At 64.6% G+C, this 57,019-nt stretch carries 55 protein-coding genes, 1 tRNA gene and 2 other RNA genes (2 of these 58 running past the window's edge); 19 read left to right on the top strand and 39 right to left on the bottom strand.

From position 1 onward, the window contains the following. The 3 genes from VC212_RS14790 to rocF form a co-directional block, all read right to left on the bottom strand. Positions 1-60, bottom strand: partial view of an entericidin A/B family lipoprotein gene (locus tag VC212_RS14790; RefSeq protein ID WP_005989324.1) — the start only. It extends 75 nt beyond the left edge of the window; the window shows 60 of its 135 coding nt (coding positions 1-60); it begins with the start codon at positions 58-60; its stop codon lies beyond the left edge, outside the window. A 78-nt stretch (positions 61-138) separates the two neighbouring features. After that, positions 139-291: an entericidin A/B family lipoprotein gene (locus tag VC212_RS14785; RefSeq protein WP_055847227.1), complete on the bottom strand. Its 153-nt coding sequence runs from the start codon at positions 289-291 to the stop codon at positions 139-141. A 109-nt stretch (positions 292-400) separates the two neighbouring features. Beyond that, positions 401-1,324 (bottom strand): arginase, encoded by a 924-nt coding sequence (gene rocF, locus VC212_RS14780; RefSeq protein ID WP_115555151.1) that lies wholly within the window; start codon positions 1,322-1,324, stop codon positions 401-403. 319 nt (positions 1,325-1,643) lie between these two features. On the opposite strand from rocF, the gene VC212_RS14775 reads away from it, so the two are divergent. The 5 genes from VC212_RS14775 (at position 1,644) to tmk (ending at position 5,524) form a co-directional block, all read left to right on the top strand. Then, the gene (locus tag VC212_RS14775) at positions 1,644-2,096 is read left to right on the top strand and encodes a roadblock/LC7 domain-containing protein (RefSeq protein ID WP_323526216.1); all 453 of its coding nucleotides are present in this window, start codon (positions 1,644-1,646) and stop codon (positions 2,094-2,096) included. Positions 2,097-2,165: 69 nt separating this feature from the next. Then, positions 2,166-2,525, top strand: a complete 360-nt coding sequence (locus VC212_RS14770) for a hypothetical protein (protein WP_055847222.1) — start codon at positions 2,166-2,168, stop codon at positions 2,523-2,525. A gap of 94 nt (positions 2,526-2,619) precedes the next feature. Beyond that, positions 2,620-3,537 carry a hypothetical protein gene (locus VC212_RS14765; protein ID WP_323526215.1) on the top strand — a complete coding sequence of 306 codons (918 nt, stop codon included), beginning with the start codon at positions 2,620-2,622 and terminating at the stop codon, positions 3,535-3,537. Beyond that, a complete protein-coding gene (locus VC212_RS14760) occupies positions 3,534-4,073 on the top strand; it encodes a GTPase (protein ID WP_115563256.1) in 540 nt (179 codons plus the stop codon). Before VC212_RS14765 ends, VC212_RS14760 begins: the two co-directional genes overlap by 4 nt. A gap of 767 nt (positions 4,074-4,840) precedes the next feature. Next, entirely contained in the window at positions 4,841-5,524 is a 684-nt protein-coding gene (tmk, locus tag VC212_RS14755; protein ID WP_311240577.1) for a dTMP kinase, read from the top strand. A gap of 257 nt (positions 5,525-5,781) precedes the next feature. On the opposite strand, the gene VC212_RS14750 is transcribed toward tmk, so the two are convergent. Further along, positions 5,782-6,708, bottom strand: coding sequence for a helix-turn-helix transcriptional regulator (locus tag VC212_RS14750; protein ID WP_311240578.1), 927 nt, complete (start codon positions 6,706-6,708; stop codon positions 5,782-5,784). 128 nt (positions 6,709-6,836) lie between these two features. Between VC212_RS14750 and VC212_RS14745 the strand changes: the two genes are divergently transcribed. Together VC212_RS14745 and VC212_RS14740 are read left to right on the top strand one after the other, a co-directional pair. After that, a complete protein-coding gene (locus VC212_RS14745; protein ID WP_323526214.1) occupies positions 6,837-7,277 on the top strand; it encodes a nuclear transport factor 2 family protein in 441 nt (146 codons plus the stop codon). 110 nt (positions 7,278-7,387) lie between these two features. After that, positions 7,388-7,777, top strand: coding sequence for a nuclear transport factor 2 family protein (locus VC212_RS14740; RefSeq protein ID WP_115514171.1), 390 nt, complete (start codon positions 7,388-7,390; stop codon positions 7,775-7,777). A gap of 206 nt (positions 7,778-7,983) precedes the next feature. On the opposite strand, the gene VC212_RS14735 is transcribed toward VC212_RS14740, so the two are convergent. After that, positions 7,984-8,289, bottom strand: a complete 306-nt coding sequence (locus VC212_RS14735) for an AlpA family transcriptional regulator (RefSeq protein WP_323526213.1) — start codon at positions 8,287-8,289, stop codon at positions 7,984-7,986. 203 nt (positions 8,290-8,492) lie between these two features. On the opposite strand from VC212_RS14735, the gene VC212_RS14730 reads away from it, so the two are divergent. After that, entirely contained in the window at positions 8,493-8,696 is a 204-nt protein-coding gene (locus VC212_RS14730) for a DUF4224 domain-containing protein (RefSeq protein WP_236699216.1), read from the top strand. Positions 8,697-9,016: 320 nt separating this feature from the next. Here the strand turns inward: VC212_RS14730 and VC212_RS14725 are convergent, their stop codons facing one another. The 7 genes from VC212_RS14725 to birA form a co-directional block, all read right to left on the bottom strand. Continuing rightward, complete coding sequence (locus VC212_RS14725; RefSeq protein ID WP_323526212.1) at positions 9,017-9,547, bottom strand: hypothetical protein; 531 nt, start codon at positions 9,545-9,547, stop codon at positions 9,017-9,019. A 500-nt stretch (positions 9,548-10,047) separates the two neighbouring features. Beyond that, the gene (locus VC212_RS14720; RefSeq protein ID WP_153066598.1) at positions 10,048-10,626 is read right to left on the bottom strand and encodes a hypothetical protein; all 579 of its coding nucleotides are present in this window, start codon (positions 10,624-10,626) and stop codon (positions 10,048-10,050) included. Positions 10,627-10,904: 278 nt separating this feature from the next. Next, entirely contained in the window at positions 10,905-11,282 is a 378-nt protein-coding gene (locus VC212_RS14715; protein ID WP_323526211.1) for a hypothetical protein, read from the bottom strand. Positions 11,283-11,700: 418 nt separating this feature from the next. Then, a tRNA-Thr gene (locus tag VC212_RS14710) sits at positions 11,701-11,776 on the bottom strand. A gap of 32 nt (positions 11,777-11,808) precedes the next feature. Further along, positions 11,809-12,654: an SPOR domain-containing protein gene (locus tag VC212_RS14705; protein WP_323526210.1), complete on the bottom strand. Its 846-nt coding sequence runs from the start codon at positions 12,652-12,654 to the stop codon at positions 11,809-11,811. Positions 12,655-12,933: 279 nt separating this feature from the next. After that, positions 12,934-13,662, bottom strand: a complete 729-nt coding sequence (locus tag VC212_RS14700) for a type III pantothenate kinase (RefSeq protein WP_323526208.1) — start codon at positions 13,660-13,662, stop codon at positions 12,934-12,936. Further along, entirely contained in the window at positions 13,659-14,639 is a 981-nt protein-coding gene (gene birA / locus VC212_RS14695) for a bifunctional biotin--[acetyl-CoA-carboxylase] ligase/biotin operon repressor BirA (protein WP_323526207.1), read from the bottom strand. Before birA ends, VC212_RS14700 begins: the two co-directional genes overlap by 4 nt. Positions 14,640-14,714: 75 nt before the next feature. Here birA and VC212_RS14690 point away from each other — a divergent pair, with 75 nt between their 5' ends. After that, positions 14,715-15,029 carry a hypothetical protein gene (locus VC212_RS14690; protein ID WP_055847189.1) on the top strand — a complete coding sequence of 105 codons (315 nt, stop codon included), beginning with the start codon at positions 14,715-14,717 and terminating at the stop codon, positions 15,027-15,029. Positions 15,030-15,037: 8 nt separating this feature from the next. Next, positions 15,038-15,793, top strand: a complete 756-nt coding sequence (locus tag VC212_RS14685) for a M90 family metallopeptidase (protein WP_323526206.1) — start codon at positions 15,038-15,040, stop codon at positions 15,791-15,793. A 252-nt stretch (positions 15,794-16,045) separates the two neighbouring features. On the opposite strand, the gene VC212_RS14680 is transcribed toward VC212_RS14685, so the two are convergent. The 6 genes from VC212_RS14680 to dusA form a co-directional block, all read right to left on the bottom strand. Next, on the bottom strand, positions 16,046-17,230 hold the full coding sequence (locus VC212_RS14680; protein WP_323526205.1) for a DUF1501 domain-containing protein: 1,185 nt from the start codon (positions 17,228-17,230) through the stop codon (positions 16,046-16,048). A 66-nt stretch (positions 17,231-17,296) separates the two neighbouring features. Continuing rightward, positions 17,297-18,898 carry a DUF1800 domain-containing protein gene (locus tag VC212_RS14675; RefSeq protein WP_323526255.1) on the bottom strand — a complete coding sequence of 534 codons (1,602 nt, stop codon included), beginning with the start codon at positions 18,896-18,898 and terminating at the stop codon, positions 17,297-17,299. 111 nt (positions 18,899-19,009) lie between these two features. Beyond that, positions 19,010-20,380 carry a sensor histidine kinase gene (locus tag VC212_RS14670; protein WP_172797239.1) on the bottom strand — a complete coding sequence of 457 codons (1,371 nt, stop codon included), beginning with the start codon at positions 20,378-20,380 and terminating at the stop codon, positions 19,010-19,012. Positions 20,381-20,454: 74 nt separating this feature from the next. Continuing rightward, positions 20,455-21,138, bottom strand: coding sequence for a response regulator transcription factor (locus VC212_RS14665; RefSeq protein WP_002808458.1), 684 nt, complete (start codon positions 21,136-21,138; stop codon positions 20,455-20,457). Positions 21,139-21,209: 71 nt separating this feature from the next. Then, on the bottom strand, positions 21,210-21,518 hold the full coding sequence (locus VC212_RS14660; protein ID WP_055850192.1) for a hypothetical protein: 309 nt from the start codon (positions 21,516-21,518) through the stop codon (positions 21,210-21,212). Between the two features lie 336 nt (positions 21,519-21,854). Beyond that, a complete protein-coding gene (gene dusA, locus VC212_RS14655) occupies positions 21,855-22,859 on the bottom strand; it encodes a tRNA dihydrouridine(20/20a) synthase DusA (protein WP_323526204.1) in 1,005 nt (334 codons plus the stop codon). Positions 22,860-23,008: 149 nt separating this feature from the next. On the opposite strand from dusA, the gene VC212_RS14650 reads away from it, so the two are divergent. After that, positions 23,009-23,290, top strand: a complete 282-nt coding sequence (locus VC212_RS14650) for an NIPSNAP family protein (protein WP_323526203.1) — start codon at positions 23,009-23,011, stop codon at positions 23,288-23,290. A gap of 30 nt (positions 23,291-23,320) precedes the next feature. Here VC212_RS14650 and VC212_RS14645 read toward each other — a convergent pair whose 3' ends face one another. The 8 genes from VC212_RS14645 to aroE all read right to left on the bottom strand — a co-directional run bounded on the left by VC212_RS14645 (position 23,321) and on the right by aroE (position 31,109). Continuing rightward, a complete protein-coding gene (locus VC212_RS14645; RefSeq protein WP_055847177.1) occupies positions 23,321-23,545 on the bottom strand; it encodes a hypothetical protein in 225 nt (74 codons plus the stop codon). A gap of 148 nt (positions 23,546-23,693) precedes the next feature. After that, positions 23,694-23,969: a hypothetical protein gene (locus tag VC212_RS14640; RefSeq protein WP_323526202.1), complete on the bottom strand. Its 276-nt coding sequence runs from the start codon at positions 23,967-23,969 to the stop codon at positions 23,694-23,696. Positions 23,970-24,594: 625 nt separating this feature from the next. Beyond that, positions 24,595-25,170 (bottom strand): ankyrin repeat domain-containing protein, encoded by a 576-nt coding sequence (locus tag VC212_RS14635; RefSeq protein ID WP_055847175.1) that lies wholly within the window; start codon positions 25,168-25,170, stop codon positions 24,595-24,597. Positions 25,171-25,227: 57 nt separating this feature from the next. Further along, positions 25,228-26,733: a catalase KatB gene (katB, locus tag VC212_RS14630; protein ID WP_323526201.1), complete on the bottom strand. Its 1,506-nt coding sequence runs from the start codon at positions 26,731-26,733 to the stop codon at positions 25,228-25,230. 508 nt (positions 26,734-27,241) lie between these two features. After that, on the bottom strand, positions 27,242-29,377 hold the full coding sequence (dinG, locus tag VC212_RS14625; RefSeq protein ID WP_323526200.1) for an ATP-dependent DNA helicase DinG: 2,136 nt from the start codon (positions 29,375-29,377) through the stop codon (positions 27,242-27,244). A gap of 292 nt (positions 29,378-29,669) precedes the next feature. Further along, positions 29,670-29,897, bottom strand: a complete 228-nt coding sequence (locus VC212_RS14620) for a hypothetical protein (protein WP_323526199.1) — start codon at positions 29,895-29,897, stop codon at positions 29,670-29,672. Continuing rightward, positions 29,894-30,247, bottom strand: coding sequence for a hypothetical protein (locus tag VC212_RS14615; RefSeq protein WP_055847164.1), 354 nt, complete (start codon positions 30,245-30,247; stop codon positions 29,894-29,896). Before VC212_RS14615 ends, VC212_RS14620 begins: the two co-directional genes overlap by 4 nt. A 10-nt stretch (positions 30,248-30,257) precedes the next feature. Continuing rightward, complete coding sequence (gene aroE, locus VC212_RS14610; RefSeq protein ID WP_055847161.1) at positions 30,258-31,109, bottom strand: shikimate dehydrogenase; 852 nt, start codon at positions 31,107-31,109, stop codon at positions 30,258-30,260. A 52-nt stretch (positions 31,110-31,161) separates the two neighbouring features. On the opposite strand from aroE, the gene VC212_RS14605 reads away from it, so the two are divergent. Next, complete coding sequence (locus VC212_RS14605; RefSeq protein ID WP_323526197.1) at positions 31,162-32,043, top strand: TolB-like protein; 882 nt, start codon at positions 31,162-31,164, stop codon at positions 32,041-32,043. Between the two features lie 606 nt (positions 32,044-32,649). On the opposite strand, the gene VC212_RS14600 is transcribed toward VC212_RS14605, so the two are convergent. From VC212_RS14600 to VC212_RS14590, 3 genes are all read right to left on the bottom strand, one after another. Beyond that, positions 32,650-35,184: a sulfite reductase flavoprotein subunit alpha gene (locus VC212_RS14600; RefSeq protein ID WP_323526196.1), complete on the bottom strand. Its 2,535-nt coding sequence runs from the start codon at positions 35,182-35,184 to the stop codon at positions 32,650-32,652. 374 nt (positions 35,185-35,558) lie between these two features. Further along, a complete protein-coding gene (gene hemB / locus VC212_RS14595) occupies positions 35,559-36,548 on the bottom strand; it encodes a porphobilinogen synthase (protein WP_323526195.1) in 990 nt (329 codons plus the stop codon). A 220-nt stretch (positions 36,549-36,768) separates the two neighbouring features. Next, complete coding sequence (locus tag VC212_RS14590) at positions 36,769-37,011, bottom strand: hypothetical protein (RefSeq protein WP_193589340.1); 243 nt, start codon at positions 37,009-37,011, stop codon at positions 36,769-36,771. Between the two features lie 213 nt (positions 37,012-37,224). On the opposite strand from VC212_RS14590, the gene VC212_RS14585 reads away from it, so the two are divergent. Beyond that, positions 37,225-37,300, top strand: a non-coding RNA gene (locus VC212_RS14585) — sX9 sRNA. 59 nt (positions 37,301-37,359) lie between these two features. Next, positions 37,360-37,815, top strand: a complete 456-nt coding sequence (locus VC212_RS14580; protein ID WP_323526194.1) for a hypothetical protein — start codon at positions 37,360-37,362, stop codon at positions 37,813-37,815. Positions 37,816-37,891: 76 nt separating this feature from the next. Here the strand turns inward: VC212_RS14580 and VC212_RS14575 are convergent, their stop codons facing one another. From VC212_RS14575 to VC212_RS14560, 4 genes are all read right to left on the bottom strand, one after another. Beyond that, positions 37,892-39,682 (bottom strand): DUF885 domain-containing protein, encoded by a 1,791-nt coding sequence (locus tag VC212_RS14575; protein ID WP_323526193.1) that lies wholly within the window; start codon positions 39,680-39,682, stop codon positions 37,892-37,894. Between the two features lie 68 nt (positions 39,683-39,750). Next, the gene (locus VC212_RS14570) at positions 39,751-40,224 is read right to left on the bottom strand and encodes a cytochrome c oxidase assembly factor Coa1 family protein (RefSeq protein WP_323526192.1); all 474 of its coding nucleotides are present in this window, start codon (positions 40,222-40,224) and stop codon (positions 39,751-39,753) included. 63 nt (positions 40,225-40,287) lie between these two features. Continuing rightward, on the bottom strand, positions 40,288-42,525 hold the full coding sequence (locus VC212_RS14565) for a S9 family peptidase (RefSeq protein ID WP_323526191.1): 2,238 nt from the start codon (positions 42,523-42,525) through the stop codon (positions 40,288-40,290). Positions 42,526-43,073: 548 nt separating this feature from the next. Then, a complete protein-coding gene (locus tag VC212_RS14560) occupies positions 43,074-43,763 on the bottom strand; it encodes a glutathione binding-like protein (RefSeq protein WP_115514187.1) in 690 nt (229 codons plus the stop codon). Positions 43,764-44,164: 401 nt separating this feature from the next. On the opposite strand from VC212_RS14560, the gene VC212_RS14555 reads away from it, so the two are divergent. From VC212_RS14555 to VC212_RS14535, 5 genes are all read left to right on the top strand, one after another. Continuing rightward, complete coding sequence (locus VC212_RS14555) at positions 44,165-47,179, top strand: TonB-dependent receptor (RefSeq protein WP_115554857.1); 3,015 nt, start codon at positions 44,165-44,167, stop codon at positions 47,177-47,179. Positions 47,180-47,331: 152 nt separating this feature from the next. After that, positions 47,332-48,033, top strand: a complete 702-nt coding sequence (locus VC212_RS14550) for a SapC family protein (protein WP_055847138.1) — start codon at positions 47,332-47,334, stop codon at positions 48,031-48,033. After that, a complete protein-coding gene (locus VC212_RS14545; protein WP_323526190.1) occupies positions 48,023-49,036 on the top strand; it encodes a cupin-like domain-containing protein in 1,014 nt (337 codons plus the stop codon). The genes VC212_RS14550 and VC212_RS14545 overlap by 11 nt, the downstream gene beginning before the upstream one ends. Before the next feature lie 10 nt (positions 49,037-49,046). Continuing rightward, positions 49,047-50,612, top strand: coding sequence for a tryptophan halogenase family protein (locus VC212_RS14540; protein WP_323526188.1), 1,566 nt, complete (start codon positions 49,047-49,049; stop codon positions 50,610-50,612). A 139-nt stretch (positions 50,613-50,751) separates the two neighbouring features. Continuing rightward, entirely contained in the window at positions 50,752-51,762 is a 1,011-nt protein-coding gene (locus VC212_RS14535) for an energy transducer TonB (RefSeq protein ID WP_323526187.1), read from the top strand. 808 nt (positions 51,763-52,570) lie between these two features. Here VC212_RS14535 and VC212_RS14530 read toward each other — a convergent pair. From VC212_RS14530 to VC212_RS14505, 6 genes are all read right to left on the bottom strand, one after another. Then, positions 52,571-52,647, bottom strand: a non-coding RNA gene (locus VC212_RS14530) — sX9 sRNA. A 117-nt stretch (positions 52,648-52,764) separates the two neighbouring features. Then, complete coding sequence (locus tag VC212_RS14525) at positions 52,765-53,958, bottom strand: ABC transporter permease (RefSeq protein WP_311239328.1); 1,194 nt, start codon at positions 53,956-53,958, stop codon at positions 52,765-52,767. Further along, the gene (locus tag VC212_RS14520; RefSeq protein ID WP_055847124.1) at positions 53,955-54,701 is read right to left on the bottom strand and encodes an ATP-binding cassette domain-containing protein; all 747 of its coding nucleotides are present in this window, start codon (positions 54,699-54,701) and stop codon (positions 53,955-53,957) included. The genes VC212_RS14525 and VC212_RS14520 overlap by 4 nt, the downstream gene beginning before the upstream one ends. Before the next feature lie 31 nt (positions 54,702-54,732). Further along, entirely contained in the window at positions 54,733-56,316 is a 1,584-nt protein-coding gene (locus tag VC212_RS14515) for an alpha/beta hydrolase (protein ID WP_323526186.1), read from the bottom strand. Positions 56,317-56,371: 55 nt separating this feature from the next. Further along, positions 56,372-56,572, bottom strand: a complete 201-nt coding sequence (locus VC212_RS14510; protein ID WP_055847119.1) for a helix-turn-helix transcriptional regulator — start codon at positions 56,570-56,572, stop codon at positions 56,372-56,374. Continuing rightward, on the bottom strand, positions 56,569-57,019 hold the 3' portion of the coding sequence (locus VC212_RS14505; RefSeq protein WP_115554863.1) for a hypothetical protein. It continues 137 nt past the right edge of the window; only the last 451 of its 588 coding nucleotides appear in the window; its start codon lies beyond the right edge, outside the window — the gene reads right to left on this strand; the stop codon is at positions 56,569-56,571. Before VC212_RS14505 ends, VC212_RS14510 begins: the two co-directional genes overlap by 4 nt.

Raw genomic sequence — 57,019 nt, 5'->3', positions numbered from 1 at the left:
ACCCGACAACATCGCGACCGAGAACATCGACAGCACCAGCAGCACAATTGCACGCTTCATAACAGACTCCTTCGTGGGTAAAGCGGCGCGTTGCCGCAGATCAATCAAATCAAACAAACGCCACCCAGCGGTGACGGATCAGCACTTACCGTCGCTGCATTTCTCGGCGGTCTTTTCGACCTTGCCGCCCGCGCCCTGCATATCTTTGCCGGCGCCGGCCATGGTGTTGCAGCCAGTCATCACGCCGGCCGAGAACAGGCCCAGCACCATCAGTGTCAGCAGTCGCTTCATTGCTCTTCCTCGGTCTGCGCCCGGTGCCAACGCACCTCGCTTGGCGTCAAATCTGACTGCGCGGACGTGGATTTGATGTGAACGAGGGCCAGCCTCGTTCAGCGCTGGATCAATCTCGCATCAGCGTCGACTTGCCGAACAGGCTTTCGACCAGATCCACCGCCAGCTCGGCGGTGGCATTGCGGTTGTCCAGCACCGGATTGAGCTCGACGATATCCAGCGAGCCCATGCGCCCGGTGTCGGCAATCATCTCCATCACCAGCTGCGCCTCACGGTAGTTGGGGCCACCCGGCACCGTGGTGCCCACGCCCGGCGCGATGCTGGGGTCGAGGAAGTCCACATCGAAGCTCACATGCAGGTGGGTGTCGGCGCTCATGCCCTGCAGCGCGGCTTCCATGGTGCGCTTCATCCCGGCTTCGTCGATGTAACGCATGTCGTAGACGTCGATGCGGTGCTGCTTGATCAGGCGCTTCTCCTCCGGGTCCACCGAGCGGATGCCGATCTGCCGTACCTGCTCGGGGAGCAGCGCCGGCGCGCTGCCGCCCAGATGCGTCAGCGCCTGCGGTCCCAACCCGCACAGGCAGGCCACCGGCATGCCATGCACGTTGCCCGACGGGGTCACCTCGCTGGTGTTGAAATCCGAATGCGCATCCAGCCATAGCACCCGCAACGGGCGCCCCTGTTCGCGGCAATACTTGGCCACCGCAGTGATCGAACCGATGCCCAGGCAGTGGTCGCCGCCCAGCATGATCGGCATGCGTCCGGCCTGCAGCTCGGCGTAGCTGGCATCCATCAGCGCCTGGTTCCAGGCGACGACTTCGTCCAGATGCCGGTAACCGGCCTGCGGCAGCTGCCACGGATTGCGCGGGCCATCCAGATTACCCAGATCGCGCACCTCCACGCCACGGCCGACCAAGGCCTCCTGCAACCCGGCGATGCGCAGCGCCTCCGGCCCCATCCGTGCGCCGCGGTGGCCGGCACCGATATCGGTGGGAACGCCAATCAGGGAAACCGGCACGTACTGCGTTGCCATGTGTTGCTCCAGCATCGATAAAGCCCTGCAGTCTAGTGGCGCGCCCGCGCAGTGACGCGCGGCAGCGCAGCACGGCATGCCGTTTGCATCTGTCTGCGGGCAAAACGAATGGGTTTAGATCTGCCTTGTCGCGCCGCTACAGTGACGTGCCACGACACTTTGTGGCCCGCTGGACTTTGCAGATTCTGCTTGTCTGACCGCCCAGTTAAGCGCCTGAGGCTGGTGTGACTGCGCACTAATACCTCGGTGGTATGGTGCGCCGGCCAGCGCAGGACACGCATCACGTACGCGCTCGGGCCATCAGCAACAGGGGAGTTTCATGCCGCATAACGCCGTCAACCAGGTCGTCAAGGCTGCCGTGGGCGAAGTCGCGCGGGCGTCGCATCAGTACGACCTGCACCGGATCGGGCGCGAATTCGCACAGACCATCGAACGCGAGCCGGGGATTCGGCTGTTGATGCTGTCCACCGCCGATGGCCGCGCCATTACCGAACAATCCAGCCTGGATGTGGATGGGCGCCGCTTGGCCGCGATGGCCAATTCGTTCCTGACCCTGGGCGAGACGCTGGCGCGCGAGTCGAGCCTGAGCGAGGCCGATTACGCGACCATCAGCACGCGTGGCGGGCAACTGGTGCTGATCCGCATCCGCGCCGACAAGCCGCTGACGCTGACCGCCGTGGGCGGCTCCGATATCAATGCCGCTGCGCTGCTGTTCAATGCGCGCGACTGCGCCGGGCGCCTGGCCACAGCCCTGGCGCAAGCGACCGGCTGATGCCATTGGCACTGTTCGTGCTTGGCATGAGCGCACCGATTTTTCTCACCGCTTGGAAGGGGACCACCGATGTCAAAACTCAATCTGGAACAATTGCATTCGCTCGCCGGTTTCGTTGGCGCCGCGCTGGTCGACAGCGATAGCGGCATGGCCCTGGGCATGACCGGCGGCACCGAGCTCAACCTGGAACTGGCCGCGGCCGGCAATACCGAAGTAGTGCGTGCCAAGCGCCGTATCGCCGAGCAGCTCGGCCTGCAAGACACCATCGAAGACATCCTGATCACGCTGTCGCGCCAGTACCACCTGCTGCGTCCGCTCGAGAGCAACGGCACGCTGTTTCTGTATGTCGTGCTGGACCGCGCCAAGGCCAATCTGGCCATGGCCCGCCACGAGCTCAAGGCGTTCGAAAAGACCCTGGATTTCAGTTGATGCCTGTCCGGCGGCGCACCCGCGTCGCCGACCCTGCCTACCGGTGCGTACCGGCAGGTGTTGTCGTTCTTCTGCGCCAAAACGGCGCCATCTCATGACCACACGCATTCACGCCATGCGGGTCGCCACGGCCGGCCTGGATCTGCTGCACACCACGCGCCTGAAACTGGCGTGCTCGCTGCTGCTCGCCGAGCGTATCGACGTGCAGTTGGGCGAATGGCCGCAGCATGCGGCCGACGTGGTGGTGCTGGGCCTGGAAACGGCCGACGGCCTGGCCGCATGGCAGGCATTGCAAGGCCAGCCGGTGCGTGTCTTGGTCGTCTCGCGCACGCCTGTCGCTGGCGCCTGGCTCAAGCACGGCGCCACCGTGCGCGAACTCAACGAGCAGATGCGTCTGCTGTTGTCTTCGCCACATACCGCCCAGGTGGCCGAACCGGCGCTGCTGTTGCGCCATTGCCGCGGCGAACTCGGCGCAAGCCCGGTGCTGCTGCGCACTGCGCACCTGCTGGTGCGCGTGGACCCATCCAGTCGCTGCCTGCACCTGCCGGCCGGCGTGTCGCTATCGGAGCTCGTTGCCGCATTGGATCGCCCCGGCTGGCAGCGCGTGACCGGCGATGCCGATGCCGCTCTGACGCAGCGCCTCTCGTTCGAAGCGCTGTATTTCGCCCTGCCCGAGCACCTGCGCCCCGCGCTGCCGGCGGTGGAAGCCAGCCGTGCGTTGCAGCTACGGCAGTGGCCGGAGCTGAGCGCCGACACCAGTTCGCCTGCGCAGCTGCTCGCCATTGCCCACCTACATGCGCGCCCGTGGCGCCCGCAGGCGCTGGCCAATGCTTGCAAGCTGCCGCTGCAGACGGTGGAATGCCTGTTCGCCGCCGCACTTGCCAGCGGCCTTGCCCAGACTGCGGAGATCCCCGTGCCTTCAACGCCGCGTCGCCCGGACAGCAGTAACTCCCGGTTTTTCTCCTGGGTCGCACGTCGGTTTGGCCTCTCTCTTTCTCAGGCGCAGTCATGAGTCTTCCAGCCAACAAACTGGTGTTCGTTGGCGGCATGGGCGCCGGCAAGACCACCGCGGTGCGCGCCATCTCCGACGTGGAGCCGGTCAGCACCGAAATGCCGCTCAGCCAGGATGCCTACGGCGACAAGACCTACACCACGGTCGCGCTGGACTACAGCTCCATCGAGCTGGAAGACGGCGAATTGCTGCACGTCTACGGCGTGCCCGGCCAGAAATATCTGGATTTCATGTGGCCGCTGGTCTGCGACGGCGCACTGGGCGTGATCGTGCTGAGCAATGCGCGCGACCCGCAGGTGCTGGAGGCGACCCTGGCGTTGCTGCGTGAGTTTTCGCAGATCGCACCGGACGCCAGCCTGGCCGTGGGCATCACCATGACCGACGAGGTCGAAGACTTTCTGCTGCCGCCATTCCGCGATGCGCTGGTGGCCGAAGGCTTCCGCATTCCGGTCATGCGCGTGGATGCGCGCTCGGCCACCCAGATCACCTTTTTGGTGAAATCGCTGCTGTCTTATCGCTATACCTCGGCAAGCTGATCGCCCGGGCGCGGTACGTGTACGGCGGCGGGAAAAACGCCAAAAAATAAACAAGGAATCCGGTCACGACGAGCCTAAGAGGGCGTCACGCGGGGGATGCCGCCTCTAGGGTGGCGGCGACGCGTCCTTCTTCCTTGAAGCCAGAAACGCGACTCAGTTGTACTACAAATGAGCGCTGTGTCTGACTTGTTCAGTATGCCCAGCGGACAGAAGCGGTGACATCAGGACATTCCTGACATCGCGCAAGACATACCCGTGATACTGAATCGGCAATAGCGGCAGCGCCAGATAACGCGGCGACCGGGGAACCTGTGAACAACCCGCGGTATCACGCGTGAACCGCACTGTTGGCGCAGATGCAGTGATCGCCGCTGCACACAGCCAAAGACTGACGTCTTGCGGCGATTGCCGCGATTGCCGGCGCGCGGGAGCGCTGTCCAGACCCTCGCTGATACGTCCGCTCGGCATCAGATGCACCATCGATGATGTTCGAGGGCGGGTTGTGTTCGAACGCTTGGTGCTTGTGCATGGCAGATGGCGGGACGCGCATGCATGGCCCAACTTGCCCAGCAAGCGTGGCGCGATGACGTGCCGGCGCGGCGCCGCCATCGTCGCCGTCCTGCGCAACCTGCTCATGTGGGATGAAGGTCGTCGCCTGCGTTCACGCCATGCCATTGCGTGACCCAGCGCCCCGCAGCAATGCAGGGCGAACGCCCTGCAAGATCGCCAGCGACGGATCCATTGCCGCGATCGGATAAAGTAGTGCGATGACAATCGAACTGAAGCCCGGCGGCTTGCTGATCGCGATCGAAGGTATCGACGGCGCCGGCAAGACCACCCTCGCCCGCAGCCTGGCCAACGCACTGGAAGCGGCCGGCGCCCGCGTCGTGCTGAGCAAGGAGCCGACCAATGGCCCCTGGGGCACCCAGCTGCGTCAGTCCGCCGCCACCGGCCGCCTGAGCGCGGACGAAGAAGCCGAGCTGCTGATCCGCGACCGCCACGAACATGTGGACACCCTGATCGCCCCCGCATTGGCGCGCGGCGACATCGTGATCCTGGACCGCTACTTTCCGTCGATGGTCGCCTACCAGGGCGCGGCCGGCCTGCCGCTGGACGATCTGCTGGAACGCAATGCCTTCGCACCGCGCCCGGACGTACTGCTGCTGCTCGACCTGCCGCCACCCACCGGTCTGGCCCGCATCCGCGCCCGCGGCGACGCACCCAACCACTTCGAAACCCAGGACAACCTGGAACGCTGCCGTGCCATCTTCGCCGCGCTGCAATTGCCGGGTAAACACGTCGTGGACGCCAGCGCCGATGCAGACAGCGTGTTGCGGCACACCCATGCCATTGTCGTGGCAGCCCTGGCCGAACGCTTGAGCGACGCCGCCGCACAGTCCGACGCCGGCAAGGCCGTGCTGGAATTGCTTTCGGCTGGTCGCCCGGCCTGACCTGCCAAGCGTCCTGTCGCGCCCGCGCAGCCAGCAATACCGCTGCGCGATGCAGATTTTCGAGCTGCGAGCTACGCGCGACTTACCCGCACACGGGAGCTCGGCCCGCTTGCTGAGGAGCGCGGTTGCGCTGAGGGCACGGCCAGCCAGGTGTCCCGACGAAGCCGCTGCCGCATCAGACGCGTCGCGCCATCACGCCCCGATGGCGGAGATGGCAGCGGGTCACCGCTCTTTGCGCAGTCGCATGCAGGCGGTCGCTATCGCTCGGCAACCCGATACCGCCGCCGAAATTCCGACGGCGTACAACTCACTTCCCGCCTGAAAAACTTGTTGAAGTTGGTCGCTTCGTCGAAGCCTAGTTCCTCGGCGATTGCGGCAACCGGCAGGGATGTGTGCACCAGCAGGCGCTTGGCTTCCAGATTGATCCGTGCGGCAATGAAGGTCTTTGCGGTGGTGCCCATCGCCGCTTGCACTGCGCGCGCCAGGCTTTTTTCCGTGCACCCAAGTCGATCGGCGTAGTCGGCAACCTGATGCCACTGGGCAAAATAGTCTTCGACAAGCTGCTGGAACCGGTGGAAGCGGCGCAGCGCCGCAGACACCGCAACATCGCGCACGTGGGTACGGCCATGCAGAATGCTGAGCCGCGTCAGCAACGCATGCAGCTGATGACGCAACAGGGCGTGCACGTCTTCTTGCGGCGCCTCCATCTGCGTGTCCTGGCGCATCTGCACGATCACATCGGTCAGCCGCTTCAAGTCATCGCGACCGAGGTGCACGTGATCCGGCAGTTTGCCCAGATCGAAGGCGAGCTTCAGATCGCCCGGCGTTGTTGCTGCCGGCAGCACGAACTCCTGGCGGAAAATCACGTTCCAACCATCCCAGTCGTCCTTGATGCCATAGCTGTGCGCCTGGCCGGGCCGCACGATCACTAGCGAACCTGGCTCGCAGGCGATCGCCTTGAAGTCGATCAGCTGGGTGCACACGCCCTGGGTCACGCACAACAAGGTGTGGAATCCGTAACGGTGCGTCGCCTGCACTTCTTCCGGGGTTGCACGGGTTCGCAGATCGGCAACCGTGAAGACTTCTAGGTCGAGACCATAGGGGCCCTGCGGGTGATAGGCCAGCGGCAGGATCTGCGACCTCGCCTGCGCCTTCGCAGAACGAGTGCGCCCGGGACTGGTCATCGACCCGCACCAGTTGAAAGATGTCCGGAAATGATCATTAGCCGTCCACTTTGGACCGCTCGCGTCGGCGAATCAAGTCCAATAATCACTCCCACAGCACGCCCCCTACTTTCCTGAGAAGACAGACGATGCAGACCGATATCGAACAGATCACCCAGGCCATTCTGGCCGTGGACAACGGCATCAACGAACGCTGGAACAAGGGCGACGTCGATGGCGCACTGGAGGTCTACAGCGACGACGTGTCGTATTTCGACCCCCTGACCGCGCTGCGTCTGGACGGTCATGCGGCGGTGGAGGCCTACTTTCGCAAAGTGTTCGAGGGCAAGCTCAAGATCCTGCGCAACGACTACATCCAGCCGGTGGTAATGGTCAGCGATAACCGCGACATGGCTGTGTTGCACTACAACCTGCAGAACATCCTCGGCGACGGCCAGGGCGGTGAGAAGCCGGGTACTCCCTGGAATTCGACACAGGTCTTCCGCTACATCGAAGGACGCTGGCGCGTCGTGCACGTCAATTGGTCGATCACGTTACATCCCGGCGCCCAGCAAAGCCTGATGTCCTGACCTATCACCGCTGACCGCACCGCGCTTCACTCCCACTAAAGATCGGCCAACCAGGCACCCGCGCCTGCAGGCCTTACACGCTGACATTTCAACCAACCAAGGAAAACACCATGAACAACATCGACATTGCCAAGTCCTACATCACCTCGGTCCAGACCGGCGACCACGCAACGCTGGGCAGCCTCATTTCGCCCGACGTGATCTGGCACCAGCCCGGCAACCATCAGTTCTCCGGCACCCACCGCGGCATGGCAGTCGTCGGGCCGATGCTGGGCAAGATGATGGAGGTCTCCAACGGCACCTTCGCCATCAGCCGTGCCGATGACTACATGGCCAGCGGCGACTGGGTGGCCATCACGCTGGAATTTTCCGGCCAGGCCAACGGCGTCACGCTCAAGCAGGCCGGCGTGGATCTGCTGCGCATCGAAGACGGCAAGATCGTCGAAGTCCGGTTGTTCTCGGCCGATCAAGTTCAGGAAGACGCATTCTGGGGAAGCTGATCGCCAAGCCCGGCAGCGGGCGGGCCTTTCCGGGATACAGCGGAAAGGCCTTCATGGTGCCGGCACCCGGATTCGAACTCCCTTGTCCTGCAATGGTTTCCGGGCAGTCCAGGGAATTTCTGCTAAGTCACCGCCCGCGATCCGGGCCGTGTGGCTACCCAGAATCCAGGCACTCCTGGCGGTCGCCGTCAGCGATCTCAGCTTTGCTACGCGTCAGAGCGATCGGCTACGCGCGCGGCAATCCACTCGTCAATCTCAGACTCCAGCCAGGCGACCAACGTGTCCAGCGGCACCGGCCTGGGGAATGTGCCCTTCTTGATTCGGTCGTAGATGGTGGTCTGGGACATGCCTACCCGGTCCTTGACCTGCGCAATGCGCAATAGGCGAGGCCTTCCATCAGATACAGGCGGCACGTATTGCTGACGCTCAATGGACGACAGTGAAGCCGACAGACTTGGCTGGATCTGGGCCACGATTTTCGCCGCAACGGCTTCACCGATCAGATCAATCAATCCTGCGAACTGCTCGTACGGCAGGCCAGGTCGCGAGGGGCTGCTTTGTCTATGGTGATAGCTCATGACCCGAGACTAAAGAACGCTGTCGCAGGGGATGCGATTACGAGACGACTGCGCGATTTCAATTCACTTGCCCGCAGAGCAGATGCAGATTGTGTTCTGTGCTGTAATCGGCCTCAACTGGATAGAGGCGACAAGTAGTGTCGAAACTGTGCCTATCCCGGGATGAGGTGAAAGAGCTTTGCCGCAGTCCGCAAAGGGCGCCTCAGGCATGTTTCCTGCGCCGGAACGTGATCCGGCATTACCTTGATGCGCATGGATGGCCTGTCGCCCTGCGATCTGCAGTTGAGCAATCCGCCCTCCGTCCTCCGGCTATACAAGTCTGGACGCCCAATAAGGGCTAGGGCAGGAACCACCGAAGGCAGCCTTGAACAGCACTGCGTAACAAACATTGCCGGAGCGGAGGGGGCTTAAATGAACGACACACCCAGTGAGGTGCCTTGGGAACTTCGAACCATCAATGCGGAGGCGGTCGGGCAATTGCTAAGAATGGCACCCAGGACGGTGCTTGAGCGCGTCGCTTGCCGGCCTGACTTCTCGGTTCGCCTAACAATGCGTCAGACAACTTGGGTTGCGGGAGAAGTGTCGGCGTGGCGGGACCGTAATCGCGTAGGACTTCCGAAGGGAAGAAGAAGATGACTCCAAGCCAATATCGGCTCAGCAACTACCCCCTCACAACTTGATTCTCTGGAATGTAGGTGGAGATGCCCCGCCCATAAGCCTTCCAGCTTTCATCCGCTGCCTTCAGCACCCGGGATTGTCGCTTTGTAAGATAAGTCGGCGCCGCTCCGACCATCTCCTTTGGCTGAACGTGAGGTTCGCACCCGGGGTGGTATCGATTGCGGGGACCTGCTTTTTTTCTACAGAGAGGATCGCCCGGCACCGTGTCGTAAATGTAGCCGTCGTACTCCAACCACATGTGGGTTGGCGTGACGTCGTCATTCGAATCAAACACACCATAGACAATGCATTGCTTGTTGTGCTTCGCAGGAGGACTTCTCTGCAACGTCAGAAAAAAAGCAACCTTCTCATCGAACGATTTTTTCTTTGCTGAAGAAGTAAGTGAAAGTCTCGTACCCAGGGTTGCAATGCTGTTGTTGAACGCACTAGATATTGCTTCGTCCTCCCAACCATCAATTGCCCATACGCGACAGCTGCATGAATTGATGAACTTATCACCTTCAACTTCGCTCATTACAGCACTCATGTCGCCTCCGATAATGTTTTCGCAATAGAAATAGCAAAAGCTACGGGGCATACCCGACAATTCGTCTCAAAGTAAAAATTTAGAAATCGTGTTGCATCAAAGTTGCAGAAAGCAGACGAAGCTGTCTTGCGCTTAAGTCGATCATTGAGCTTACATGCCGCACACCTGGGTTGTACCGACTTCAGTTTTCGAAGCATTTTTAACGCATACTGCCGCAAAGTACATAGGATCTACTGTGTAGATATATGGCGAGTTACCACTTCAAAAATAATGGCAGGGACTACTCGGCCCTAACTACAAAAGTCCAAGAGATTGGGTCGCCTTGGTGGTGTTATTTAGATGAAACATAGCTCATCGGCCACATTGACAATGTCGCCACAATTCACGACGTCTTGAAACGCTATATCGAGGGAAAGTAGTCACGGGCCATAACAACAGGGAAATCCAATTATCCAGCGCGCTGCTCAGCTGCAGCGCGCCGGATTTCCTCAGTACCAGATGTAGCCTAGAACGTAGTTATTGATTGCACCCACCTTGTCCCAGCCTTCGCAGGTCGGGTCAACGCTATCGAAGTGGTCATCCCATGCCGGATAGTCACAGCGGTAGAGCGGCGTGGTGCCCTCAAGCTGCGTATTGGCAACCCAGCCCAAGATGTACTGATAGGTATTTTTCCCCTGACCTTCGCAATTAGGGTCCGTCGAGCTGAAATGCTCGGCCTTATCCGTCTTTGTTCCGAGCACAAAGCAACTGTAAACCGCATGCGAGCCAGCGAACGGAACGAAGCTCGCGTAACCCATTATGCCCTCGACCTTCCAGCGCTTCACATTGCCGCCCGTCGGAAGTTCGTGACTGGTGATGCGGTCCCGCTCTTGCGGCCAAATGAGGCGATACATCGAGATCAGCTGCACATCCGGAGGTACCGCAAGCGCGGCTGCAGATGTGCGGGTGTCGAGCTTCAGACTCTCATACTGTCGCGGAATTTCCGGCACGAGTTGCTCACCGGCGTGTGCCGCACCAATGAAAGCTCCCGACAGCGCCATCGCTGCAAACGCAATTTTCTTCAACACCACTGCACGCTCCTTGTAATCCGAAGAATTTTCGGAGGCGAGAGTATGTCGCAGCGGTTGGGCCCTAAAGCTTAGGTCTAAACCTCACAGTTCCGTCAGGGAATACCCACATGCGGCTGAGTCCGGCAACGATCTATCAAAGTGAGTGCCGGCTCGACGCTACTCAAGCGCCACGCGGTGTGAGCAGCCATCTTGGCACCGCAACCGGCAGAGTTAGATTGGCAGCGATATGGGATTTCACATGTCGGGCTGTGCCACGCCAAAGTATCGGGGAAGCCTTACCGGTCGAAGAAATAACCCACGAGCTCGACGACCACGTTGCCGGCGGCCAACGATACGACGCCGCCGAGCAGGCCAGTGGTCGAAGCGAGCATAGTCATGGACTGATCGCTGTCCAAGCGCAGCCGGAACGTGAGGTTATTGTTTGGTGCCACGTTGATCGGCCGATTGGTGCGGGATAGCGTGCCCATCGCCGGCCGGCCGATGTAGGCCGTGAGGTTGGACAGGTTGCTGACCTTGAGCTCCACCACCGATGCCGTCGGAGGAATGAATAGCGTGAGGTTGATCGTCTGCTGCGCAGGCGTAGCCAGCAGCGTGATCGCCGGGTTTAGCGCCATCGGCGGCGTCTGGAACGAGGTGGTCGAGTAGTCGAGCAAGATGTAGTTGCGGCATGTACCGACATTTACGTGCCGGCCTCCGCGCAACTTGCCGACCGCCACCGCGATCCAGCACGCGTCGCAACTTCCGCCTCATAGCGTTTCATGGCTTCATCGAAAGTCTTGTCGGGCAGTTTTGTGCCACGCGCAGTTCGGTCTCGCGCTCCAATGCCCATTGAGCAGCCTCCTAACGCGCTGCCTTCTTGGTCGAGTCACGCACGCCGTCGATGTAGACCTGCACGCGGCACTTATTGCCTGTTCGTTGGATGCTGGCCATGACCGCATCGTATGGGGAATTTCTGGGGAGTGGTAGTGACGAACCGTTGTGATACCGGGCGCCCAAGTTTTACACCGACCCGACGAAACCCTTACTACATGGGCGTTTCCGGGCGACCGGGGCTTTGCGGAAAGGCCTTCGTGGTGCCGGCACCCGGATTCGAACTGGGGACCTACCGCTTACAAGGCGGTTGCTCTACCAACTGAGCTATGCCGGCAAAGGCAGGCGCGTTGCGCGCCGGTGCGCATTCTAGCGCAGCGCGGAGCAATCTAGCGATCGTTGCCGCGTTGCGCCTGCGGCGCTCTGCAACGCAGCGGCCGTCGCCGTACTGCGCATATCGACCCACCAGCGCGATTGGCCGCTGCCGCTGGGCACCAACTGCGCGGGAAAGCCCGCGCTCACCAGACTGGCCTGACGCCGCTCGGCGCGCTCGCGGCTCTGGTACTGCCCCAGCGCAACAGTGTTGTCTTCGCCCTGGGCAATCACGTAATAGTCGCCGATGCCGGCGGCAGCAATGCGTTTGACCAAGGCCTGCGCCGTGGCGCGGTCGCCCACGTTGGGCAACATCACCCGGAACGTGCTGATCCCGGCATCGGCGTCCTCGCGCACGCTAGCGCGGCTAGCCTGGCCGCGGACGCGCGCCAGCGCAGCATCGGCATCGCTGCGTGCCGCATACGGCCCGACGCTGACACAGCGCTCCGGGGCGACCGGCGGCGCCGGCGACGGCACTGCTGCAGGCGTTGCGGCGGCGGCGGCTTCATCAACCGATGGGGAAGCGGCCTTCGCTGCCGCTGCAGGCTCGGCCGGACGGGGTGCTGTCTCGACCACCGCTGGCACTGGCTTCGGCACTGGCGTCGTTGCTGCAGTCGGCGCAGTGGCCGGCGCATTGGATGCAACCGTTGCAGCGGCTGTGACTTCGGGACGCGGCACCGCTGCTGTCGCCTTGGTCGGCAACATCGGCAGCACGTCCAATCGGGCAACACCGGGCGGTTGCGGTGGTGCGGCCGGCGGCGCCGACGGTGGCTGCAACGCCCACCACAGTGCCACCCCGGCATTGAGGATGATCAGGACAACGATGAGCGCGCGTACGTACATGCGCCGATTTTAGAGCCTGTCATGTGGCTTGGGGGGAGTGCGAAGCGTCCGGTACCGTGACGGGACAAGGCGCGCAACGCAGTCTCGGCGCCCCCGATGGTCGTTTCCGTGCATTGGCCTTCGGCAGCGCGTGCACCAGGCAGCTCTGCCTAGGCTCTACAACGCCGGTGTGCCGAGCACACCGCTGCCGAATGTCGAAGCCAGCCCAACCGGCGCCACAGCGCATCCGCTCCACACCGCCGGCGGCCAATGCCTCTCGTCCAATCCGCACAAGACGCTCTACGGCGAGGACGAATGCATCGCCCAGGTCGCCAGTCCATCCAGCACCAAGGCCGCGCGAAAGCTGGCATCGGGCAACAACGGCAGCAGCGGTGGCGCGCCGCCGCCGTGCACCAGCAGCCGCACCGGCACGCCAAGGCTGCGCTGCGCGTGGTGCAGGCTGCGCTCGATCAGCCCCACCGCCGCGCCGTCGCAGCCGGAGGTCAAGGCATCGTCGGTGTCGTTGGCCAGCTCGACATACTCTCCACCGCTGGCCGGCAACTGCACCGCACGCGCATGCAGCGCTTCGCGCATGGTGGTGGGCGAGGCGGCGATCCGCCCGCCATGGTGTTGCCCATCAGCACCGAGTACATCGATGGTCAGCGCAGTGCCCACCCCGGCCACCAGCACCGGTGCGTCGCCACGCGCACCCAGCAAGGCCAGAAAACGATCTACCCCAAAGCGGCTCGGGTCGGCATAGGCGATGCGGATGCCGGCGCATTCGGCTGCGGTCCGCACGATGCGGACCTGCTCGAAACGCTCCTGCAGGCAGGCGATCATCCGCTGCGTCAATGCGGGCGCCGCCACGCTGGCCACGTGCGCAATGCGCCCGGACGGCAACGCCGATAACGCAGCCGCATCCATCGCCTCGGCACCGTGCGCCCACGCCTGCACGTCGCCGGCGCGGTTGCCGTGCAGCGGGGCGTACTTGAAGCGCGAATTTCCCAGGTCGAACAACCACTCGCTCATGCAGGTCTCACGCTGACTTCTCCGGAGTGGAACAGGCGCACCGTTTCGCCCAGTTGCACACGCAATGCACCATCGGCGGCCAGGCCAAGCGCCACCCCACGATGCAGGGTGCCGCCTTCTTCAACCTGCACGGTGCGCCCGCTCAGCACATCCAGCGCCGCGTAGCGCGCCAGAAACGGCGCCAACCCCTGCGCTTCGAACAGATCCAGTGCCGGCAGCAGGCTGGACAGCACCGCTGCCGCCACGCTGTCGCGCGACACCGCGCGCCCGGCCAGGGTGTCCAGATCCACCCATGGTTGATCGATCGTCGCGGCGGCGGCCGGCGGCATGTGCACGTTCAAGCCCAGCCCGATCACCGCACGCGCATTGCCGGCCATTTCGCCGCCGCCTTCGATCAACAGACCGCCCAGTTTGCGCTCGCGCGCCAGCAGGTCGTTGGGCCACTTCAGACCGACATCGGCAAACCCGCAACCGCGCAGGGCTTCTGCCACGGCCACGCCCACCGCCAGGCTCAGCCCGGCCAGTTGACCCAACCCACCGCTGAAGCGGCGCGATGCCGACAGATAAATATGCGCGGCCAGCGGCGAGGTCCACTGACGGCCGCGGCGACCGCGCCCGCCGGTCTGACGCTCGGCCAGCAACACAGACATGCCGTGTTCCGGTGCCGGGCGCGCCAGCAGCGTGGTGTTGGTGGATTCCAGTGTCCAGGCCACCTCCAGCGTGGTCAGGCCCGCCACCGCGTCGGTTGCCATGGCGGCACGAATCCGCGCGGCATCCAGCAGGTCCAGCGGCGCGGCCAGGCGGTAGCCGTCGCCTGCCCGTCCGTCGATATCGACACCGGCAGCACGCAAATTCTGGATGCGCTTCCACACGGCGGCACGGGTCAACCCGGCATCGCGCGCCAACGCATCGCCGGACAGCCGGCCGCTCGCAAGTTTGGCCAGCAACGCGCGGTCATCCACGGCAACGGTTCCCAAATCGATCCGCGAAAGTATGCGCCAAGCCTTCGCGGCCGCCCAGCGCGGCTTGCGTGAGGGAGTGAAAACCGCGTTATGATCGGCGACTCACGCCGCTTGCCCTGGATGTGGACGATGCGCCGACTCACTGTTTGCCTGCTGTTCTTGTTGGCTCCGCTTGCCGCACTGGCATCGGACCAGTTGGTCGACGGCGATCATGAGAGCTGCGTCAGCACCAACTCGGCCGCACGCGGCAGAACCCCAAATGGCGACGCGGCAGCACCGGCGCGCGCGCCGCAACACAAGCCTGCGCCGGCAACCGGCGGTGGTGGCAGCGATGGCGACAGCTTGTTCCCCCGCATGCGCATGATGCCGCGCTGGCACAGTTTTCTGCCGGGCATGTTCCGCTGATCCAGTGGGTGACGCGCTGGCTGCGCTGGCCGCCGCTTGAGATTCCTGATGCGCTTTGGCAGCCGGTGTGTGACCGCTGCGCCTGGGTTGCTGCGCTCGATGCGCAACGCCGGCAACGTCTACGTGCGCTGACCGCGCAGTTCCTGGACCAAAAAACCATTTCGCCGGTCGATGGATTGCAGCTGCAGCCGCACGACCACGTGTTGCTGGCTGCCACCTGCTGCCTGCCGCTGCTGGAAATCGGCGCAGCGGGATGGCGCGGCTGGTCGCAATTGATCGTGTACCCGGACGCCTTCCGCGTGCAGCGCACCCAGATGGATGCGGCCGGCGTAATGCATGCCTGGGACGACACCTTGATCGGCGAGGCCTGGGAACAAGGTCCGTTGATCGTCAGCTGGGCCGATGTGCAAGCAGACCTGGACGACCCGCAGGCCGGCTGCAACGTGATCGTGCACGAGATGGCGCACAAGCTCGATGCACTGGACGGTGCGCTCGACGGCACGCCACCACTGCCGCGCGATCGGCAACGCCGCTGGGCGCGCGATTTTCAGCACGCCTTCGCTGCGTTCTGCCAACGCGTGGATGCCGGCCAGGACACCGAGATCGACCCGTATGCAGCAGAGGCTCCGGAAGAATTCTTCGCCGTGGTCAGCGAATATCACTTCTCGGCGCCGCAGGTGCTGCAGCGGGTGATGCCGGAGGTCGCCGCGCATCTGGTCAGCGTGTACGGGCCGTCGCCGTTCGCGTCGCAGGCGTCACGTTGATGGCGCTGCGCGATCATTGCGTGATGGTTTGAATGCATGCGCGACGCAGTTTGCATCGCGTCGGTCGCGTGAATCTGATCGTGTTTGGGCGTGTGCGCACGGTTAACGTTGGCGCCACGATGCGGCGAACTGCTTGCCTCTCACCGTCGTCGCCACGCGCACGTAGCAGTGCAGGAAGATGCAGCGCGCGGATGGGCAGGTGCAGATACCGCGCACTACGCTGAGTGGCCCGACACCAACACAACAGGCCGCTTACACCAATCCAAGATCGCGCGGCGTCGCGCCTGGAAACACGCGTTCCAGCTGCGTCGGCGACAAACCCCACAAGCGCTGCAACACGCCACCAAACAAACTGCGGTAATTGCTAAGCACCGGGTAATCGCGGTTCTGCAGCAGATGCGCTTGGTCCACCGCAACCTGCTCGCCGGCGATGCGACCGCCGCGCACGCCGCCGCCCAGCACCCAGTACGTGGTGCCATGCCCGTGATCGGTCCCCTTGCTGCCGTTCTCGCGGAAGGTGCGACCGAATTCGGAAATCACCACCACCACGGTGTCGTTCCAGGCCGGGCCCAAGGCATCGGCATACGCGGCCAGCCCTTCGCCGAGATTGCGCAAGTTGTTGGCCAGCCCGCCTGCCACGCTGCCCTGATTGGCGTGCGTGTCCCAACCGCCAACATCCACAAATCCCAGCCGATACCGCTCGCGCATCAAGCTCGCCATGCGCCGGGTTTCATCGGCAAACGTACGTGCGCTGGCGGCGCCACGGCCGGCCTGCTCCATCTCCTCGCGTAACTGCGCGGTAACCTGCTGGCGCAACGCAAGTCCTTCGCGCGCCGCCGCCGCCAATGGCGTGGCGTCGTACATCTGCGACAGGATCTGCGACTGACGCGCATCCAGCCCGCCCTTGCCGATACCCCGCAGCGAGACGTTGGGCAGATCGCCGCCGCCTTGGAAGGTCAGCGGCAACGAATCGGTGAAGGCAATCGCCGGCACGCCACTGAGAACACCCGACAGCCGCGCCATGAACCCGGAACGATAGTCGCGGTGCTTACCGGCTTGCCCGGATTCGATATCGTCCTGGGTTTCGAAGTGGCTGCGCGACACATCATCGGTGCCGGCAAACGGTACGAACGCCAGTTGATTGCGTTGCCACAACGGCAGCAAGGCATCGCGCATCACCGGGTTGAGACCCCATTGCGCGTCCAGCGCGATGGCGCTGTCGGGATTGGCCGGATCCGGCCGCGCAATCGCCAGCGTAGGCCGCGACTGGTAATAAAAATCGCTGCCATGCGGCACCAATAGATTGTTGCTGTCGTAGCCGCCGCGCAAGAACACCACCAGCAGGCGCGCACTATCGCGCGGAGCGGCAAACAGGCGACCGGCCCAAGGCAGACTCGCGGCGGCGGCAGAAGCAAGCAGAAATTGACGTCGTTGCATGGTGTACTCCCACGGCGATGCCTGCATCGCACTCGGTGATCAGCATCGGTGAATCAGCGATATGAATCAGCGGTAGTTGAAGTCCGGCGACGCCAACAAAAACCCGTTCCATTCCGCCGGCGAGCGCGCCTGCTCCAGCGCCTGCTGCGTGCCTGTCGCGAGCGACGGCGCAATCCAGAGATAGGACGCGCGCGTGTCGATGCGCGTCAGCGGCGGAATCGGCGTGTCGTTGTCGCCATCGCGCCGGAACAATTGCTTGGGCCCGCTGCCCAGCGCGCGCGCCACCTCGAACCTGCGCGCCAGTTGCCCGGAGCTGGTCCAGGCCTGCGATTGCAGCGACCACCCGTCCGGGGTGATGCGCCCGAACAGCGGCTCGCCCAGTTGCTGTACCCAACTGGCCATCGGGCCGGCATTGATCACGGGCTGGTCTTCATAGGCCAGCCGCATCGCCGAGACCACAAAGCGATTGGGGTCCTTGAACTTGCGCGGTTGCGCCTGTGCAAACTCTGCAGAATTCACCATGGTCTGCATGACCTTGGCGATATCGCCATCGCTGCGCTGGAAGGTGCTGGCCATGCGCGCGACCAGTGCCGGCGGCGGCGTGTCGCTGACGAAGTACTCGGCCATGCGCTGCGAGACGAAGCGCGCACATGCCGGCTGGCGCACCAACAGTTGCACGGCACGTTCGATTTCATCCAGCCCACCGCCGGCAATCTGCTGACCCAGCAGCATCTTGTCGCCGGGTTGATGGCGCGCTGGATTGAATTCGAACACTCCCTTGCGCACCACCTGCGGCTGGCCACGCACGGGTGCTGGCACGGGCGGCGCACCTGCGGCCTTGATCGGCACCAGGCCCGCGCCGGTGAGGATCAACGCCAGCTGCTGCACGTCCTGCTGGGTGTAGCCCCCATGCACGCCGAGAGTGTGCAGTTCCATCAGTTCGCGCGCGTAGTTTTCGTTGACCTTGCCCTTGGCGTTCTTGGCGTTGTCCAGATACTCGAGCATCGCCGGGCTTTGCAGCGTGGCCATAACAAGATCCGCAAACTTGCCGGTGGCGTTAGGGCGGATCGCGTTTTCCATGTAATCGGCGGCCATCCACTTCACGCGGCCTTTGTCGCCATACACGCTGAAGTGATTGAGCCAGAACCACACCAACTGCTCGCGTAGCTGATCCGGCGCGTACACCGCGCGCAGTAATTGCGCCTGACGCGCCTGGGTGAGCATCTGTCCGCCGCGCGCTTGCCAGTCCTTGCGCAAGGCGACTTTCTCATCGCCGTCGGGCATGGCCTGCAACCGGATCTTGTCGGCCTCGTAACGCGTCAACAAGGTTTCCAGCGGGGTGTGCAGTGCATCGAAGCCTTGCAGCTGCGCGCGTATCGGTGCCGGTAACACAGCATCGTCACTGGGCTGGAGCAGCAGCGCGCCATAGCGCTTAGGGCCAAGCCGTTGTAACTGCGCGGCGCCATCGGCATCCACACCGTAGGTGGCACGTTGCAACCAGCGCGTCTGGGTCGGCGTCAATGGCGCTTCGGCAGCGTGGCCGAGGGCGGCAACCGCACCGCCGGCAAGCAGCAACGCAAGGCGCCACCTGCGCGGCCATCGCCTGGGCGAAGGGTGCGTTTCCGCGCAAGAGACCTGTGCAACGCGCTCGATCATGCGGCTCTCCATCGCAACCACCTGCAACCGGACCAGTATGGTCAAGCAAACGTTCGAGGCGTTAAACGGTTGTCGGAGCAGCGAAGGCCATTGCCCACGGGTTCATCCGAACACGCAGGCGCGTCACAGCCCCGGAGGCAGGGTCACATCGAAGCGGGCGCCGCCCAGCTCCTGCGAGCGCACCACCTGCAGTTCACCGCGGTAGGCCTTGATCAGATCCTGCACGATCGACATGCCGATGCCATGCCCCTGCACGCGCTCATCGCCACGCACACCACGCTGCAGAATCTTGGCGACATCTTCCGGCGCAATGCCGGGGCCGTCGTCTTCCACCGACAGGATCAGGCCGGCACGCCGGCTGCCGGTGGTCGGACCCGGCTGTGCGGTCAGCAGCACCCGGCTGCGCGCCCATTTGAAGCCGTTTTCCAGCAGATTGCCGAGCAGCTCCTGCAGATCGCCCGGCTCGCCATGAAAGCGCGCATCCGGCGAAATGTCGAACTCGCACAGCACGCCCTTGATCGAATACACCTTCTCCAACCCGCGCACGATTTCTTCGGCGGACGGCTCGATCGGCAAGGGCGCGGCAAACAACTTGTGACCGCTGGAGGCCGCACGCGCCAACTGATACGACACCAGATCGTTCATACGCCGCAGCTGCACATCCATCTCTTTATGCAGATCGTGCTCGGAGGCGCCGCTGTCGAGCTGCGTGCGCAGCACCGCGATCGGCGTCTTGAGGCTGTGCGCCAGATCGGCCAGCGTATTGCGTTGGCGCTCCAGGTTGTCGCGCTCGCTCTCGATGAAGGCGTTGATGCTGTCGGTCAGCGGCTCCAGCTCACGTGGATGCTGTTCGCTCATGCGCTGAATCTCGCCGCGCTGCACCTTGGTCAGCTCGTTGATCACACGCCGCAGCGGGCGCAGGCTCCATTGCAGAATGAACGCCTGCAGCACCAACAACACCACGCCGGCACTGCCGAGGTAAAACCACACCGCGCCGCGGAAAACACGTAGCTGCGCGCCCATCGAGCGCGCATCTTCCATCACATAGATGGTGTAAGGAATCTCGCCGCCGTGTTCGCGTTCGACGTAACTGACGCCCAGGCCATAGCGATACAACTGGCCCAGGCTGCCATCGATCTGGGTCATCTCCAACGGGCCGATGAATTCTTCCTGGCGCGGCTCCAGCATGCGGCCATGCGGAATATTCGGGCCTTCGGCCGACATCGAGGTCCAGCTTTCGTCGGGACGCACGACTTCCACATACAAACCGCCACCGGGCACATCGAAGCGCGGGTCGGGCGGTTGCCCGCCGATGTAGATCGAACCGTCGCGGACAAAATCGATGTTGGCGGCGTAGGCAGAGGCGTAGTTCTTCAGCCGCTCACGCAGGTTCTTTTCGGCGGTATCGGCAAAGGCGACGTCCAGCGCGTAGCCCGCCAACGCCAGAAAGGCCACCAAGCTGAGGCTGGCGGCCAACAGCTGGCGGGCCTGCAGGGAGCGCGGCCGCCAACGTCTGTACCACTTGGAGCGGCCCGGCACCTGATCTTCCTGTTTACCGACGCGCGGACTCAGCCTTCGGTACGCGGGATGGCGAAGCGGTAGCCCCGACCACGCACGGTCTCGATGGGCTTGAGTTCACCATCCGGGTCGAGCTTCTTGCGCAGACGACCGATGAACACTTCGAGCACGTTGGAGTCGCGATCGAAGTCCTGCTGATAGATATGTTCGGTGAGGTCGGCCTTGGAGACCAGTTCGCCGGCATGCATCATCAGGTACTCGAGCACCTTGTACTCATAGCTGGTCAGATCGACGTTGGCGCCGTTGACGCTTACCGTCTGCGCCGCCAGATCCAGTGCCACCGGGCCGCATTCCAGCGTGGGCTTGCTCCAGCCAGCGGCACGGCGCAGCAGTGCGTTGACGCGAGCCAGCAGCTCTTCGACATGGAACGGCTTGACCAGATAATCGTCGGCGCCCTGCTTGAGGCCTTCGACCTTGTCCTGCCAGCTCGAACGCGCGGTCAGGATCAATACCGGAAATTTCTTGCCTTCGTCGCGCAGCGCCTTGATCAGCTCCATGCCCGACATCTTGGGCAGGCCAAGGTCGATGATGCCGACGTCGAACGGCACTTCGCGGCCCATGTACAGGCCTTCTTCGCCGTCTTGTGCAGCGTCGACAGCAAAGCCTTCACGCTTCAGACGCGCGGCAAGGGTCTCGCGCAGCGGAGCTTCGTCTTCGACCAAAAGAATACGCATGCACTCTCCCTAGTAACGTTATCGGCCAACAGCCGGGGAATTTATGAGACTGAACGCAGAACTATCTACGTTCAGTGGTTATCGCTGCGTGGTGGCGCTGGCGGATCGGGCGGGGCAGCGCTGGGCGGTGGAGCGGCCTGCGGCTGCTCTAGCTCGTCCACGGTGTGGACGCGCCCGTTCTTCATGTACTTGACCCGATTGAGGTTGCCGCCATCGTACGGCACACGCTCGGCAGCCAAAATTTGTCCACCGGTAGACCGCTGCACATGGCGGATGGTGTCCGACAAGGTGCGGCTGTTACCGCGTGCCGATGCCGGCATGCCCTCGCGACCACCCTGCACCATGGGATACCCCTGACCCCACGCCGACGGCGCGGCCAGGACACCCCAGAGGGCGACCAGGGCGACAGAGCGAGCGCGGCTGAGCGGATGGGTCACAACTGGATCCTAGCGGGTTGTTCAGGAACATTCAAAATTCGTAAAACCGAGCATGCATCACACAATGCCTGGGTTCCGTAAATTGAGCCAAATTCTTGATTTTTGGGGGTGAATCCGATCTGAACTTTTTAGCTTCGTGTTAACGCCATTCAGCCAAATGAATGCCACGAAGGAGCAGACGCCCTGCCAGCAAGGCTTTCGCGCTCGATGCCGGGCTCCGAGACCGCGATCAACAACGGCCCCGGCCTGCCTGTTCAGCTAATGCAAGCGCCGGGCCAATCAGGCGACGACGCGCCAGAGCTGGCTGTCGGTTCGCTGCAATGCCTGCTCGACAAGCTCCCAGCCAGCGCCGGGACGGTGTGCGCCCTCGCTCAGCACCTGACGGAACGCCCGCCCGCCCGGCTGCCCATGGAACAGGCCCAGCACGTGCCGGGTGATGTGCTTCAGCGCAAGCCCCTGCTCCAGTTGGGACTCTACGTAGGGACGCAGCGCCCGTAGCAGCGTCTCGCGCGACTGCACCGGGCGTTGGGTCAATGCGGCATCGAGCTGATGCAAGACATACGGGTCGTGATATGCGGCGCGACCGAGCATCACGCCATCGGTCTGCTGCAGATGCGCCAGCGCGGCGTCGACGGCGGCGATGCCGCCATTGAGCACCACCGGCACGTTGGGACGCTCCTGCCTGAGGCGATATGCCCAGTCGTAGCGCAGCGGCGGCACCTCGCGATTTTCCTTCGGCGACAGGCCCTTGAGCCAGGCATTGCGGGCGTGCACTACCACCATCGCCGCGCCGGCTGCGACGACTTGATCGACGAAGCGGGCGAACACGGCATAGTCGTCGTCATCGTCCACGCCCAGGCGGCATTTGACCGTGATCGGCAGATCGGTGGCCGCGCACATGGCGGCGACACACTCTGCTACCAGCGCCGGTTCGCGCATCAGGCAGGCGCCGAAGCGCCCCGCCTGCACGCGATCGGACGGGCAGCCGCAGTTGAGGTTGATTTCGTCATAGCCCCATTCCTGCGCGATACCGGCCGCCTGCGCGAGCAGGGCCGGATCGCTGCCGCCGAGCTGCAGCGCCAGCGGGTGCTCGACTGGATCGAACCCGATCAGCCGCGTGCGATCGCCATGGATCACCGCGTTGGCATGCACCATCTCGGTATACAAGCGTGCGGACGGCGCCAGCAGGCGGTGGAACACCCGGCAATGCCGGTCGGTCCAGTCCATCATCGGGGCAACGGACAGGCGCAAGGAGGCGGTGTAGCGATCGGCAGAAGCGGTCATCGACGGTTGGCCGCAGCTAGCGGCCATTGGAATGCGAAGCAGGATCAATAGCTTACACGGGCGTCGATGAATCTGCGGCAGTGCGGCCTGGCATGCTGAGGCGCGGTGGCGCCGGGCCCTGCCGCACGATCACCTGCTTGCTGCGCTAGGTGACCGACCGCTATCAACTGGCCGAATTCGAACATGACGTGCGGTTGTGGATCCCGCTGGTGGCGCGCTTCGGCGGTCAGCATCACGGCTATTTTCTGCCGTCGGAAAGGGCGAACAACATCGCGTTGGCGCTGTTTTCGTGTCCCTCGCACGCCGAGTACGAGCGCTATCGGGTGGCATCGCTGCAGGATGCGGGGTGTCTGTCGGCGTTCGCCTATGTGGAGCGAACGCGGTGCATCGTCAGTGACGAGCGCAACTTCTTGGGTCCGGTACTGGCGTAACGCTGCGCGCGTTTCCGGACGTAGGTGCGATTACGGGTTGCGGAAGCCCACACGCTCTTCTGCGCTCAGCGGCTTGCCGAGGGCGTGGTAAGAGGCAGCCAGGGTGATCAGGGACGTGCCCATCACCGCGTAGAAGCTCCACGAGGTGGCCAGCACATGCACCTGGCCGAACACCAGCGCGACGACGGCGGTGGCGGTGCACAGCACCATGGCGAGCAGGGACATCAGGAAAGGGATGGAGGGATCGAGCTTCATGGCCGGGGGTTCCAAGGTGCGATAGCTTCAGCATCGGCGTTCCTGGCTCGTTCTTGAACTGTTTTTTGCGCTTTTTTCGAAGCAATTTTAAGCAAGTCAGCGCGCGCTCAGTTTTATGTCAAAGCCTTGGCGCACAAGGGTTTCGACGTCAGAAATCTCCTGACGGGATGGCGGAAAAATCATCACCACCGCCAGACTTCCAACGCAGGTGTGGCGGAAAACCGACGGGATGGCCATCACGGTTTGGCGTGGCCGCATCCAGGTCGCTTACGTCACGATCGTGTGCTGTCGTTGCCCTGCTGATTTGCGCGCGACACACGGAGGTGATCGCGCCGGGCAGCCCCCAGATGCAGGCAGCAGCCTGGTCGAAGACGTGCTTGTCTGCACGCTTGCCGGAACCGTGAGACATCGTGGCCAGTGCCATGCGGAGCCATTCGGAGGCGTCGGTGCTCTGGGCTGGATGCCCTACTCGTGGTCTGTCCGCAACAAGCGCGGGGACCAAGAGCGGTTAACACCACTGGCGGGCAGTCGTCAGGTGGGTGTGGACGCCACGCTCAGAGCCGGAGTGGACGAATATGGCCACGCCGGCTCTGAGCAACGTGCGCGCCATCTGGCGGCTGCACCATCGTTTGGTGAGCTGCGCTAAACCTGCCGACTTACTCTCATGCGTTGACCGCGTGCCGAGCGCGGCCATCGAGCGCTATCGAACGTCCTGCGACTGGCTGACAACGCTAGCGACCAAGGATCGCGTAGATGCTGACGCTACGGAGCTAACGCAGCGTCCGTGTGGTCCATGCCGAATTGGTGCATCGGCCGCGCCGATCTGAAAGGCTTCGCGGCAGCGGCTGGACGATGGCCTTGTTGGCCGCTTGCGCGCGCCAAAGTGGCTGCCGTTCGGAGCATTGGTAGCGTGATGGCAAAACACGCATGGCACATGTTGCTGCGGACTACTGTGAGCGCTCCGGCCTGTGGCGCACCCTCAAGAACAGCTTACGCAGGCGCGCAACTTGCGGAGCATGCACGGCCGCAGGTCGCGCTACCGAACAAGCTCAGCGTGCCGGGGCGGTGGCGAATTCGCCGCGCTGCAGCTTGGTCACATCGTTGCCCTGCCCGTCCTTGAGGCTGAGGTCTGCGCCCTTGGCGGCCAGGTCCTTGAGCACGTCTGTCCGCTGGAACAGCGCTGCATACATCGCCGCGGTCTGGCCGGCGTTGTTGCGTTGGTCGGGGGCGCAATCGGCCTGCATCAGCCGCTTGGCGATGCCGAGCTCGCCTTTGAAGATCGCGCCCATCAGCGCAGTGTTGCCGCGTTTGTCCTGCGCGCAGGGGTCGGCTCCTGCGCTCAGCAACTGCTCTACCGCCGGGCGTTGGCCGTGGTAGGCGGCCAGGATCAGCGCGGTATAGCCCTTCTCATCGCGGGCGTTGAGGTCGTAATGCGAGCGGATGAACTCGGCCAGCATCTCCTGGCGGCCTTCGCGCGCGGCATCGAAGAAGTACTCACGTAGCTGCAGCTTGATCTGCTCGGGGCTGGACGTGGATGGGGTGGTCGCTGCGGGCGTGGCAGACGGTGAGGCAGCGATGGCTGGCGCGCACAGGGCGCTCAGCATGATCAATAGCAGAGTGCGCATATCGCTCTCCCAAGACGGGGACGGCACCGCGGCGTGGCCGCGATGCCGTCGGATGGATCAGTCCTGCAGGCTGGAGGCCAGCTGCTTGACGCGGGCCAGGTCGCCCTTGGCAACACGGGCCACACCGGTGCCGTACTCCGGGTCGGCTTTGTACAGGAACGACAGGATGATGTGCTTGCTCTCGGTGTCGGTGTTGGACAGCGACTCGCCGAAGCTCTGCACCAGATCTGCACGATCCTTCTTGCCGTAGGAGCGGTACAACTCACCGGCCTGCTTGAAGTTCTGCTCTCGGGTGATCTTGGCCTGCTGGGTGGTACCGGACAGCGGCAGTTCGCTGTAGCGCGCGGCGGTGTCCTGCGGACGCGGCTCCAGGCGGCTCGGCTCGTAGTTCACGCCGCTGCTGGTCTGACCGATGTTGCCCTGACCATCCTGATTGCCGTTATTGACGGCCACTCGCGGACGGTTGACCGGCAGGCTCAGGCCGTTGGCACCGATGCGATACAACTGGGTGTCGGCGTAGGAGAAGATACGGCCCTGCAACAGGCGGTCTTCAGACGGTTCGATACCCGGCACCAGGTTGGCCGGCGCCATCGCGACCTGCTCGGTCTCCTGGAAGAAGTTGTCGACGTTCTTGTTCAACACCATCTGGCCGACCTTCTGCTCCGGCACGTCCGGCCAGATCTTGGTGGCATCGAGCGGATCGAAATCGAACTTGGCCAGGTCTTCCGGCTTGAGCACCTGCACATACAGGTCCCACTTCGGGTAATCGCCCTTCTTGATCGCGCCGACCAGATCGTTGGTCAGGTGGCTGTAGTCCTTGGACTGGACAGCGGCAACCTGCTTGGGATCGAGGTTCTTGATGCCCTGCAACGTCTTCCAATGGAACTTGACGTAGTGCACTTCGCCCTGCGCGTTGACCAGCTTGTAGGCGTGCACGCCGTTGCCATCCATGAAGCGATAGCCGGCAGGCGTGCCTTCGTTGGAATACAGCAGGGTCAGCGTGCGCGTGCCTTCAGGCACGTGCGAGAAGAAATCGAAGCGACGCGAGTCGTCGTCGAGATTGGTGCGCGGGTCCGGCTTGAACGCGTGGACCATGTCGGGGAACTTGATCGCATCGCGGATGAAGAAGGTAGGGAAGTTGTTGCCGACCAGATCCCAGTTACCTTCGCTGGTGTAGAACTTGGTGGCGAACCCGTGCGGGTCGCGCAGCGTTTCAGGCGAGTGATTGCCATGCACAACGGACGAAAAGCGCACGAACACCGGGGTTTTTTCGCCGGCGCTGAATACCTTGGCCTTGGTCAGGGTGGACAGATCGGCAGTTGCGGTGAACTCGCCTTTGACGCCGGTACCGCGCGCATGCACGACGCGCTCGGGAATGCGCTCGCGATCGAAGCGCTGCAGCTTCTGGATCAGCTGCACGTCCTGCAGCAAGGTCGGGCCGTTGGCACCTGCCGTCTGCGAATTCTGGTTGTCGCCAACCTTGGCGCCGTTGTCGCGGGTCAGTACAGATTGGGCGAAGACCGGCGGAGCGATCAGCGGGGGGGCTAGCAGGGCTAGCACCATGAGGGATCCAGGGCGCATGGCGTCAGCTCGTGTTGAAGGACCTGAATCATGGCGAGCGGGCCGAAGTGTGAGAAGTCATTAATTATGATCGCAGCGATAGGCGAACATGATGATGACTGCGTTGCGTGATATGCATCGCTTTTCGTGTGGCAGCGTGTTGCAGATAACGCGCCGGTTTCAGCTTCAAGCGTCTCGTCCGTATTCGCATCGCATGACGTCACTACCGAAATACGTAGACCGATGCTGCACTGCAAGGCGATGCCATGCGAAAAAACACTGCATCTGCAGCAACCGATGCGATGCCTGGCAAGCAACTGCGCCCGCGTGCATGAGGTGACACAGGCTGCGCATGATCGCTCGCGGCGGCATGCCGGATGACGACGCTATCGTGCGTGGCAGTCGCTATGCGCTGCTCAAGTACAACCTTGTCGACCAAGACAAGGCGGTCGACATCACTGATCGCTTGAGATCACTGAGCGCTGCATTGGCATGCCACGTACCGACGCACTCAGCGACCGATCACCCGCTTGAACGGCGGCAAAGCGTCGATGATGCGTTTGCCGTAGCGACGCGTGAGCAGGCGCGAGTCGAGAATGATGACGCGGCCGTGGTCGTTGGAGCTGCGGATCAGCCGCCCTGCAAACTGGGTGAGCGTGCGTAGCGCATGCGGAATCGCAATCAGGTTGAATGCATTGTGGCCGCGGCTTTCCAGCCACTCGCTCAAGGTCGAGGTCTGCGGGTCGGTCGGCACCGCGAATGGCACCTGGGTGATGACCACCGTGGTGCAGGCATCGCCGGGCAGGTCCAGGCCTTCGCCAAAAGAATTCAAACCGAACAACACCGAGCCTTCGCCAGCAGCGATGCGGCGCATGTGTTCGGTGATCAATTGCGACTTGTTGCCTTCGCCCTGCACCAGCACACGGTTGCGCTGCGCCAGCGGCATCAGGTCGGCCACCTTTTCCATCTTCCAGCGCGAGGTGAACAGCACGATGCTGCCCTTGGCGTTCCAATCCAGTTCGCGCACCAGATACTTGGCCACTTCCTTGGGATGCCCTTCGCGGTCGTCCGGGGTGACCGGAAAATTGGGCACGATCAGTTCGGCCTGATTGGGCAGGTCGAATGGCGAGGCCAGCGAGGCCATTTCGGCGTGATCGGGCAGGCCGTTGTCGATGGCGAAGGACTGGAAATCGCCACCGCCGGTGAGCGTGGCCGAGGTCATCACCACCGAATCCACTTCGTTCCAGATCATCGTGCGCAGCACTTGCGCGGCCGACACGGGAGAGCAATGGCAGATCAGATCACCCTCGCGCGAGAGGGTGATCCAGCGCGCCATCGGCGGCTGGCCTTCCTTGTCTTCGCGCCGCCAGCCGCTCCACAGATTGTGTTGCTGCTCGGCCATTTCCAGCGCCAGGCCCAGGTTGCGTTGCAGCCGCTCGCGTGCGGCATCGTCCTGCTTGCCCTTGGCGATCGCACTGTGCGCGGCATGCACCCAGTTGAACAGCGCGCGGGTTTCTTCGCCCAGCTCTTCGATGGCCGGGCCCCACTGCGGCGGCAACTTGCCGTTGGCGGCACGCCACAACGGATCGCGCTCGCCAGGCTCGGGCTTCCACACGCGCTCGACCTCGGCATGGAAGGCCTTGAGCAGTTTGGACACCCGCGCGGCCACCTCAATGGCTTCGTTGGGCAGCAGGTTGCCGACCTTGTCCTTGTCCACCGCGCGGTACGCCGCGGCAATGAGAATCTGCATGCGGCCAGTGCGCTTGGCCATCTCGTCCAGCGGCAGATTGGCCGCGCCCTGGTCGATGGCCACGCCGGCGATGTGATGGCCTTCGTCGAGCACCAGCAACATGTCCGATGGCGGCGCGATCAGCGGCTGGCCGTTTTCGGCATCGCCCAGCGACAGCGAGGACAGCAGCAAGGCGTGGTTGGTGACCACGATCTGCGCTTCGCGCACATCGGTACGTGCCTTGAGCACCGGGCATTGCGCGGCATAACTGCAGCGCCGCCCCGCACAGCCGGAGGCGGGCGTGGTGATGCGCATGCGCAACGGCACCGAAACCTGCTCGGGGGCATCGTCCAGGTCGCCGCTCCAGGTGCGCGCGGCGTAGGCCTTGGCCAGCCGATTGGCCAGATCGGCATCGACGGGGCTGAGCGGGCGATCGTAGAGCGCCTGCTCGTCTTCGAACATGGCGTTCTGGCTGGTGTCGCCTTCCAGCTCGGCGGCATTGCGCGTGCACAGATAGCGGGTGCGGCCCTTGGCCAGGGCGACGGTCGCTTCCAGGCCGGTGGCCTTGAGGAAGGCCGGGATGTCGCGCTCCACCAGCTGCGACTGCAGCGCCACGGTGCCAGTGCTGATCACCAGCTTCTTTTTGGTCGCCAGGGCGATCGGCACGCCGGCGGTGAGATAGCCCAGGCTCTTGCCCACCCCGGTGGGCGCCTCGGCGATGCCGATGCCGCCGGAGGTGGCCAGCGCACGCGAGACCAGACCGATCATCTGACTCTGCGCGCGACGGGTGGCAAAACCGGGCGTATTGGCCTGCAGCTTGGCGTAAGCATCGCGGATGCCGGCCTTGATCGGGTCGGTCAGCACACGCTGGGCGGGGACGGGCGCGGACGGCGCAGCCGGTGGGGCAAGGTCACTCATCGCGCTATTTTCGCACGGACCGGCGCAGCGCCTGCGACCGATACGCGCGGCAGCTGAACCTGTTTGCCGGCTGCCCTTGCACGCTTTGGCGACCGATGACCGGAACGGATGACGCAAGCGCACACGTCGGCAGATGGCGGCGAAGGCTGCATGCGGGATCTGCGTGCACGCTGCGCTTGCCGCTTTCGATCAACCCCGGTCCTTCTGGGCGCCACTCAGAGTTGCGTTGGCGGTGCTCGAAGACCGGCGACCGCCGCGTACACCCAACGGCTGGACTCTGTGGAATGTTGGATCAACCGCGTCGCGGCCAGGCGTAGCGCGCCCAGACCACGCCGATCAAGGCCATGGCCACACCCATCGCCAGCATGCCGATGCCCACACCGGCCGGACCGAAGCGTTCGTACAGCAGTCCGCCCCGGTTGACGGTGGCCAGCGCCTGCGGATGCAGCAACGTCCAACCGCCCTGCCCTGCACAGATCAGCCCGACCAGAACGAGCGCCAACGCCTTGAGCGGGATCATGCGCGCGGACCCGCAGCAGGCGGCAGCCGTTGCAGGCTGCGCGCCAGGGTCCACACCAGCACACCGATGCCGACGCCTTGCACGGCGGTCAGCACGAAGCGGCCGACGCCCATCACCAGACCAATCTGGCGCACGTTGCCTTGCTGCAGCAACAGCATCGGAATCGCCTGCAAGGCCACCTCGGCCAGCACACAGCCCAGCAGCAGCCACAGCCCGGCCAGCGCGGCACGCCGCAGCGGCCCGTGCGGGGCCCGCCACAGCAGCACCAGCCCCAGCAACAAGGCGATCAGCATCGGCACCCGCGACAGCAGGCTGGTGATCAGGCTGAGCAGGATGTCGGTGGTGGTCATGGGCAACGGCTCAGTCTGCGCTGACCAGCACGGCGTCGCGCGCGCGCAGCGCCGCATAGACCGGGTCGGTGTCCGGGCGCACGCCATGCCACAACGCGAAACTTTCTGCGGCCTGCTCCACCAGCATGCCCAGGCCATCGATGGCGTAACGACAGTGCGCCGCGCGTGCCCAGGCCAGGAACGCGATGGCGGTTTCGCCGTAGTTGAGATCCACCGCGGCGGTCAGGCTGTTGACCAGGCCTAGCGGCAGCGAGAACGCACCGGCGTCGCGGTCGCGCCCGGCGGCGGTGGCGTTGACGATCAACTCGAAGTCGCCCAGTTCGCGCAGGTCTTCGATGTAGCGCGACACCACCCGGCCGGGTTCGCCCAGCGCATCGCACAGCGCGTCGGCGCGCTCGGGCGAGCGGTTCACCACCACCATCTCGGTGATGCCGGCATCCAGCAGCGCCGGTGCCACCCCGCGTGCGGCGCCGCCGGCGCCCAGCAGCAACACGCGACGACCGCGCAGATCCAGGCCGTGGCGATCGGTGAGGTCACGCACAAGGCCGACGCCGTCGGTGTTGTCGCCCTGCCATTGGCCATCGTTACGCACCAGCGTGTTCACCGCTCCGGCCAGCTGCGCGCGATCGCTCAGGCTGGCGGCCAGCGCAAAGGCGGCCTCCTTCAACGGCAGGGTGACGTTTGCGCCTTTGCCGCCTTCGTCGGCGAAGCGCTGCAGCGTGCTGGCGAACGCGTCCGGCGGCGCATCGATGGCGGTGTAGTCCAGCGCGATGCCGGTCTGCTTGCCGAAGTCGGCATGGATGGCCGGCGACAGCGAATGGGCGACAGGGTGACCGAACACGGCATAACGGGATACGGGCATGAAACGCTCTCTGGTTGACTAGACTGGGCGCGACTTGGAGCAGGAACACCGCATGCAACTTCGATGGACGCCGCTCGCGCTGGCGGCGAGTTTACTCTTCGTCCCGTCCGCGTCGGGACTTGCCGAGTTCGGCATCGAAGGGATGGGTGTGGTGTCCACGCCGGCCAACGAGGCGCACGCCACGCTCAGCCCGGATGGGCAACGCATCGTCTGGGCCAGCGACCGCGCCGGCGGCGCCGGGGGGTGGGACCTGTGGCAGGCGCAGCTGCGCGGCGGGCGTTGGCAGGACGCGCAGCCGCTGCCGCTCAACACCGCCCAGGACGAGATCACGCCGCTGTTCAGTGCCGATGGACGCTGGCTGCTGTTCGCCTCGTCGCGGCCCGGTGGCGCCGGTGGCAGCGATCTGTACCGCGTGCCGGTGGATGCGCAAGGCGGCCTGGGCGCGGTGCAATCGCTGGGCGCGGCGATCAACAGCCGCGGCGACGAGCGCGCACCGAGCCTGTCGCTGGACGGCACGCGTCTGCTGTTCGCCAGCGATGGCCACGGCGGTGCCGGCGGCCTGGACGTGTTTGTGGCGCGCTGGGACGGGCGCGCGTTCACCGCGCCTGCGCCGCTGCGCGACATCAATACCGCGGCCGACGAACTGGATGCGACCTGGCTCGGCGACGGGCGTGGCCTGGTATGGGCGCGCGGTGCGGTCGATGGCCCCAGCCAGTTGCTGCTGGCCGCATGCGGCAACGGGCACTACGCCCAGGGCCAGCCGTTGCCGCTGTCGTTCAACGGGCCGCAGGAGCGCACGTTTGCGGCGGTGGTGGATGCATCCAAACCGGGCGAACTGCTGGTGACCGGCAGCGCACGTGCACCACGCGCGGGCCAGCTGGATCTCTACCGGATGAAGGCGCCGGCGATAGAGGGCGATACCAGCTGCCGCTGAGGGTGGATGGATGCGCGAAGTCAAACTAAGAGCGGCTGGCAAAGCACCTCGCGCTGGTCTATTTCAAAGCAGGGGATTGTGGGTCTTCAATGCAGGGCAGCTGCGCTGCGGCTTGGTTGTAGAGCTGCTGACTTGCGGCTTGGCTGCAGGGCTACAGAGCGCTGACTCGCGGCTTGATCTGCGGCTCGGCTGCAGGGCCCACCCGCCGACCATCGCGGGACACGCTGCAAGTACGTCCTTGTCAGCTTTTACGCGGCATCCTGGCCGCGTACCGTCCCGCGATGGTAGGCGGGCAAGGACCCGTCGAAATGGTCGGTGTGCACGGTCAAGAGCAGTGCATGACGTGCATTTTGGATAATGGTGTGCCAATCCAATGCCGATGCACCTTGCGCGAAAGACGCTTTTCACGCGACCACTGACCAACTCCCCGGTGCGCTGTCCTCCCCGCTTGCGGGGCCCTGTGGCGGCATGGATGCCGGCACCGAGCCTGCACGGACGGATGCACGGCCTGTCCCGCGAGCGGTGAGGGCGCCGCGCACTCGACCAACCAGGCTTTGACGTGTTGTTAGCCCCTCCAAGGCTGCGACGCAGTGGTCATGACTGCGCTCAGTACACATCGCGCCGATAGCGGCCCGCTGCCGTCAGCGCGTCCACGCGGGTGTCGCCCAGCAGTTCGCGCAGCGTGACGTCGACCGCGCGCGCCATGCTGTCCAGGCTGCCGCAGACATGGATCACCGCACCGCGGTCGATCCAGTGCCGTAGCGCGTCGCCGGCATCGCGCAATTGATGTTGCACGTAGCGCTTATGCGGCTGATCGCGCGAGAACACCCAGTCCAGTTGTTGCAGATGACCGCTTGCCTGCCAGGCCTGCAGTTCGTCGGACAACAGCCGGTCGTGTGCGGCATTGCGTTCGCCGAACAGCAGCCAATGCCCGTGCACGCCGGCCAGCTCGGCCTCGCGCAACAAGGCGCGCAAACCGGCGATGCCGGTGCCGTTGCCGATCAACACCATCGGCGCCGCTTCGATGCGATGGAAGCCGGGATTGGTGCGCAGCCGCGCGCGCACTGCCGCCCCGATCGGCGCATGACAGATCAACCAGCCCGAGCCCAGCCCTGGACTGCCATCGCTACGGGTGGTCAGGCGCACCACCGCCGTGGCCACGCCATCGGCCGGCACGCTGGCCAGAGAATAGTCGCGCGTGGGCAACCAGTCGCAGGCATCCAGCCAGGTCTGTGGATCCGGACACGGCACGGGCGGCGGCGCGGGCGCGGGCGGCAGCACCCGCTCGGCAGCGGCCTGATGCAGCGGCAGCAACTGCGCATCGACATGCACCAACGCATCGGACGGCAGGCCCCACGCTGCCAGACACGCACGCACCTGCGCATCGGCGTGCGCAGGCTGCACTTCGAGGATATCGCCCGCCTGCCAGTGCGCCTCAAGCGGTGGCTGCAGGTCGATGCGCCAGATCGGCGCGCCCTCGCTGCCCGGGTTGAGATGGGTGCGCGACGACAGCGCCCACTGGGTCAGGCGCGGACGCGTCAGCGCAACCGCGGCCAGCGGCGCGCCGGCAATCTGCGCCAGCTGTGCATGCCATTGCGCCAGCGCCTGCGGATCGGCGTTGTCCATTTCCACGGTGGGAAACAGCGCGCGTGCACCCTGCGCGTCAAGCCACTGCTCGATACGCCGCGAAAACCCGCAAAACTGCGCGTATTGGCGGTCGCCCAGCGCCAGCACCGCGTAAGCCAGCTGCGGCAAGCCGATGCGTTGGCGCATCAGTTCGCGCTCGAACCCACGCGCCGCATCCGGCGGCTCGCCATCGCCGAACGTGCTAATCACCAGCAAGGCGTGCCGGGTGGCCTGCAGTTGCTGCACATCCACCTGCGCCAGCGCGCGCACCTGCACCGGCAGGCCGGCCGCTTGCAGATGCCCGGCCGCCTGCCAGGCCAGCCGTTCGGCAAAGCCGCTCTGGCTGGCGAAGGCGATCAACCATGGCTCAGCCTGCGAGGCCGGCGGTGCGTTCTGCAGCACCACGCGTGCGGCGCGCAGCTCGCGCTTCTTGCGGCGGCGATCCAGGTACAGCATCCAGCCGCTGATGAAGAACACCGACATGCCGAGGCTCGCCAGCATCACCACGATGCGCCCCGGCAAGCCGAAGAAACTGCCCGAATGCAGCGGGAACATGCTCACCAGCCATTGCTGGCCGCGCGGCAACCGCGCGTAATCCTGGCGCTGCAGCAAGGCGCCGCTGGCGGCGTCGATTTCCAGATTGTCGTAGGCGCGGTCGTGGTCGGGCCGATCCGGCAAAAACCGCACGCTCATCGGCTGCCCGGCACGGGTGGGCACCCGTAGATCCAGCGCAGCGTGATGGGTGCCCGGGATACCGTCCAGAGTGCGCTGCACACGTGCGAAATTCACCGTCGCCGGCCGATGGTCGCCCCCGTCGCCGCGCATGGCCGGCTCCTTGCCGAGCAAGGCCACCATGCCGTCGCGGTACCAGTCGTACGACCAGGTCAGCCCGGTCAGCGCGACCAGCAGATAGACCAGCAGACACCAGGTGCCGAACACCGCGTGCAGGCTCCACAGAAAACTGCGCCCCTGCCGCCGCCATTCCACCACCCACCAGGTTCGCAGGCTCCACCAGCGCCGCGGCCAACGCAGATACAGCCCGGACGCGCAGAAAAACAGCAGGATCAAGGCGCACGCCCCGGTCACTGCCTGGCCGCGCTTACCCGCGGTCAGATTGCGGTGCAGATCCTCGATGAACGCAAACGCCCCGCTCAGGCGCGGTGCGGCGACACGCGCGCCGGTGTAAGGATCGAAGTACACGCGCCCGCCGCCCTTGCCCGCCAGACGTGCGGTGGATGGCCGCGCGCCGGTGGGGTCGATCAGCATGCGTGTCACCGCCTGCTGTTTTCCTGCATCGCGCGGCAGAAGGTCGAGGCGCTGCAGCAACACATCCACCGGCAACACACGATCGCCGGCCGCGTGCCGCACCGCCAGCTGCGCGATGGCCGGGTTAGCCAGCCGCACGATTTCGTTCTCGAAGGACATCAGCGCGCCGGTCACGCCCATCACCGACAGCACCAGACCGGCGGTGATGCCGAGCAGCCAGTGCAGTTGGAACAGAACCGTCTTGAACACGCGCGAACAACCTGAAGCAGCAGGGCTCGCCATTGTAGATGAGAATCGTTATCGCAGCTGACGCACTTGGTTCGATCGCGGTTGCGTGGTCTCGTAGGCGGTCTGCCCGATGACGGCTCCTGCGCATCTGGATCAATGCTTAGTTGTCGGCCTGTGTTGTCAGGCCGGCGCCGTGCCAGGTGCGGGAGGTTGATCGCATGGCATCAGATCAAATCGCTGCGGCGCGAAGCAGGCCGGCCGTACCGGTCCGTGCAAACACGCGGAAGATCCGACCGAAACGATCGACGGCCTACTTCACTACATCGCATCCACCTGCAGCGGCATCCATGAAGATGCCGCCACAGCGCCGCTCCACGCAGCACGTCTGGACGCGCTCAGCCTTCGCGCAACCAGCGCGCCACTTGCGGCGCGAAATACGTCAGCACGCCATCGGCGCCGGCGCGCTTGAAAGCCATCAGCGCTTCCAGCACGCAGCGGCGTTCGTCCAGCCAGCCGTTGGCGGCGGCCGCCTTGAGCATCGCGTACTCGCCGCTGACCTGATACGCAAAGGTCGGCACGCGAAATTCTTCCTTCACCCGGCGCACCACATCCAGGTACGGCATGCCCGGCTTGACCATCACCATGTCCGCGCCTTCTTGCAGGTCCAGCGCGATCTCGCGCATGGCCTCGTCGCTGTTGGCCGGGTCCATCTGATAGGTGGTCTTGTCGGCCTTGCCCAGGTTGCCGGCGCTGCCCACCGCATCGCGGAACGGGCCGTAGAACGCCGAGGCGTACTTGGCCGAATACGCCATGATGCGTACGTTGAGATGGTCGTCAGCATCGAGCGCGCGGCGGATCGCGCCGATGCGGCCATCCATCATGTCCGAGGGCGAAATGATGTCCACCCCGGCCTGCGCATGCGACAGCGATTGCTTGACCAGCGCCTCGACGGTGATCTCGTTGAGCACATAGCCGGTGTGATCGATGATGCCGTCCTGGCCGTGCGTGGTGTACGGGTCCAGCGCCACGTCGGTCATGATCCCCAGCTCCGGGAAGCGCGATTTGAGCGCACGCACCGCACGCTGCGCCAGGCCGTCCGGGTTCCAGGCTTCGGCGGCATCCAGGCTCTTGCCCGCCGGGTCGATCACCGGGAACAGATCGATCACCGGGATGCCCAGTTCCAGCGCGTTTTCCGCTTCGCGCAGCAGCTCGTCCAGCGACAGCCGCTCCACGCCCGGCATCGAGGCGATGGGCGCGCGGCCGGACAATTCATGCACGAACACCGGCCAGATCAGGTCATCGGTGGTCAGCGTGTTTTCGCGCATCAACCGACGCGAAAACGCATCGTGACGCATGCGACGGGGGCGATAGTGCGGATGGGCCATGACACGGCTCCTTGAGATAGCGCGTCAGTTTACGCCCGCCATTGCGTGCGGGACGCGCTGCGACGCAGTGTCGCAGCACTGCAACGGCACGGCAGGCCGCGATCGGCCTGGCCTATCTGCAGGTCGGGCAGCGCTTCCAAGGCTGGGATGCAAGCCCTGCCCGATACGGGCGTCGACACACGCCGACGCGCATGTGCCTCGCCGCCTTGTCGAAAGCGGCCTAGATCACCCCGCCACCCAGGCTCAGGCGGATCACTCCAACCACGATCACCAGAGCGTTGAGCAGCAAGCCGGTCTTGGCCCGGCCGCGGTTGCCGGCCGAGGTGAACAACAGCGCAATCGCCGCGATCAGCGCACCCACTGCCGCGAACGGAATCAGGAACCAGTTGCCCCATCCCAGCAACGGGATGAAGGCCAGCACCATCCACAGCAACGCCACAATGCCCCAGAGCAGGCTGATCAATCCCACGTGCCACCTCGTCCATCAAAGAAAGGCCGAGCTTAACGGGGCGGCTGCCAAGACGCCGTGGGCGGGTGGTCACCCTGACCAATGGCGGCTTGGCGGTAGCCTCACATGGGCGTGGCTAGGGTGCGACGAGGCACGGAGCGATCCAGTGCGACTGACAAACCCATTGGGCAGCCGCCGCCAGGTGCCGCGGCGGGTGCTCGGTGCGGACTGGACCACTCTTACACCGTGGCTCCTACGCGTCGCCAGCACCCATCTGACGGCGGTTTGTTACCTCGTGTTAGCCACTCTTCAGTCCGGGCGCCGGATCATCGCCGTCATCACCAACATTCAGGGGGCCACATCATGAACAGGCATTTCGTCGTCGGCGCTGCACTGGCCCTGCTGCTGGCCGGCTGCGCCAGCAGCTCCAAGGTGATGCTCGGCCAGGCGCGCGCGCCGATCGACCCCACCCAGGTGCAGGTCTATTCGCACGCACCGGTCGGCTCGATGGAGATCGCCCAGCTCGAATCCACCAGCGCCGCCGGCTTCGGCACCCAGGGCCAGACCGATGCCGCCTTGCAACGGCTCAAACGCGAAGCCGCCAAGCTCGGAGCCAACGGCGTGGTCATCGTCGGCGTCGGCTCCGAGCGCTCCGGCGGCGGCCTGTCGGTCGGCGGCGGCAGCTACGGCGGCCGCGTCGGCGGCGGTTTGGGGATCGGCATTCCGACCACGCAAAAGCGCGCGGCCGGGATGGCGATCTGGGTGCCTGCGGGGGCGGAAACCGGCGCCATGCCGGACGCACCACCTCCAGCGCGCTAACCGTCCAACGGCTTTAAACAACGCAGGCATGAGGCGGCTGACGACCGCTGCCGCATGCCAGTGTTGCGCCGTGTGCTCAGCGCTTGTTCTGCTGCGCCGGAACGAACTGCGTCTCCACTGCCTTGGCCAGCTGGTCCGGCGGGAGCAGGCCCTGGTCCAGCAGGAAGTTGTTGAAGGCCAGGCGGTCGAACTTTTTGCCTAGCGCCAGTTCGGTGCGCATGCGCAGTTCGAGGATGCGGGTGTAGCCGTAGAAGTAACTGCCGGCCTGGCCGGGGGCGCGGACGGTGTAGCGGTCCAGTTCCTGGCGGGTCATCGCCGGCGAAAGGCCGACGTCGTCTTCCAGTACCTGGCGGGCGCGTTCGCGGTCGATCAGGCCCAGGTTGAGCATGGGGTCGAGCATGGCGCGGGCGGCGCGCAGCAGGCGGAACTGCAGGGCGATCAGCTGCCCGTCGAGCGGCTCGTACGGGACCATTTCAGCTTCGGCATACAACGCCCAGCCTTCGACGTTGACCGAGTTGAACGCGAACATGCTGCGCGCCAGCGAGACGCCGCGTTCGACCATGGCGGTGAACTGCAGTTCGTGGCCAGGGCGACCTTCGTGCGCGCTGAGCGTCCAGGCGGCCGAGCCGAAGTTGAAGTCGTCGTACTGCTCCTTCTTGGCGCCGTCGGCGGCCGGGTTGCCCAACGGCAGCACGAACTGGCCTTGCTGGCCGGTATTGCCGATCAGCGGTGCCGGCAGGAAGTGCGGTGCCGGTTGCGCAGCGCTTTCGGCGGCACTGCCCAGGCGCATCTGCATCGGGCGGTTGGGCACATCGACGATGCGCTGCTGACGGATGATCGGGTCGATCTGGTCGATCACGCCGCGGTAGTAGGTTTCCAGCTGGTCGTCGGCGATGGTGTTGCCCTTGAGCGCGCGGATCACCTGCACATAGTCGTTACCCTGCACGCCCTTGGCCTTGGCCACCAGCGGCGCCAGCTGGCGCATGGCCGAGCGCGTTTCCATGAATTCCAGCTGCGCGCGCTGGATCAGCACTTGAGGGGCGATATCGATGCCGACCTGCTTGAGCTGAAACGCATACAGCGGCTCGGGCAGACGGGTGTCCTTGCGCGCCTTCGGCAGCACGGTGGTGCGGGTCCAGCTGGCGTAATCCTTGAGCTGGGTAGACATGGCCTTGAGCGCTTCGTCGGTGCCAGCGATCTTGTACTTGGCGAACAACTCGCCGATGCCTGCGATGTAGGTGTCCACGTTGGCCAGCGCCTGTTCCACTTCGCGCTGGGTGGGCTGCAGCAACGCCTTGTTGCTCAGCTTTTCCTCGTAGCGCTGGCGCGCTAGCGTGGTGGTGGGCGTGCTCCCTGGCACCAGGCCGACATAACGCTTGAGGCGGTCCAGCGCCTTGGCGCGGCGCTCGGGCACGGTCTGGTCGGACAGCAGACCGTTGAGACCACTGAAGACCGCCTCAGGCGCGTCGCTCCAGGGCAACAGATAACGCTCGTTGAGCTCGCTGCCTTCGATGTTCTGCTCGGCAGCGCCGATCATGATCTGCAGGTCCTGGCGCACATTGGCATCGCGCTCGGTGGCGAGCTTGGTTTGCAGCGTGGCGCGCGCCTTGCGCATGGCATCGCGATAACGCGCGGCGTTGTCCGGCCCCAGGTCGACAACTTGATCGTCGTAGCCGGGCACACCGAAGAAGCTGGCGTATTCGGGCTGGAACGGCGCCTGCGCGTTGAGCAGGATCTGCGCATATCCGTTACTGGTCTGCACCCAGGCCGGGCTGGCGGGTTGTGTGGGCGCGGCCTTGCCGGTCTGTGCCTGCAACGGCAACGAAGAACCGAGCGCCAGCGCAACGGCGAGAACGAGTGGCTTCATGAGGCAGATCCGCGAATTGAGTAGCGCGACCCTACGCATCTGCGAAGGCGGCGGCAATCCGCCTTAGGTCATGGCATGCGGGGCTGCGGCTGCGCAGACGTCGCTGGCGACAGGTTGATCGGGTCGCCGTGTGGACCGGCAAACGTCAGGGTCTGGTAGGTCCAACGGCCGTGGCTGCGCGTGGCATCCACTTGCACGCTGCCGCTACCGCGCGGCCCGTGCAGGCCCACGCTGAAATGCGCCTCGCCGATGTCGCCGACATAACTGATGCTGCCATCGGGCAGAAACGCTTCGGTAATGGGGGTGCCCAGGGTCTGCACGATATGCGTGTCGGCCTTGGCGATGCGCAGCGCGTCGCGGTACACATCGCTGGATTTCACTGCCGCAGTAATCACGTAGATCAACGCGCCGATCACCAATGCCAGCAGCAGGAATAGCGCCACGCCGATGCCGGGAACGACCCACTTCCAATGCCGGCTCCAGAACTCGACAGAGCGCAAACGATGCGGCGATGCAACGGGAATGGGGGGCGGCAGCGACATGGCACTCTGTGTGCGAACGCAAGGGAAACCGACAGGCGATACGTCTAACGCAGCGGCAGCCGTCTACTGCTGTGACGGCATCAGGCAGCGCTGCAAAAACGCCTCGGCGGTCTTGTAACGGTGCAATGCATTTCTGCCGGATAGCCCGTGCTTTGCGCCTGGATACGTCATCAACTCGAACGGCGTACCGCGCTGCTGCAGCTCGCTCATCAAGGCGGTGGAATTGGTGAACAGCACATTGTCGTCGGCCATGCCGTGGATCAGCAGCAGCTTGGCGTGCAGGCCATCCAGATGGGTGGCGACGCGCGCGTTGCGATAGCCATCGGCGTTGCCGGCCGGCAGGTCCATGTAACGCTCGGTGTAGTGGGTGTCGTACAGACCCCAATCGGTCACCGGTGCGCCGGCCACGCCGCAGACATAGGCGTCGCTGTGTTTGGCCAGCAGCAACAGCGTCATGTAGCCGCCGTTGGACCAGCCCTGCACGCCGATGCGCGCCGGATCCACCCAGCGCTGGGTCTTGAGCCAGGCCACGCCTTGCAGCTGGTCGTCCACTTCCACCGTGCCCTGCTTGCCGTACAGCGCGCCACCGAAGTCGCGGCCGCGTCGCGGGGTGCCGCGGTTATCCAGCGAAAACACCATGTAGCCGCGCTGCGCAAGATATTGATCGAACAACGCATCGCCACGGCTGGGCCACGCATCGAGCACGGTTTGTGCAGCGGGGCCGCCATAGACATAGACGATGACCGGGTAACGCTTGCTCGCATCGAAGTTGTCCGGCTTGGTCAGTCGGTAGTGCAGTGGTGTCTTGCCATCGGCGGCGGTGAGCGTACCGAAATCGATCGGGCGCTGCGCGTCGCGGTACCTGGCATACGGATGGTGCGGATCAGCCAACTCGTTCTTGAGCAAGGTGGCGATTTTTTCGCCATTGGCACGAAACAGCTCGATCTGCGGCGGTGTCGTGGTGTTGGACCAGGTGTCGACATACACGCTGGCGTTGTTGGCGAAGCTGGCCGCATGCGTGCCATTGGATGTCGAGCGTTTTTCGATGGCGCCGCCGGCCAGCGGCACTGCGTAGAGCTGGGTCTGCGTGGGCGAGTCCTTGCTGCCGGCGAAGTACACCAGGCCGGCCTGCTCGTCGACGGCCAGCAGCGCGTCTACCACCCAGGCGCCGGACGTCAGCGGCGTGAGCGTGGCGCCGTCTTCGGAGGCGAGGTACAGATGTTCGTAGCCAGTGCGCTCGGAATTCCAGACAAAGCGGCCGTCCTTGAGAAAACGCAGATCGTTGGTGAGTGGCACCCAGGTCGGCGAGCTCTCGGTGATCAGCGTGCGTTGCTTGCCGCTGGCCAGCGTGGTTTCAATCAGCTCGAGCCTTTTTTGATCGCGCGATTGACGCTGAAAGGTCAGCCGCTGCGCATCGCGCCAATCCACACGTGCCAGGTAGATGTCCGGCTGCTTGCCCAGATCGATCCACGTCGGTACGGCGGCGGCGCGCGGTGCGATCACGCCCAGCTGCACGGCGACGTTCGGTTGCCCGGCCTGCGGGTAGCGCTGACTGATCACCTCGGTGTGGTCGGCATAGACCTCCGGACGTTTTTGCACCGGCACCTGCGCTTCGTCGATGCGCGCGAAGGCGATCGCCGAATCGTCCGGCGCCCACCAGTAACCGGTGTGGCGATCCATTTCTTCGTCGGCAACGAATTCGGCCACGCCGTTGCCGATGGTCTCGCTGCCGTCGCGGGTGAGCTGCAGCTGCTTGCCGCTGGCCAGGTCGATCACCCACAGGTTGCGCTCGCGCACGAAGCTGACAAAACCGCCCTTGGGCGAGAGCTTGGCGTCGGTGGCGAAGCCTTCGCCGTGGGTCAGCTGGCGCACTGCGGCGGCGCCGGTCTTGTGCAGGTCGTACAGATACAACTCGCCCCCCAGCGGGAACAACAACGCCTGCGCATCCGGCGCCCATTGGTAATCGACGATGCCGGTGAGCGCGGCGATGCGTTGGCGCTCGCGGCGGGCCTTTTCCACATCGCTGAGCGTTTCGGTGCCGGGCAACACCACTTTGGAGTCGACCAGCAGCCGGGTCTGGCGGCTAGCGATGTCGTATTCCCACAGATCCAGCTGGTTGCGGTCGCTGTCCTTGCCGCGCAGGAAGGTCACGCGTGAGCCGTCCGGGGCCACCTTGGGCTTGAGCAATGTCGGCCCCGACAGCGGCAACGGGCCGGTGATGGCCTCCAGGGTGAGTTTTTCGGCGTGGGCCATGGGGACGGTGCTGAGCATGAGGGCAAGGGCGGCGAACAGGGCGCGCATCGAAGATCCTGTCTGAAGACAGCGCACAGGATGCGGGCACCTGGGGTGTTTGAGAAGCGTGGCGATGGTGTGTGCTCGCCACGGGATGGTGCGCGCGTGGGTGGGTGCGTGTACTGCAGGGCTGTGCTGGGGGGTGTGGTCGTTCTGCTTTGGGCGAGCAGAAGTGCGTTTGAGCTGGCGGTTGCAGTTGGCGCGCTGCGGAGGGTGCATGCGCATTGCATGCGAAGCAGATTGCGGGGCGCGGTAGGTCTGATGCTACTTGCGTACCCTCACCCCAACCCCTCTCCCGGGGGGAGAGGGGCTCGATCAGCCGCGTTCGATTTGTCGCGTGCGGTTGATGTGCGCGAGTGCCGCTGCTAACTCTTTGCTGCTGCTCGCTGTTGCTAGTTTCTCTTGCTGGTTGCTCTTGCTGGTTGCTCTTGCTGGTTGCTGTTTTTGCTTGCTGATTCTGCTTGCTGATGCTGCTTGCGTTTGTTGTTGCTGCGCAGTTTCAGCAGTCGCCGCGATCGCCGCGTGTACTGCTGCGCGAACGCTCCTACTGCGTTGCCTCAGCGCTTGCCGAACAGGTGCTTGCGCTCTTCGTCGCTGAGCGGCTTGCCGGCATTGGGGTTGACCTGCTCCTTGAGCGCATACGCACGCTGGGTGGCCGGGCGGGCGGCGATGGCGGTGTGCCAGCGGTGCAGATTGGGAAACGCTTCGAAGTCGGGCTTGAGGTCGCCATACACCTGCAGCCAGGGGTAGCTGGCCATGTCGGCGATGCCGTAATCGTTGCCGGCCAAAAACGCATGCTCGGCCAGGCGCTTGTCGAGCACGCCATGTAGGCGACGTACTTCGGCGTTGTAGCGGTCGATGGCGTAGGCAATCTTTTCGGGTGCGTAGACGTTGAAGTGGCCCATCTGGCCGGTCATCGGGCCCAGCCCGCCCATCTGCCAGAACAACCACTCCAGTGCGGCGATGCGGCCGCGGGCGTCGCGCGGCAAGAAGCGGCCGGTCTTTTCGGCCAGATACAGCAGGATCGCGCCGGACTCGAACACCGCCTGCGGCGCGCCGCCATCCGCCGGGGCATGGTCGACGATGGCCGGCATCTTGTTGTTGGGCGAAATCTTCAAGAATGCCGGCTCGAACTGGTCGCCCTTGCCGATGTTGACCGGCTTGAGCGTGTAGTCCAGCCCGGCCTCTTCCAGGAACAAGGTGACTTTGTGGCCGTTGGGGGTGGGCCAGTAGTACAGATCGATCATTGGTTCGCTCCGGTGCGTAAAGGGTGATCAGCGCGGCTGACGATGGGACCACGGCAGGCAAGTGGTCGGCAGGCCTGCAAGGCGCCGAGGTCGCCACCCGCCCCCGCCATGCCGAACCTACGCGCCAACATCCGCTGCGCCTGGATGTGCGCAGTCGCCACGTCGGTCGCCCTGGGATAGCTGCCACTGTGTCATCGACGCCCGATGGTACGACCAAGCGATCGAGTGCGGCTGCATCAAGCGATGTCCGTATTGGAACGATGTGTGACGCCATTGGCTTGCGGCCGATGCTGCACTGCAAATTGACTTTGTTAAGCCGGCACTAACAAATGCGCGATTGCTGTTCGACCTTTGCCTGTCCCGTTTGGGGCCGGCTTTCTTTGCTTGGGGATGGAATCATCGTGAGAGAGCTACGCACCCTGCCGCGCACGCGGCGCTTGACGTCTGCCTTGTTGTTCGCATTGTCGACGCCGCTGGCCGCGCAAACCGCGCCGGTGCCGCAGTCGGCCTCGACCGTCCCCGGCTCCAGCCAGGCCGACCCTGCCACGCTCGATACCGTGCAGGTCAGCGGTATCCGCGGCAGCCTCACCTCGTCGATGAACGTCAAGCGCGACGCGCAGGGCATCGTCGACGGCATCGTGGCCGAGGACATCGGCAAGTTCCCCGATACCAACCTGGCCGAGTCGCTGCAGCGCATCAGCGGCGTGTCGATCGACCGTTCGCTGGGCGAAGGCTCGCGCGTCACCGTGCGTGGCGTCGGCCCGGACTTCAACCTGGTGCTGTTGAACGGCCGTCAGATGCCGGGCGCCAGCATCGAAGAATCCAATGCCTCCAACTCGCGTGCGTTCGACTTCGCCAACCTGGCGTCCGAGTCGATCTCCGGCATCGAGGTGTTCAAGACCAGCCGCGCCAGCACGCCCACCGGCGGCATCGGTGCCACCATCAACATCAAGACCGCCCGGCCGCTGGACAACCCGGGCATGCATGCCAACGTGGGCCTCAAGGGCGTGCACGATGCGTCCAACGAGAACCTGCCCGGCCGCCTGCAGGGCGATTCGCTGACGCCGGAAATCTCCGGCATCTTCAGCACCACCTCGGCCGATGGACGCTTTGGCGTGTCGCTGAGCGGCAGCTACCAGGAACGCGACTTCGGCTACAGCCAGGTCGGCGTGCCTAACGGCTGGCGCTCGTTCCGTGGCGATTCCACCGCCTACGGCACCATTCCGCAGCCGGGCACGCCGGGCTCGGAGAACATCGTCAACCGCCCCGGCCCGAACGATATCTACTCGGTGCCGCAGAACCTCAACTACCGCGTGGTCGGCGTTGAGCGCCAGCGCACCAACGGCCAGCTGGTGCTGCAGTACAAGCCGCTGGACAACATCACCACCACGCTGGATTACACGTACTCGGAAAACAAGATCCAGCAGCAGCGCAACGAAATGTCGGTGTGGTTCAACTACGGCCCCTCCGCCAGCGCCTGGACCAATGGTCCGGTGGCAGGTCCCATCACCTACTCGGAAATCGTCAACCCGGCTACCAGCGATCTGGCTACCGCTGGCTCCAACGCCGCGACGCGCAACCAGAACAAGTCGCTGGGCTTCAACGTGGATTGGGCAGTGAACGATCAGTTCAAGCTCAACTTCGATATCCACCGCTCCACCGCCGAAGCCGGCGCGGACAGCCCGTACGGGTCGAGCAATTCGCTGGGCGTGTCCGGCTTCTACCGCGGCACCTCGGTGGTGGATTTCAGCAAGGATTTCCCGGTGTTGCAGCAGCAGCTGGGCTTTGGCCTGAACGGGCTTGACCCCTCGCGCACGTTGGTCACCGGCTCGGCGTTCCGCAACAGCTACATGAAGTCGGAGATCGACCAGGCGCAGGTCAACGGCGACTTCACCTTCGAAAATTATTCGCAGTTGAAGTTCGGTATCGGCAGCACCGAAGTGAAGAATCGTTCGGCGTTCTCCAACGTGCAGCGCGATACCTGGGGCGGCAACGGCACCGCGGCTGATTACCCGGACGATCTGTGGATTCCGAGCTCGTTCGCGCAATATTTCGATGCGATCGGCGGCAGCGGCAACCCGGCGCAGTTCAACCAGTTGTTCCTGTTCGACTTCGAGCGTGCACGTCAGGCCGCCGCGCAAGCCGCGGGCGATGACGCGCTGTACCGCATCTCGCCGGTGTTCAACACCGACCGCCGCGTGACTGAAAAATCCAAGAACGCCTACCTGCAGTGGAATAACAGCTGGGACGATCTGCGCGTGCCGATCAGCCTGGCCGCCGGTGTACGTTACGAAGAAACCAAGGTGGACGCGCAGGCGCTGGTGCCGGTGGCGGTCGGCATCGATTGGGTCGCCAACAACGAGTTGCCGATCCGTCTGGCCGACTCGGCCTTCGCCGGCGGCAGCGGCAAGTACGAATACTGGCTGCCCAGCCTGGACCTCAGCTTCAAGCTCACCGATGACCTGGTGCTGCGCGGCAGCTACGGCGAAACCATCGGCCGTCCCGGCTGGGGCGACATCCAGGGCGGGCAGACGCTCAACCAGATCGCACGCCTGGAAGGCGGCACCGGCCAGGAAGGCAACCCCGGCCTGAAGCCGCTGCTCTCGCACAACATCGATGTTTCGCTGGAGTGGTACTACAGCGATGCCAGCTACGCCTCGGTGGGCTTCTTCCGCAAGAACATCGACAACTACATCGGTGTGACCACGCGCAACGACACCGCGCTGGGATTGAACACCCCGGTGGGCGGTGCGTACTGGAACGAAGCGCTGGGCAACGGCTGCGCCTCGGCCGACCTGACCTGCATCCGCAACTACATCTTCCGCAACCGCGGCGGCGCGCCCGGCGTGGTGCGCGGGGCAGACGATGCCAACGGCAACGCCACCGGCGTGATCAGCGGGCAGCCGGGCGACCCGGTGGCCAACTTCGCCATCACCGCGCCGGCCAACCAGCGCTCGGCGTCGCTGGACGGTTGGGAATTCAACCTGCAGCACATGTTCGGCGTCAGCGGTTTCGGCGTGTCGGCCAACTACACCATGGTCGACTCCGGGCTGACCTACAACAACGCGGTGATCGGCGAGCAGTTCGCGCTGGAAGGCCTGAGCGATTCGGCCAACGTGGTCGGCTTCTACGACAAGGACAAGTGGCAGGTGCGTGCGGCCTACAACTGGCGCGACGAATTCCTGGCGGCGCGTTTCGACGGTAGCGGCCAGCCCAACCCGGTCTACACCGAAGCCTATGGCCAGCTGGATCTGAGCATCGGCTACCAGTGGAACGAGAACCTGTCGCTGAGCCTGGAGGCGATCAACCTCACCGACGAAGTGCAGCGTCAGCACGGCCGGCAGAAGAACCAGATCGTCTATGCCACCCAGACCGGCCCGCGCTACATGCTGGGCCTGCGCTACAAGTTCTGGTGATGTAATTGCGGCACCGAGCGTCCCGGCAGCGCGTCTGCCGGGACGCTTGCACGACCTTCCTGCGACAGGTGCAGCACGACAGCGGCACTTGCCGCGCGAGGGGTAACTGACCAAGCATGGGCCACGCGCCCCCGCGTGATGTGGCGACCCCCATGACCAATGCTGTGTTGTTGAACAATCTCGATCACCGCGATCTGCGCGTGATCACCGCCTATGGCGCCGCCTATGGCGATGACGTGATGTCGGCGGCGACGTTTCCGCAGGAATTCCGCCAGCTGCAAGGCCAATACCCGATCGTGTTCCACCGCAACGACAGCGGGCGGTTTCAACCGCTGGCCCTGCTGGGATTACGCCTGGGCGAAAACCTGTTTCTGGATGGCGCGCGCTGGGATGCGCCCTATGTGCCAATGGCGATCCAGCGCCAACCGTTTCTGATCGGCCAGCAACCGGAAGGGCCGATGGTGCACGTGGATCTGGACAGCCCACGCATCAGCACCCAGGACGGCGAGCTGCTGTTCCGCGAACACGGCGGCACCACCGATTTTCTGTATCACATCAGCCAATTGCTGCGCACGCTGCACGATGGGCTGGCGGCGAGCGATGCCTTCGTCGAGCGCCTGCTGCGCTACGAGTTGCTGGAACCGTTCGTGTTCGAAGCGACCCTGGATAACGGCCTGGACTGCCGGCTGGCCGGCCTGCACACCGTGCACGAAGAACGCCTGCGCGCGCTCGGCAAGACGGCGCTGCTGGACCTGCACCGGCATGGCGATCTGGAGCCGCTGTACATGGCAGTGGCCTCGGTCGCGCAATTCCGCCACCTGCTCGAACGCCTGAATCGCCGCCATGCCGGCTGAGCCGCGCGCCATCGACGAACGCCACGGCCTGGATCCGCAACAGCTGGATCCTGCGCTGCTGCGTTCGACCACGCCGCTGGTCCTGCGCGGGCTGGTGCGCAACTGGCCGTTGGCGCAAGCCGGTGCGAGTTCCGCGCAGGCGGCCGCTGCGTACCTGCGTGGATTCGATCGCGGCGAAGCGGTGGTGGCGCAAGTCGGGCCACCGGAGATCGGCGGGCGGTTCTTCTACAACGCGGACATGAGCGGCTTCAACTTCCGCCCCGAGCGCGTGCCGCTGACGGTGGTGCTGGACACCTTGTTGCGCGACCTGCACAACGCGCAGCCGCCGGCGATCTATGTCGGCTCCACCACGCTGGACACCTACCTGCCCGGCCTGCGCGCGGCCAATCCCATCGCGCTACCGCAGGCCGAGCCGCTGGCCAGCATCTGGATCGGCAACCGCACGCGGATCGCCGCCCATCAGGACCTGCCGGACAACCTGGCCTGCGTGGTCGCCGGGCGCCGCCGCTTTACGCTGTTTCCGCCCGAGCAGTTGAGCAATCTGTACATCGGCCCGCTGGATCTGACCCCGGCCGGGCAGCCGGTCAGCCTGGTGGATATCGCCGCGCCGGATCTGCAGCGCTTTCCGCGCTATGCGCAGGCGCTGGAACATGCCGTGGTCGCCGAGCTGGAACCGGGCGATGCGCTGTTCATTCCCAGCATGTGGTGGCACCACGTCCAGGCGCTGGAAAGCTTCAACGTGCTGGTCAATTTCTGGTGGCGGCAAAGCCCGGCCTACATGGATTCGCCGATGAACGCGCTGATGCTGGCGTTACTCACCATGCGCGACCTGCCGCCGGAACAACGCGCCACCTGGCAGGAGGTGTTCCGGCATTACGTGTTCGAAGCCGATGAGAGCACTGCTGCGCATGTGCCCGACGCGGCGCGCGGCGTGCTGGCCCCGATGGACGACAACCGTGCCCGCAGCCTGCGCGCACGCTTGCTGCAACGCTTGAACCGCTGAGGATTGACGCATGTCGTACACCGCCCCCTTGGACCCCCAGCAGCGCCCGGTGCGGCGCGTGGTCATCGCCGGTGGCGGCACCGCCGGCTGGATGGCCGCCGCCGCACTGTCCAAGCTGCTGGGCCGGCAGTTGCAGATCACCCTGGTGGAATCGGATGAAATCGGCACGGTAGGCGTGGGCGAAGCCACCATCCCCAGCCTGGTCACCTTCCACCGCCTGCTGGAGATCGACGAAGCCGCGTTCATGGCCGCCACCCAGGCCACCTTCAAACTCGGCATCGGCTTCGAGCATTGGCGCGATGTGGACAAGCACTACATCCACTCCTTCGGCCACACCGGCACCGATCACTGGAGCGCGGGGTTTCACCACTTCTGGTTGAAAGGCCGCCAGCGCGGTGTGGCACGCGACTTCGGCGACTACTGCCTGGAACTGCGCGCCGCCCAGGAAGGCCGCTTTGCGCATCTGCCCAACAGTGGCATGAACTACGCCTACCACCTGGATGCGGGCCTGTATGCGCGCTTCCTGCGCCGCTTCAGCGAAGGCTTTGGGGTGCAGCGCATCGAAGGGCGCATCGGCGAGGTGCAGACCGACCCGGACAGCGGCTATCTCACTGCGCTGACGCTGCAGGACGGCACGCGCGTGGAAGGCGACCTGTTCATCGATTGCACCGGCTTTGCGGGCTTGCTGATCGGCAAGACGCTGGGCGTGGGCAGCGACGATTGGTCGCGCTGGTTGTTTGCCGACAGCGCGCTGGCGGTGCAGACCGAATCGGTGGGCCCGCCGGTAACCTATACGCGGTCGCGCGCGGATCAATCGGGCTGGATGTGGCGCATTCCGCTGCAGCACCGCGTGGGCAACGGCATCGTGTATTCCAGCCGGTATACCGATCAGGACAGCGCCCGGGCCGTGCTGGAGCGCAATCTGCAGGGACGTGCGCTGACCGAACCGCGGGCGCTGCGCTTCACACCCAATCAGCGCCACCGCGTGTGGGAAAAGAACTGCGTGGCGTTGGGGCTGGCCAGCGGGTTTCTGGAGCCGATCGAGTCGACCAATATCCATCTGATCCAGCGCGGCATCGTCCGCTTGCTGCAGACCTTTCCGCAGACGATCAACGCGGTCGACATCGCCGAATACAACCGCCAGGCGGCCGATGAAATCGCGCATATCCGCGATTTCGTGATCCTGCATTACCACGCCACCGATCGCCGCGACACGCCGTTCTGGCGCGACTGCGCAGCGATGGACATTCCCGACTCGCTACGCCACCGCATGGAGCTGTTTCGCCAGAGCGGGCGCGTGTTCCATCAGGGCAACGAGTTGTTTGCAGAGAACTCCTGGGTGCAGGTGATGCTGGGCCAGGGCATCACCCCGCAGCAGCACCACCCGGTCGCCGACCTGATGGGCGATGCAGAGCTGCGCCATTTTCTGGAGAGCATCCGCCAGCGCGTGGACGCGACCGTGGCCACGTTGCCGCCGCATGCGGACTTCCTGCGTCACCACTGCCCCGCCCCGCCGCTGCCCGACCCGGCCGCCCGCGCGCCGTCCGATGCGGCGCTGGCGGCCCCGGCAGGATGAATTTCGCATCCGGCTGCGGCAACCCTTGGCTTACACCGCCCCAGCAATGCTAGATTGCGGCATTGCCGTCCATTGCGGGAACAATGGCCGGCGCTCGCCGTAGCAACGTTATCTTTCGCACTCGGGGTAAGGGGGACGCATGTTGGATCTGACACAGGGCCGTATGGCACGCCGGATCGCGCCGGTCATTTTGCTGGTTGGCCTGGCTGCCTGCTCCAAGCAGGAAGACAAGGCTGCCGCCACCGCGCCTGCCACCGGCGCTACGCCGGCAGCATCGGCGGCGGCACCGACGCCCGCCACCGCGGTGTCGCCGCAGGTGCAATCGATGGCCGCCGATCAGTTGCGCGAATCGGCCACCAAGGCGCTGCAGGACAACCGCATGTACGCCCCGGTTGGCGACAACGCGGTGGAGTACTACCTGGCCCTGCGTGAGAAGCAGCCGCAGGACGCCACCGTCAACAGCGCGCTGACCGACCTGCTGCCGTACACGCTGATCGCCGCCGAACAAGGCATCAGCCGCGAAGAGTTCCCCGAGGCGCAGCGCCTGATCGCGCTGATCGAAAAGGTCGACCCCAAGGCACCGGCACTGCCGCGCCTGAAGTCGGGCCTGGAGACGGGCATGAAGACCGCCGCCAACCGCTCCGAGCAGGATGCCGAGCAGGCCAAGAAGCTGGTCGAGGACAAGGCCAAGCAGGCTGCCGAGCAGAAGCGTCTGGCCGAACAGCAGACCCGCGAAGCCGCCGCTGCCCAGCAGATTGCCGCCCAGCAGGAAGCCGCCCGCCAGCAGACCGCCGAAGCCGAGCGCCAGGCCGCTGCCCGTCGTCAGGCGGAGGCCCCGGCCCCGGCCGCACCACGCCCGGCACCGGCCGCCGCAGCAGCAGCAGCGCCCGCTGCGCAGTCGCTACGTCCGATCAGCACCCCGGCACCGCGCTACCCACCCGAAGCACTGCGCGCCGGCACCTCCGGCGAAGTGCTGGTGGAGCTCACTGTCGGCACCGATGGCTCGATCACCTCCTCCCGCGTGCTACGCGCCAACCCGCCGCGGGTGTTCGATCGCGAAGCGCTCAACGCCGTGAAGCGCTGGCGCTTCGAGCCGGTTGCCGCCCCGGTTACCACCCGCCGCACGCTGTCGTTCAATCCGGGCGGTTGAGGCAGTGATGGGGAGGGCGTCGCTGCTTGCCGACGCCACCCTGGATCCCACGCCCCTCGATACCGGCGCGCTGCACTAGGAGCGCGCCGGTATCGGCACGGGACGTTGCGGGATCGGAGATCGCCCGCACCGGGATCACAGGCGTCTAGGACTGCAACCGGCGCGCGCTTCCGCACTTCGCCGCTGCTGATTGACGCAACAACTATTGGAAACGCAAAAGCCCGCAGCGATGCGGGCTTTTGCGTTGTGGAGCGCGTGTGGCTGCACGTGGATGTGCGACAGCGACGTCCCTCATCGAGAGCGTTACTGGGGCGTGCTGGCCGTACCCTCATCCGGCGCTACGCGCCACCTTCTCCCGGTGGGAGAAGGGAGCTGCTTGGCTTTGTGTGAGAAGAGAGCTGCTTCGTTCGACGGGAGAAGGGAGCTGCCTGGCGCTGTGTGAGAAGAGAGCTGCTTCGTTCGACGGGAGAAGAGAGCTGATTGGCTCTGTGTGAGAGGAGAGCTGCTTCGTTCGATCGGAGAAGGGAGCTGCTTCGTTCAATGTGAGAACAAAGCAGCACCTGTCGATGACAGAGGAAACTGCTTGGCTCGATCAGAAACGCCGCGCCTGCCATCGCAAGCCACCGACCACGTGACCGCGCATGCCCCTCTCCCGCCGGGAGAGGGGTTGGGGTGAGGGTACGGTGTCACCAAATCCACGCAGCGGCCAGCCGATCAGCAACCCCACCAACCATGCCCACCGAACGGCCAGTCGTTCGCCATCATGTGCGTGCCGTCATCCACTCGCTACGCACGACGCACCAAGAGCGACCAACAAACCGTAACGAACAGCCGTCAGGTGGGTGCAGACGGCCCGCCCATAACCGGAGTGTGCGGCTAGCCCATCCCGATTCCAGGCACTGGCAGTGCCCGCCTGGCGGCGACGCCGTAGCTGTACTCGCCGCTCTGAGCCAAACGCACGGCGCGCAGACCATCGCTGCCACTGCACGCTTGTCGAGCCACTTACCCCGAAATCGCCAAGCGCTCCTGGTGATAACGACGTACCGCCGCATACCACAACAGCCCAGCCACGCCGAAGCCGGCCAGCAGATACACCGCCCAGGTCTGCGCGTTGATGGTTTCGTGGCGGATCACCTTGAGCAACATCTGGTTCTGCGCCAAAAAAGGCACCGCAAAATGCCATAGCTGCGTCTTCAGCGGATACGCCATCAATGCGTAGCCGGGCAGCATCGGCAGCAGCAGCAACCAGGTCATGTGCGCCTGCGCTTCCTTCATGCTTTTGGCCGCGGCGGCCAGATAGGTCAGCAGCGAGGTACCGACAAACAGCATCGGCACCAGGATGAAGAGCATCTGCAGCATCGGCACGAAACCCACATTGAGCTGGCGTCCCAGATTGGACGACGACAACTGCGCGCTCAATTTGAATGCCAGCAATGTGAGCAACAACGACACCATGCCGATCACGCAGGCGGCAGCGATCTTGCCGCTGACAATCGCACTGCGTGGTGCGGGCGTTGCCAGCAGCGGTTCCAGCGACTGCCGCTCACGCTCGCCGGCAGTGGCGTCCAGAATCAACGACGCGCCGCCCAGGAACGAGGTGATCACCAGCAGCACCGGCAACAGCATCGCCATCATTTGCCCGCGCTTGGCTTCGGCAGTGGCCAGGTCCTGCGCGGCGATTTCCAGTGGCCGGCTCACCTGCGCATCGATGCCACGCGCCAGCAGACGCAATGCGCCGACCTGCTGGCTGTAGCCGCTCAAAGCTGCCTGCAAGCGCAGGCTGGGCACGTCGGCCTCGCGGCGGGTGCTGTCCTTGATGATTTCCACCAGTGCCGGACGGCCTTCGCGCCAATCGTCGGCATAGCTGTCGCTGATGCGCAGTGCCACGTCCACATCCTGGTTGCGAATGGCCGTCGTCAGGTCGGCTGGCGCATCCACGGCGTTGAGCCCCTGTGCGGCGAGAAACCGCACCAGATTGGGTGCGTGTTCGCGGCCGAGCGTGGGGATGTCCAGCGGCTTGTCGATCTGCGTGCGCACGCGGCTTTCACTCAAGGCGCCCATGCCCAGGATCAGGATTGGATACAGCAATGGCGACAGCAGCAACGCCAATGCCAGGGTGCGGCGGTCGCGCGAGATGTCGCGCAGTTCCTTGCGCAGCACCGTCCACCACGTGGCCAACAGGGAGCGCTTGCTCATGCGTGCAGTCCTTCTTCCGAGCCGATCGACTTGACGAAGGCGTCTTCCAGGTTGTCTTCACCGGTGGCGGCACGCAGTTCGTCGGCGCTGCCGGACGCCACCACCGTGCCCTTGGCGATGATGACGATGCGATCGCACAGCGCCGCCACCTCTTGCATGATGTGACTGGAAAAGATCACGCAACGCCCTTCCGCACGTAGCTGCTGCAGGAAGCCACGCATCGCGCGCGTGGTCATCACGTCAAGGCCATTGGTGGGCTCGTCCAGAATCACGTTGCGCGGGTCGTGCACCAGCGCGCGCGCAATCGCGGTCTTGGTGCGCTGGCCCTGGCTGAAGCCTTCGGTCTGGCGATCGAGAATGTCGTCCATGTCCAATGCGCTGGACAACACGCGCGTGCGCTCGGCGATCTGGCTGCGCGACATGCCATGCAACTCGCCGAAATAGGCGATGTTTTCGCGTGCGCTCAAGCGCTTGTAAACGCCGCGCGCATCCGGCAACACGCCCAGCGCACGGCGTACCGTGACCGGGTCGTGCGCGGCGTCCACGCCATCCACGGTGACGCGCCCCTGGTCCGGCGACATCAAGGTGTAGAGCATGCGCAAGGTGGTGGTCTTGCCGGCGCCATTGGGGCCGAGCAAGCCGGTGATCTGGCCGTCGGCGGCGCTGAAACTGACCCCATCGACCGCATTGACCAGCCCGGTCTTGGTCTTGAACGATTTGTGCAGATTCTCGACGACGATCATGCGTGCGCCTCCGTGGCGTGGTCGATGCGGCTCATGGTTCCCATCCGTTGAACGAGGTAAACGCTGGCACGTTGTTGAGGCTGGCCACGCAGCTGGCATCCAGCGCCTTGGCGTCGGTGGTCTGCAGAAACTGGCTCAGCACCTTGGGCATGCAGCCGAGCCGGAACACGCCATGCCCCTGCCCCGGCGCGATGATGTGGCGGCCGTTGGGCAGACCCTGCAACACGCGTTGCGCGTAGCGCGGCGGTGTCACCGGATCGAGCTCGCCGGACAGCAGCAGCACCGGCAGCGTCGATGTGAACGGCTTGGCTGCATCGGCCGGTGCCGGCTTGGCGGGCCAGACCTTGCAGGGGGCGAAGAACATCTCGGCCACCTCATTGCCCAGCAGCGTGGCGTCCTTGTCCGTGGGTGCGCGGTAACGCCCGGCATCCTCGCTGCACAACACCGACCATTGCATCGCGCGATTCATCTGATCGGACATGTCCGACGCACTCATCTGCGCCAACGCCATCAACGACGCATAGCGGCCTGCGGCGGCTTCGTCCAGCACCAGCGGCAGCAGGGAGGCGGTTTCCGGTGCATACGAAAATCCAAACGCCAGCCCCACCACCGTATCGGCGGTCACCTGTTCGTGGCGCAGCGCGCCGGTGCGCGGGTCACGGTAGTCCACTGCCACCGGCGCCTGGCGCAAACGCTCGACCACCTGCCGCAGCTGGGCGCGGGTATCGACCGTGAAGCGTTTGGCGCATGCCGGCGTGGACGCGCATTGCTTGGCCTGCAGCGCAATCGCATCTTCGAAGGTGCGCGCAAATTCGCCGCCGATCACCAGATCGTTGGGCGCCACGCCATCGAGCACCACGCTGCGGGTGTGCTGCGGATAATGCATCGCGTACTGCTGCGCCACGCGCGTGCCGTAGGAGCCGCCGATCAGATTGAGCTGCTGCACACCCAAGGCCGCGCGTACCGCATCCAGATCGGCGATGGCCTCGGTCGTCGTGAAGTAGCGCGGATCGGCGTCGTTGCGCAAGCCGTCCGCGCACTGCCGCGCATAGTCGGTGAGCTGTGTCACGCTGGCGGCGGCGCCACCTGGCATCTCCAATGGCTTGCCGGCGCCATTGCGGCATTGCAGCGGATGCGACCCACCGGTGCCGCGCTGATCGACTAGAAAAAGATCGCGCTGTTTGCGCACCTCGCGCAAGCCCATGTCCACGATCGCGGCCACCTGCGTGGCCGACTGGCCTGGGCCGCCAGCAATGAAGAACACCGGGTCCGGCGTGCTGCCCGCACCGGCGTTACTCTCCAGCCAGGCGATCTTCAAGTCGAGCATGCGCCCATGTGGCGCAGCCGGATTTTCCGGCACTTTCAGCTGTGCGCACTGCGCTTCGATATTGCCCGCCGCGCTGCCGGAACTCAGCGTACACGGTGCAAATTGCAGGCTGCCATAGCGATTGCCGGCCGCAGTGTCTTGATGCGTGTTTGCAGCACGCGGCTGCGTTTTACCCGGCCCGGATGCGCCGGCGTTGCCGGCAGCAGGCGCCTCTGCGCGTTGGCATCCTGCTGCCAGCAGCGCGGCCAGCACGGCGGCGGCCACATTCAGTTGCTTCAGCATGTCCATCCTCTCCTAGTGCCCATTCCCTGACGTTGCCGACGGTCGGTTGTGACCACCGCAACTACTGATCATCGTCATACAGAAACACGTGCTCGATCGGTTCGCCGAACAAACGTGCGATGCGAAACGCCAATGGCAGGCTTGGATCGTACTTGCCGGTCTCCAGCGCATTGATGGTTTGCCGCGACACGCCCAGCTGCTCGGCCAACTCGCCTTGCGACCAGCCGCTGGCTTCGCGCAATGCACGTACCCGACTCTTCATTGATAGCGGCGTGCATTGATGGCCTTGGTGAAGCCATAGGTGATGCACAGCACCGGAAACACCCAGATCATCGCCGCCGCTGCCGGCACCGCGATCAGCTGCGCCGATTGCAGGAAGCCGGCGGTCATGTACGCCAGGCTCACCAGACCCGCGGCAATGGCGATCGATTCCAGCTCGATGCGGCGTTGCATTTCATCCGAATCATGTACAAAACGCGCCACCGCACGGACCACGAACATCAGCAGCAAGGCAGGCAGCAGCGCAATCAGCACACGCATCCAGTTGGCGTCCACACTGGCCAGCAGATGCCGCCAACACAGCATGACCACGACGTAGGCCAGCATCGGCGGCGCGAGCTCCGTGTGATACCGGCGGACCAACGCAGGCGGCGCACTGTCGCGAAAGCTGCCGCACGAGACGTGCAGCATCAGCGCCACCAGCAAGCCG

The sequence above is a fragment of the Xanthomonas sp. WHRI 8932A genome (assembly GCF_035012785.1).
Taxonomy (GTDB): Bacteria; Pseudomonadota; Gammaproteobacteria; order Xanthomonadales; family Xanthomonadaceae; genus Xanthomonas.
Note: the sequence above shows the minus strand (reverse complement) of the source record. Positions and strands in the feature narration are given on the sequence as shown.

Bases quoted from the DNA above. Each gene is read 5' to 3' on its own strand.
- VC212_RS14785 (WP_055847227.1), bottom strand. From the start codon at position 291: ATGAAGCGACTGCTGACACTGATGGTGCTGGGCCTGTTCTCGGCCGGC.
- rocF (WP_115555151.1), bottom strand. From the start codon at position 1,324: ATGGCAACGCAGTACGTGCCGGTTTCCCTGATTGGCGTTCCCACCGAT.
- VC212_RS14775 (WP_323526216.1), top strand. From the start codon at position 1,644: ATGCCGCATAACGCCGTCAACCAGGTCGTCAAGGCTGCCGTGGGCGAA.
- VC212_RS14770 (WP_055847222.1), top strand. From the start codon at position 2,166: ATGTCAAAACTCAATCTGGAACAATTGCATTCGCTCGCCGGTTTCGTT.
- VC212_RS14765 (WP_323526215.1), top strand. From the start codon at position 2,620: ATGACCACACGCATTCACGCCATGCGGGTCGCCACGGCCGGCCTGGAT.
- VC212_RS14760 (WP_115563256.1), top strand. From the start codon at position 3,534: ATGAGTCTTCCAGCCAACAAACTGGTGTTCGTTGGCGGCATGGGCGCC.
- tmk (WP_311240577.1), top strand. From the start codon at position 4,841: ATGACAATCGAACTGAAGCCCGGCGGCTTGCTGATCGCGATCGAAGGT.
- VC212_RS14750 (WP_311240578.1), bottom strand. From the start codon at position 6,708: ATGACCAGTCCCGGGCGCACTCGTTCTGCGAAGGCGCAGGCGAGGTCG.
- VC212_RS14745 (WP_323526214.1), top strand. From the start codon at position 6,837: ATGCAGACCGATATCGAACAGATCACCCAGGCCATTCTGGCCGTGGAC.
- VC212_RS14740 (WP_115514171.1), top strand. From the start codon at position 7,388: ATGAACAACATCGACATTGCCAAGTCCTACATCACCTCGGTCCAGACC.
- VC212_RS14725 (WP_323526212.1), bottom strand. From the start codon at position 9,547: ATGAGCGAAGTTGAAGGTGATAAGTTCATCAATTCATGCAGCTGTCGC.
- VC212_RS14705 (WP_323526210.1), bottom strand. From the start codon at position 12,654: ATGTACGTACGCGCGCTCATCGTTGTCCTGATCATCCTCAATGCCGGG.
- VC212_RS14700 (WP_323526208.1), bottom strand. From the start codon at position 13,662: ATGAGCGAGTGGTTGTTCGACCTGGGAAATTCGCGCTTCAAGTACGCC.
- VC212_RS14690 (WP_055847189.1), top strand. From the start codon at position 14,715: ATGATCGGCGACTCACGCCGCTTGCCCTGGATGTGGACGATGCGCCGA.
- VC212_RS14680 (WP_323526205.1), bottom strand. From the start codon at position 17,230: ATGCAACGACGTCAATTTCTGCTTGCTTCTGCCGCCGCCGCGAGTCTG.
- VC212_RS14675 (WP_323526255.1), bottom strand. From the start codon at position 18,898: ATGGAGAGCCGCATGATCGAGCGCGTTGCACAGGTCTCTTGCGCGGAA.
- VC212_RS14665 (WP_002808458.1), bottom strand. From the start codon at position 21,138: ATGCGTATTCTTTTGGTCGAAGACGAAGCTCCGCTGCGCGAGACCCTT.
- dusA (WP_323526204.1), bottom strand. From the start codon at position 22,859: ATGACCGCTTCTGCCGATCGCTACACCGCCTCCTTGCGCCTGTCCGTT.
- VC212_RS14645 (WP_055847177.1), bottom strand. From the start codon at position 23,545: ATGAAGCTCGATCCCTCCATCCCTTTCCTGATGTCCCTGCTCGCCATG.
- VC212_RS14640 (WP_323526202.1), bottom strand. From the start codon at position 23,969: ATGGCACTGGCCACGATGTCTCACGGTTCCGGCAAGCGTGCAGACAAG.
- VC212_RS14635 (WP_055847175.1), bottom strand. From the start codon at position 25,170: ATGCGCACTCTGCTATTGATCATGCTGAGCGCCCTGTGCGCGCCAGCC.
- katB (WP_323526201.1), bottom strand. From the start codon at position 26,733: ATGGTGCTAGCCCTGCTAGCCCCCCCGCTGATCGCTCCGCCGGTCTTC.
- dinG (WP_323526200.1), bottom strand. From the start codon at position 29,377: ATGAGTGACCTTGCCCCACCGGCTGCGCCGTCCGCGCCCGTCCCCGCC.
- VC212_RS14620 (WP_323526199.1), bottom strand. From the start codon at position 29,897: ATGATCCCGCTCAAGGCGTTGGCGCTCGTTCTGGTCGGGCTGATCTGT.
- VC212_RS14615 (WP_055847164.1), bottom strand. From the start codon at position 30,247: ATGACCACCACCGACATCCTGCTCAGCCTGATCACCAGCCTGCTGTCG.
- aroE (WP_055847161.1), bottom strand. From the start codon at position 31,109: ATGCCCGTATCCCGTTATGCCGTGTTCGGTCACCCTGTCGCCCATTCG.
- VC212_RS14605 (WP_323526197.1), top strand. From the start codon at position 31,162: ATGCAACTTCGATGGACGCCGCTCGCGCTGGCGGCGAGTTTACTCTTC.
- hemB (WP_323526195.1), bottom strand. From the start codon at position 36,548: ATGGCCCATCCGCACTATCGCCCCCGTCGCATGCGTCACGATGCGTTT.
- VC212_RS14580 (WP_323526194.1), top strand. From the start codon at position 37,360: ATGAACAGGCATTTCGTCGTCGGCGCTGCACTGGCCCTGCTGCTGGCC.
- VC212_RS14575 (WP_323526193.1), bottom strand. From the start codon at position 39,682: ATGAAGCCACTCGTTCTCGCCGTTGCGCTGGCGCTCGGTTCTTCGTTG.
- VC212_RS14570 (WP_323526192.1), bottom strand. From the start codon at position 40,224: ATGTCGCTGCCGCCCCCCATTCCCGTTGCATCGCCGCATCGTTTGCGC.
- VC212_RS14565 (WP_323526191.1), bottom strand. From the start codon at position 42,525: ATGCGCGCCCTGTTCGCCGCCCTTGCCCTCATGCTCAGCACCGTCCCC.
- VC212_RS14560 (WP_115514187.1), bottom strand. From the start codon at position 43,763: ATGATCGATCTGTACTACTGGCCCACCCCCAACGGCCACAAAGTCACC.
- VC212_RS14550 (WP_055847138.1), top strand. From the start codon at position 47,332: ATGACCAATGCTGTGTTGTTGAACAATCTCGATCACCGCGATCTGCGC.
- VC212_RS14545 (WP_323526190.1), top strand. From the start codon at position 48,023: ATGCCGGCTGAGCCGCGCGCCATCGACGAACGCCACGGCCTGGATCCG.
- VC212_RS14540 (WP_323526188.1), top strand. From the start codon at position 49,047: ATGTCGTACACCGCCCCCTTGGACCCCCAGCAGCGCCCGGTGCGGCGC.
- VC212_RS14535 (WP_323526187.1), top strand. From the start codon at position 50,752: ATGTTGGATCTGACACAGGGCCGTATGGCACGCCGGATCGCGCCGGTC.
- VC212_RS14525 (WP_311239328.1), bottom strand. From the start codon at position 53,958: ATGAGCAAGCGCTCCCTGTTGGCCACGTGGTGGACGGTGCTGCGCAAG.
- VC212_RS14520 (WP_055847124.1), bottom strand. From the start codon at position 54,701: ATGATCGTCGTCGAGAATCTGCACAAATCGTTCAAGACCAAGACCGGG.
- VC212_RS14515 (WP_323526186.1), bottom strand. From the start codon at position 56,316: ATGGACATGCTGAAGCAACTGAATGTGGCCGCCGCCGTGCTGGCCGCG.
- VC212_RS14510 (WP_055847119.1), bottom strand. From the start codon at position 56,572: ATGAAGAGTCGGGTACGTGCATTGCGCGAAGCCAGCGGCTGGTCGCAA.